The organism is Cupriavidus sp. KK10 (genome assembly GCF_018223725.1).
GTDB lineage: Bacteria > Pseudomonadota > Gammaproteobacteria > Burkholderiales > Burkholderiaceae > Cupriavidus > Cupriavidus necator.
On the sequence record NZ_CP073678.1, the window covers coordinates 980,418 to 1,035,937 of the forward strand.

56 protein-coding genes and 9 pseudogenes (2 of these 65 cut by a window edge) are annotated in these 55,520 nt (G+C 62.4%); 36 read left to right on the forward strand and 29 right to left on the reverse strand.

Annotation, left to right across the window (positions count from 1 at the left end):
* The 11 genes and pseudogenes from KB879_RS35810 to KB879_RS35860 form a co-directional block, all read left to right on the forward strand.
* A protein-coding gene (locus tag KB879_RS35810) for a methyltransferase domain-containing protein (protein ID WP_211982552.1) crosses the window boundary here: on the forward strand, window positions 1-289 show its end. 851 nt of this gene lie to the left of the window's left edge; the window shows 289 of its 1,140 coding nt (coding positions 852-1,140); its start codon lies beyond the left edge, outside the window; the stop codon is at window positions 287-289.
* Window positions 290-307: 18 nt separating this feature from the next.
* The gene (locus KB879_RS35815; protein WP_211982554.1) at window positions 308-904 is read left to right on the forward strand and encodes a carboxymuconolactone decarboxylase family protein; all 597 of its coding nucleotides are present in this window, start codon (window positions 308-310) and stop codon (window positions 902-904) included.
* 19 nt (window positions 905-923) lie between these two features.
* Entirely contained in the window at window positions 924-1,889 is a 966-nt protein-coding gene (gene arsS / locus KB879_RS35820) for an arsenosugar biosynthesis radical SAM (seleno)protein ArsS (RefSeq protein WP_211982556.1), read from the forward strand.
* Between the two features lie 48 nt (window positions 1,890-1,937).
* Window positions 1,938-3,419, forward strand: a pseudogene (locus tag KB879_RS35825) (NAD(P)/FAD-dependent oxidoreductase); the annotation flags it as partial.
* Window positions 3,420-3,442: 23 nt separating this feature from the next.
* Entirely contained in the window at window positions 3,443-4,144 is a 702-nt protein-coding gene (locus KB879_RS35830) for a TVP38/TMEM64 family protein (protein ID WP_211982560.1), read from the forward strand.
* Window positions 4,144-4,854 (forward strand): TIGR04283 family arsenosugar biosynthesis glycosyltransferase, encoded by a 711-nt coding sequence (locus KB879_RS35835; RefSeq protein ID WP_211982562.1) that lies wholly within the window; start codon window positions 4,144-4,146, stop codon window positions 4,852-4,854. Before KB879_RS35830 ends, KB879_RS35835 begins: the two co-directional genes overlap by 1 nt.
* Window positions 4,830-5,480 carry a TIGR04282 family arsenosugar biosynthesis glycosyltransferase gene (locus tag KB879_RS35840; RefSeq protein ID WP_211982564.1) on the forward strand — a complete coding sequence of 217 codons (651 nt, stop codon included), beginning with the start codon at window positions 4,830-4,832 and terminating at the stop codon, window positions 5,478-5,480. The genes KB879_RS35835 and KB879_RS35840 overlap by 25 nt, the downstream gene beginning before the upstream one ends.
* Window positions 5,481-5,484: 4 nt before the next feature.
* Complete coding sequence (mtnP, locus tag KB879_RS35845; RefSeq protein ID WP_211982566.1) at window positions 5,485-6,336, forward strand: S-methyl-5'-thioadenosine phosphorylase; 852 nt, start codon at window positions 5,485-5,487, stop codon at window positions 6,334-6,336.
* An 89-nt stretch (window positions 6,337-6,425) separates the two neighbouring features.
* Window positions 6,426-7,808, forward strand: a complete 1,383-nt coding sequence (locus KB879_RS35850) for a radical SAM protein (RefSeq protein ID WP_211982568.1) — start codon at window positions 6,426-6,428, stop codon at window positions 7,806-7,808.
* Between the two features lie 61 nt (window positions 7,809-7,869).
* A complete protein-coding gene (locus KB879_RS35855) occupies window positions 7,870-8,631 on the forward strand; it encodes a DUF547 domain-containing protein (RefSeq protein WP_249221370.1) in 762 nt (253 codons plus the stop codon).
* A gap of 1,042 nt (window positions 8,632-9,673) precedes the next feature.
* Window positions 9,674-10,125, forward strand: a pseudogene (locus tag KB879_RS35860) (Hsp20/alpha crystallin family protein); the annotation flags it as partial.
* Between the two features lie 1,235 nt (window positions 10,126-11,360).
* Here KB879_RS35860 and KB879_RS39830 read toward each other — a convergent pair.
* Entirely contained in the window at window positions 11,361-11,714 is a 354-nt protein-coding gene (locus KB879_RS39830) for a hypothetical protein (RefSeq protein ID WP_249221371.1), read from the reverse strand.
* A 463-nt stretch (window positions 11,715-12,177) separates the two neighbouring features.
* On the opposite strand from KB879_RS39830, the gene KB879_RS35870 reads away from it, so the two are divergent.
* Window positions 12,178-12,591, forward strand: coding sequence for a biopolymer transporter ExbD (locus KB879_RS35870; RefSeq protein WP_211982574.1), 414 nt, complete (start codon window positions 12,178-12,180; stop codon window positions 12,589-12,591).
* Between the two features lie 314 nt (window positions 12,592-12,905).
* Here KB879_RS35870 and KB879_RS35875 read toward each other — a convergent pair whose 3' ends face one another.
* The 6 genes from KB879_RS35875 to KB879_RS39835 form a co-directional block, all read right to left on the reverse strand.
* Complete coding sequence (locus KB879_RS35875) at window positions 12,906-13,610, reverse strand: MIP/aquaporin family protein (protein ID WP_211982576.1); 705 nt, start codon at window positions 13,608-13,610, stop codon at window positions 12,906-12,908.
* Between the two features lie 5 nt (window positions 13,611-13,615).
* Window positions 13,616-14,110, reverse strand: a complete 495-nt coding sequence (locus KB879_RS35880; protein ID WP_211982578.1) for an arsenate reductase ArsC — start codon at window positions 14,108-14,110, stop codon at window positions 13,616-13,618.
* 13 nt (window positions 14,111-14,123) lie between these two features.
* A complete protein-coding gene (locus tag KB879_RS35885; protein WP_211982581.1) occupies window positions 14,124-14,618 on the reverse strand; it encodes an arsenate reductase ArsC in 495 nt (164 codons plus the stop codon).
* A gap of 10 nt (window positions 14,619-14,628) precedes the next feature.
* Window positions 14,629-15,111, reverse strand: coding sequence for an ArsI/CadI family heavy metal resistance metalloenzyme (locus KB879_RS35890; RefSeq protein ID WP_211984483.1), 483 nt, complete (start codon window positions 15,109-15,111; stop codon window positions 14,629-14,631).
* An 11-nt stretch (window positions 15,112-15,122) separates the two neighbouring features.
* Window positions 15,123-15,446 carry a helix-turn-helix transcriptional regulator gene (locus tag KB879_RS35895; RefSeq protein ID WP_211984482.1) on the reverse strand — a complete coding sequence of 108 codons (324 nt, stop codon included), beginning with the start codon at window positions 15,444-15,446 and terminating at the stop codon, window positions 15,123-15,125.
* A gap of 397 nt (window positions 15,447-15,843) precedes the next feature.
* Complete coding sequence (locus KB879_RS39835) at window positions 15,844-16,296, reverse strand: hypothetical protein (protein ID WP_249221372.1); 453 nt, start codon at window positions 16,294-16,296, stop codon at window positions 15,844-15,846.
* A gap of 483 nt (window positions 16,297-16,779) precedes the next feature.
* On the opposite strand from KB879_RS39835, the gene KB879_RS35910 reads away from it, so the two are divergent.
* Entirely contained in the window at window positions 16,780-16,995 is a 216-nt protein-coding gene (locus tag KB879_RS35910; protein ID WP_211982583.1) for a hypothetical protein, read from the forward strand.
* The gene (locus KB879_RS39840; RefSeq protein ID WP_249221373.1) at window positions 16,996-17,199 is read left to right on the forward strand and encodes a CYTH domain-containing protein; all 204 of its coding nucleotides are present in this window, start codon (window positions 16,996-16,998) and stop codon (window positions 17,197-17,199) included. It begins immediately after the preceding gene.
* A 50-nt stretch (window positions 17,200-17,249) separates the two neighbouring features.
* Here KB879_RS39840 and KB879_RS39845 read toward each other — a convergent pair whose 3' ends face one another.
* A complete protein-coding gene (locus KB879_RS39845) occupies window positions 17,250-17,543 on the reverse strand; it encodes a hypothetical protein (RefSeq protein ID WP_249221374.1) in 294 nt (97 codons plus the stop codon).
* Between the two features lie 234 nt (window positions 17,544-17,777).
* Between KB879_RS39845 and KB879_RS35920 the strand changes: the two genes are divergently transcribed.
* Complete coding sequence (locus KB879_RS35920) at window positions 17,778-18,788, forward strand: methyl-accepting chemotaxis protein (RefSeq protein WP_249221375.1); 1,011 nt, start codon at window positions 17,778-17,780, stop codon at window positions 18,786-18,788.
* 65 nt (window positions 18,789-18,853) lie between these two features.
* On the opposite strand, the gene KB879_RS35925 is transcribed toward KB879_RS35920, so the two are convergent.
* The 4 genes from KB879_RS35925 to KB879_RS35940 all read right to left on the reverse strand — a co-directional run bounded on the left by KB879_RS35925 (window position 18,854) and on the right by KB879_RS35940 (window position 23,350).
* Window positions 18,854-19,822 carry an N-carbamoyl-D-amino-acid hydrolase gene (locus KB879_RS35925; RefSeq protein WP_211982586.1) on the reverse strand — a complete coding sequence of 323 codons (969 nt, stop codon included), beginning with the start codon at window positions 19,820-19,822 and terminating at the stop codon, window positions 18,854-18,856.
* 70 nt (window positions 19,823-19,892) lie between these two features.
* Complete coding sequence (locus KB879_RS35930; protein ID WP_211984491.1) at window positions 19,893-21,173, reverse strand: Zn-dependent hydrolase; 1,281 nt, start codon at window positions 21,171-21,173, stop codon at window positions 19,893-19,895.
* Complete coding sequence (locus tag KB879_RS35935; RefSeq protein WP_211982588.1) at window positions 21,173-22,399, reverse strand: diaminopropionate ammonia-lyase; 1,227 nt, start codon at window positions 22,397-22,399, stop codon at window positions 21,173-21,175. Before KB879_RS35935 ends, KB879_RS35930 begins: the two co-directional genes overlap by 1 nt.
* A gap of 66 nt (window positions 22,400-22,465) precedes the next feature.
* Window positions 22,466-23,350, reverse strand: coding sequence for a MurR/RpiR family transcriptional regulator (locus KB879_RS35940; protein ID WP_211982590.1), 885 nt, complete (start codon window positions 23,348-23,350; stop codon window positions 22,466-22,468).
* Between the two features lie 302 nt (window positions 23,351-23,652).
* Here KB879_RS35940 and KB879_RS35945 point away from each other — a divergent pair, with 302 nt between their 5' ends.
* The 4 genes from KB879_RS35945 to KB879_RS35960 all read left to right on the forward strand — a co-directional run bounded on the left by KB879_RS35945 (window position 23,653) and on the right by KB879_RS35960 (window position 26,659).
* Window positions 23,653-24,447: a transporter substrate-binding domain-containing protein gene (locus tag KB879_RS35945; protein WP_211982592.1), complete on the forward strand. Its 795-nt coding sequence runs from the start codon at window positions 23,653-23,655 to the stop codon at window positions 24,445-24,447.
* 75 nt (window positions 24,448-24,522) lie between these two features.
* Window positions 24,523-25,182 (forward strand): amino acid ABC transporter permease, encoded by a 660-nt coding sequence (locus KB879_RS35950; RefSeq protein ID WP_211982594.1) that lies wholly within the window; start codon window positions 24,523-24,525, stop codon window positions 25,180-25,182.
* Between the two features lie 12 nt (window positions 25,183-25,194).
* Window positions 25,195-25,845, forward strand: coding sequence for an amino acid ABC transporter permease (locus tag KB879_RS35955; RefSeq protein ID WP_211982596.1), 651 nt, complete (start codon window positions 25,195-25,197; stop codon window positions 25,843-25,845).
* Window positions 25,846-25,894: 49 nt separating this feature from the next.
* Window positions 25,895-26,659: an amino acid ABC transporter ATP-binding protein gene (locus tag KB879_RS35960; RefSeq protein WP_211982598.1), complete on the forward strand. Its 765-nt coding sequence runs from the start codon at window positions 25,895-25,897 to the stop codon at window positions 26,657-26,659.
* A gap of 87 nt (window positions 26,660-26,746) precedes the next feature.
* Here the strand turns inward: KB879_RS35960 and KB879_RS39850 are convergent, their stop codons facing one another.
* The 3 genes from KB879_RS39850 to KB879_RS35975 all read right to left on the reverse strand — a co-directional run bounded on the left by KB879_RS39850 (window position 26,747) and on the right by KB879_RS35975 (window position 29,157).
* Window positions 26,747-27,208 (reverse strand): hypothetical protein, encoded by a 462-nt coding sequence (locus KB879_RS39850; protein ID WP_249221376.1) that lies wholly within the window; start codon window positions 27,206-27,208, stop codon window positions 26,747-26,749.
* Window positions 27,186-28,361: a glycosyltransferase gene (locus KB879_RS35970; RefSeq protein WP_249221377.1), complete on the reverse strand. Its 1,176-nt coding sequence runs from the start codon at window positions 28,359-28,361 to the stop codon at window positions 27,186-27,188. The genes KB879_RS39850 and KB879_RS35970 overlap by 23 nt, the downstream gene beginning before the upstream one ends.
* Window positions 28,362-28,809: 448 nt before the next feature.
* On the reverse strand, window positions 28,810-29,157 hold the full coding sequence (locus KB879_RS35975) for a hypothetical protein (protein ID WP_211982600.1): 348 nt from the start codon (window positions 29,155-29,157) through the stop codon (window positions 28,810-28,812).
* A gap of 177 nt (window positions 29,158-29,334) precedes the next feature.
* Between KB879_RS35975 and KB879_RS35980 the strand changes: the two are divergent.
* A pseudogene (locus tag KB879_RS35980) lies at window positions 29,335-29,730 on the forward strand (integrase); the annotation flags it as partial.
* On the opposite strand, the gene KB879_RS40620 reads toward KB879_RS35980, so the two are convergent.
* From KB879_RS40620 to KB879_RS36000, 4 genes and pseudogenes are all read right to left on the reverse strand, one after another.
* Window positions 29,707-30,111 carry a DUF2062 domain-containing protein gene (locus KB879_RS40620; RefSeq protein WP_371827476.1) on the reverse strand — a complete coding sequence of 135 codons (405 nt, stop codon included), beginning with the start codon at window positions 30,109-30,111 and terminating at the stop codon, window positions 29,707-29,709. The pseudogene KB879_RS35980 and the gene KB879_RS40620 overlap by 24 nt on opposite strands.
* Before the next feature lie 84 nt (window positions 30,112-30,195).
* Complete coding sequence (locus KB879_RS35990; RefSeq protein ID WP_211982603.1) at window positions 30,196-30,351, reverse strand: hypothetical protein; 156 nt, start codon at window positions 30,349-30,351, stop codon at window positions 30,196-30,198.
* Window positions 30,352-30,506: 155 nt separating this feature from the next.
* Complete coding sequence (gene nhaA / locus KB879_RS35995; protein ID WP_211982605.1) at window positions 30,507-31,901, reverse strand: Na+/H+ antiporter NhaA; 1,395 nt, start codon at window positions 31,899-31,901, stop codon at window positions 30,507-30,509.
* Window positions 31,902-32,399: 498 nt separating this feature from the next.
* Window positions 32,400-32,543: pseudogene (locus KB879_RS36000) on the reverse strand (slipin family protein); the annotation flags it as partial.
* A gap of 108 nt (window positions 32,544-32,651) precedes the next feature.
* On the opposite strand from KB879_RS36000, the pseudogene KB879_RS36005 reads away from it, so the two are divergent.
* The 6 genes and pseudogenes from KB879_RS36005 to KB879_RS36030 form a co-directional block, all read left to right on the forward strand.
* A pseudogene (locus KB879_RS36005) lies at window positions 32,652-33,200 on the forward strand (IS630 family transposase); the annotation flags it as partial.
* A gap of 565 nt (window positions 33,201-33,765) precedes the next feature.
* Window positions 33,766-34,092: a transposase gene (locus KB879_RS36010; protein ID WP_371827477.1), complete on the forward strand. Its 327-nt coding sequence runs from the start codon at window positions 33,766-33,768 to the stop codon at window positions 34,090-34,092.
* Window positions 34,041-34,301, forward strand: a pseudogene (locus KB879_RS39860) (glycoside hydrolase family 15 protein); the annotation flags it as partial. The gene KB879_RS36010 and the pseudogene KB879_RS39860, both read left to right, overlap by 52 nt.
* Window positions 34,302-34,565: 264 nt before the next feature.
* A complete protein-coding gene (locus tag KB879_RS36020) occupies window positions 34,566-34,820 on the forward strand; it encodes a hypothetical protein (protein ID WP_211982610.1) in 255 nt (84 codons plus the stop codon).
* Between the two features lie 382 nt (window positions 34,821-35,202).
* Window positions 35,203-35,652 (forward strand): universal stress protein, encoded by a 450-nt coding sequence (locus KB879_RS36025; protein ID WP_211982612.1) that lies wholly within the window; start codon window positions 35,203-35,205, stop codon window positions 35,650-35,652.
* A gap of 145 nt (window positions 35,653-35,797) precedes the next feature.
* Window positions 35,798-37,258: a trypsin-like peptidase domain-containing protein gene (locus tag KB879_RS36030; protein WP_211982614.1), complete on the forward strand. Its 1,461-nt coding sequence runs from the start codon at window positions 35,798-35,800 to the stop codon at window positions 37,256-37,258.
* 419 nt (window positions 37,259-37,677) lie between these two features.
* Here KB879_RS36030 and KB879_RS36035 read toward each other — a convergent pair whose 3' ends face one another.
* Together KB879_RS36035 and KB879_RS36040 are read right to left on the reverse strand one after the other, a co-directional pair.
* Window positions 37,678-38,265 (reverse strand): PDZ domain-containing protein, encoded by a 588-nt coding sequence (locus tag KB879_RS36035; protein ID WP_211982616.1) that lies wholly within the window; start codon window positions 38,263-38,265, stop codon window positions 37,678-37,680.
* 93 nt (window positions 38,266-38,358) lie between these two features.
* Window positions 38,359-38,526 carry a hypothetical protein gene (locus KB879_RS36040; protein ID WP_211982618.1) on the reverse strand — a complete coding sequence of 56 codons (168 nt, stop codon included), beginning with the start codon at window positions 38,524-38,526 and terminating at the stop codon, window positions 38,359-38,361.
* 101 nt (window positions 38,527-38,627) lie between these two features.
* Here KB879_RS36040 and KB879_RS36045 point away from each other — a divergent pair.
* Window positions 38,628-39,749 (forward strand): annotated as a pseudogene (locus KB879_RS36045) (IS3 family transposase); the annotation flags it as partial.
* On the opposite strand, the gene KB879_RS40625 reads toward KB879_RS36045, so the two are convergent.
* The 3 genes from KB879_RS40625 to KB879_RS36060 form a co-directional block, all read right to left on the reverse strand.
* Window positions 39,739-40,755, reverse strand: coding sequence for a trypsin-like peptidase domain-containing protein (locus tag KB879_RS40625; protein WP_371827432.1), 1,017 nt, complete (start codon window positions 40,753-40,755; stop codon window positions 39,739-39,741). The pseudogene KB879_RS36045 and the gene KB879_RS40625 sit on opposite strands and share 11 nt — an antisense overlap.
* Before the next feature lie 235 nt (window positions 40,756-40,990).
* On the reverse strand, window positions 40,991-42,454 hold the full coding sequence (locus KB879_RS36055) for a chloride channel protein (protein WP_211982621.1): 1,464 nt from the start codon (window positions 42,452-42,454) through the stop codon (window positions 40,991-40,993).
* A gap of 379 nt (window positions 42,455-42,833) precedes the next feature.
* Complete coding sequence (locus KB879_RS36060; protein WP_249221380.1) at window positions 42,834-43,244, reverse strand: hypothetical protein; 411 nt, start codon at window positions 43,242-43,244, stop codon at window positions 42,834-42,836.
* A gap of 268 nt (window positions 43,245-43,512) precedes the next feature.
* Here KB879_RS36060 and KB879_RS36065 point away from each other — a divergent pair, with 268 nt between their 5' ends.
* On the forward strand, window positions 43,513-44,487 hold the full coding sequence (locus KB879_RS36065; RefSeq protein WP_116386451.1) for an IS5 family transposase: 975 nt from the start codon (window positions 43,513-43,515) through the stop codon (window positions 44,485-44,487).
* An 83-nt stretch (window positions 44,488-44,570) separates the two neighbouring features.
* On the opposite strand, the gene KB879_RS36070 is transcribed toward KB879_RS36065, so the two are convergent.
* The 3 genes and pseudogenes from KB879_RS36070 to KB879_RS36080 all read right to left on the reverse strand — a co-directional run bounded on the left by KB879_RS36070 (window position 44,571) and on the right by KB879_RS36080 (window position 46,842).
* Window positions 44,571-45,542, reverse strand: a complete 972-nt coding sequence (locus KB879_RS36070; protein ID WP_249221381.1) for a transposase family protein — start codon at window positions 45,540-45,542, stop codon at window positions 44,571-44,573.
* A gap of 74 nt (window positions 45,543-45,616) precedes the next feature.
* Window positions 45,617-46,288: pseudogene (gene istB / locus KB879_RS36075) on the reverse strand (IS21-like element helper ATPase IstB); the annotation flags it as partial.
* A gap of 152 nt (window positions 46,289-46,440) precedes the next feature.
* The gene (locus KB879_RS36080) at window positions 46,441-46,842 is read right to left on the reverse strand and encodes a nuclear transport factor 2 family protein (RefSeq protein WP_211984497.1); all 402 of its coding nucleotides are present in this window, start codon (window positions 46,840-46,842) and stop codon (window positions 46,441-46,443) included.
* A gap of 77 nt (window positions 46,843-46,919) precedes the next feature.
* On the opposite strand from KB879_RS36080, the gene KB879_RS36085 reads away from it, so the two are divergent.
* Window positions 46,920-47,861, forward strand: coding sequence for a LysR substrate-binding domain-containing protein (locus KB879_RS36085; RefSeq protein WP_211982623.1), 942 nt, complete (start codon window positions 46,920-46,922; stop codon window positions 47,859-47,861).
* 329 nt (window positions 47,862-48,190) lie between these two features.
* On the opposite strand, the gene KB879_RS36090 is transcribed toward KB879_RS36085, so the two are convergent.
* On the reverse strand, window positions 48,191-48,565 hold the full coding sequence (locus tag KB879_RS36090; RefSeq protein ID WP_249221382.1) for a hypothetical protein: 375 nt from the start codon (window positions 48,563-48,565) through the stop codon (window positions 48,191-48,193).
* Between the two features lie 596 nt (window positions 48,566-49,161).
* Window positions 49,162-50,103: an AraC family transcriptional regulator gene (locus tag KB879_RS36095; protein ID WP_211982627.1), complete on the reverse strand. Its 942-nt coding sequence runs from the start codon at window positions 50,101-50,103 to the stop codon at window positions 49,162-49,164.
* Between the two features lie 130 nt (window positions 50,104-50,233).
* Between KB879_RS36095 and KB879_RS36100 the strand changes: the two genes are divergently transcribed.
* The 7 genes and pseudogenes from KB879_RS36100 to KB879_RS36130 form a co-directional block, all read left to right on the forward strand.
* Window positions 50,234-50,383, forward strand: coding sequence for a hypothetical protein (locus tag KB879_RS36100; RefSeq protein WP_211984615.1), 150 nt, complete (start codon window positions 50,234-50,236; stop codon window positions 50,381-50,383).
* A 182-nt stretch (window positions 50,384-50,565) separates the two neighbouring features.
* The gene (locus tag KB879_RS36105; RefSeq protein ID WP_035825742.1) at window positions 50,566-51,390 is read left to right on the forward strand and encodes an alpha/beta fold hydrolase; all 825 of its coding nucleotides are present in this window, start codon (window positions 50,566-50,568) and stop codon (window positions 51,388-51,390) included.
* Window positions 51,391-51,470: 80 nt separating this feature from the next.
* The gene (locus KB879_RS36110; protein ID WP_035825720.1) at window positions 51,471-51,968 is read left to right on the forward strand and encodes a hypothetical protein; all 498 of its coding nucleotides are present in this window, start codon (window positions 51,471-51,473) and stop codon (window positions 51,966-51,968) included.
* Between the two features lie 18 nt (window positions 51,969-51,986).
* Window positions 51,987-52,550, forward strand: a complete 564-nt coding sequence (locus KB879_RS36115) for a hypothetical protein (RefSeq protein WP_211982629.1) — start codon at window positions 51,987-51,989, stop codon at window positions 52,548-52,550.
* A 31-nt stretch (window positions 52,551-52,581) separates the two neighbouring features.
* Window positions 52,582-53,520, forward strand: a complete 939-nt coding sequence (locus KB879_RS36120; protein WP_211982632.1) for an alpha/beta fold hydrolase — start codon at window positions 52,582-52,584, stop codon at window positions 53,518-53,520.
* 347 nt (window positions 53,521-53,867) lie between these two features.
* Window positions 53,868-54,664: pseudogene (locus tag KB879_RS36125) on the forward strand (tyrosine-type recombinase/integrase).
* Between the two features lie 52 nt (window positions 54,665-54,716).
* Window positions 54,717-55,520 carry the 5' portion of a site-specific integrase gene (locus KB879_RS36130; protein WP_211982635.1) on the forward strand. Its footprint extends 435 nt past the window's final position, so 804 of the gene's 1,239 nt are visible here — the first part of the coding sequence; its start codon is at window positions 54,717-54,719; its stop codon lies off the right edge, out of view.

The following is a 55,520-nucleotide window of genomic DNA, read 5'->3' on the forward strand; positions in this document are numbered from 1 at the left end:
GGGGCACGCGGTGATCTATCGCGGCCCCTTCGCTTCGGTGACCGACGACGAAGGCCACCTATTTCCTCGCGGCGAGCGCATGGCGGTGTGTGAGCGCACCTATCAGCTGCTCATGCAGGGCGACTACCGGATGCACTTCATCGGCGTCGAACCGCTGGGCGAGCGGGCCGGCAATCCGTACTGCGCGCCTCCCGGCACCCACCGGCCCGCATCGGAAAGCAAGCGGGCGGCGCATCTTGCTGCTGGCCAGAGCGCCACTTGCTGCGATCCCGGTAAGGGATGCTACTGACTCAATGAGGCTTGTGCCATGCCCATGATCTCGACATCAGCGGATTTCCGCTATCCGTGGTACGTGCGCCTGGTCTTCTGGCTGCAGCGCCGGAAATATGGCGCCGAACTCGCGCCGGCCAGGTTGTGGGGCCGCACCCCACGTGTCTTTCTCGCGTTCGCAGGGCTCTATCGCGCGATCGACCGGGCCACTTCCCCCATCGATCCCGCGCTGCGATCGTTGGTCACGGTGCGGGTCTCGCAAATCAACTGGTGCGAATTTTGCGTCGATATCAATTCCGCGACGGCGCTGGAACGCAGCGTGGATGCGGCCAAGCTATCGGAACTGGCCGACTTCGAACACTCCGCGCGCTACAGTGCCCGTGAAAAAGCGGCCCTGCGCTATGCCGAGGCCGTCACCATCACCGGCCGCCGCGTGGACACCGCGCAGATGAATGAACTCAAGGCGCATTTCAGCGACGACGCTATCATCGAACTCACCGCGCTGATCGCCTTCCAGAATTTGTCGAGCAAATTCAATGCGGCGCTGCACGTTCCGGCCCAAGGATTCTGCCGCATGCCGCCAGGCCCGCCGGCGGGCATGGCCAGGCGGGCGTCGCAAGAGATTGCCAAGTAAGAAACCGCGGAGAAGCGCCATGCATTCCACCTTCCCCTTACTGCGCAAGACCGATTTCCCGGCGATACGACGCAAGTCATTGGAGACGCTGCAAGTCAACCTGGGCTATCGCTGCAACCAGACTTGTGTGCATTGTCACGTCAACGCCGGACCCAACCGCATCGAAATGATGGACGCTGCCACCGTGGATCTGGTGCTGGAGGTGCTGCGCGCCCGCCGGCTCGCGACCGTCGATCTCACTGGCGGTGCTCCGGAACTCCACCCGCATTTTCGCCGCCTCGTGGCCGAGGCACGTGCGTCGGGCGTGCGCGTCATCGACCGCTGCAACCTCACCATCCTGTTCGAGCCGGGGCAGGAAGATCTCGCTGAATTCCTCGCCGCTCAGCGTGTGGAAGTCATTGCCTCACTCCCATGCTATTCGGCGGAGAATGTCGACCGCCAGCGCGGCGCCGGCGTATTTGGGAAGAGCATATCGGCGCTACGCCACCTCAACAGCCTCGGCTACGGCCTGCCCGACACCGGGCTTGTGCTGCATCTCGTGTACAACCCGCCGGGCCCGTTTCTGCCGCCCAATCAGGAGAGACTCGAGACGGACTACAAGCGGGAGCTGTACGCGCATTTCGGCATCGTCTTCAATCAGCTCTTCACCCTCGCGAACATGCCGATCCAGAGGTTTGGCAGCACACTGATCTCGAAGGGGCAGTTCGCAGACTACATGCGCTTGCTGAAGGACAATTTCAGCGCAGCCAATCTTGAAGGGTTGATGTGCCGCAGCCTTGTCAGTGTTGACTGGCAAGGCCATCTCCACGACTGCGATTTCAACCAGATGCTGGGTCTGCCGCTGAAGCTTGGCGTTTCGTCTCGGGCTCACCTGCGCGATCTGTTGCACGCCGAATTGGTCGGTCAGCCTATCGTCGTGGCCGACCATTGCTACGGCTGCACTGCAGGTCAGGGCAGCAGTTGCGGCGGCGCGCTGGCCGCCTAAGTCGGTCCCGTGAAACAAGCAATGCGACGCCATCAACCCTTGATAACCCGCTGGCCCAAGCCGAGGGCGTTCGACAGCAATCTGGTCGTCATCGGCGCCGGGGCGGCCTGGCTCGTCACCGCTTACCTCGGGACGGCGCTTAGAGCGAAAGTGACACTGATCGAGGGCGACAGGATGGGGGGCGACTGCCTGAATTCCGGGTGCGTACCTTCCAAGGCCCTGCTGCGCTCGGCGAGGTTTCTCAAGCAGGCGGAGCACGCGGCTGCCTTGGGCATTGCCAAGGCCGAGATCAGCTTTGATTTCGCCGAAGTCATGGCACGGGTGCATCGGGTGATTGCAACGGTCGCGCCGCACGATTCGGCCGAGCGGTATCGCTCGCTCGGCGCGGAAGTGATCCAGGGCCGAGCCACCATTACCTCGCCCTGGACCGTCGACGTCAACGGTCGTACGCTCGCCACCCGTGCCATCGTAATCGCGACGGGGGCGGAGCCCGTGGTGCCGCCAATCCCAGGCCTGGAAACGGTCGGCTATTACACCACCGAGACGATCTGGTCCCTCCGTGCGCTACCTCGAGGGCTAATCGTGCTCGGCGGTGGCCCGGCCGGCTGCGAGCTGGCGCAAGCTTTCGGGCGTTTTGGGGCGGAAGTTGCGCTGGTGGAGATGCTGCCGCGGCTCATGGTGCGCGAGGATCCGGAGGTCTCCACACTGGTTGCGGCGGCACTGGCGGCGGACGGCGTGCAGGTGCTGGCCGGGCACCGTGCGGTGCGCTGCGAGCAAGTCGGCGACCAGAAGCGGTTGATCGCCAGCCGCGGCGAGCATGAACTGGTCCTGGAGTTTGATGCCTTGTTATGCGTAGTCGGACGTACCCCACGCGCAGCGGGCTATGGCCTGGAGGCACTCGGTGTCCCACTGACACCGGCCCGCACTATCGAGACCAACGCCTATCTACAGACGCTTTATCCTAGCATCTACGCCTGCGGCGATGTCGCGGGGCCGTTTCAGCTGACCCACGCCGCGGCGCATCAGGCGTGGTATGCAACGGTCAACGCTCTGTTCGGCGGGGTGAGGCGCTTCAAGGCCGACTACGCCGTGATGCCATGGTGCACCTTTACGGATCCGGAGGTGGCCCGTGTGGGTCGTAGCGAGCAGGACTGCGCGGAGGACGGGATTCCCTATGCGGTTACCCGCTATGACCTGGGCGAACTGGATCGCGCGATCACCGATGAGTGCGCCCGCGGCTTCGTCAAGGTGCTGACCAAACCAGGCCGGGACAAGATCCTCGGGGTCACCATCGTCGGCGATCATGCCGGAGATCTGCTTGCGGAATACGTGTTCGCGATGAAGCACGGCTTGGGACTCAATAAGATTCTTGCTACCGTCCACACTTATCCGACGCTCGCCGAGGCCAACAGGAACGCGGCCGGCGCGTGGAAGCAGGCGCACGCCCCGCAGCAGGTGCTGCGATGGCTCGGGCGTTTTCATGCATGGCGACGCGGTGGCGTAGCGGCCATGCGTGGGGAGCCTGAATGATGAGACCGTCGGGAACCGACCCCATGAAAGTCAACCGCAACCGCGTCCTGATCATAGTGGCGATCATGGCGCTATTCGGGGCGTACTTTGGCCTCGATCTCGGCCGCTACCTGAACCTGGGTCACTTGAAAGCGGGCCAGGCGGCATTGCAGGGCTACTATGCAGCGCATCCGGCTGAGGCAATCGCGGGCTATTTCCTGCTGTATGTCTCTGTTACGGCGCTTTCCCTGCCCGGCGCCGCGATCATGACGTTGGCCGGTGGCGCGATCTTCGGGCTGTGGGTCGGCACCTTGCTAGTGTCATTCGCTTCAACCTTTGGCGCCACCCTGGCGTTTCTTGTCTCGCGCTACCTATTTCGCGAGGCAGTGCAACGCCGCTTCGGTGATCGGCTTGCATCAATCCATGCCGGTCTCGCGAAGGAGGGCGCATTCTATCTATTCGCACTTCGACTGGTCCCATTGGTGCCATTCTTCACGATCAACTTGGTCATGGGGCTGACACCCATGAAGACCAGCACCTTTTATTGGGTCAGCCAAGTCGGCATGCTCGCCGGTACGGTGGTCTATGTGAACGCCGGCACTCAATTGGCACGCATTAGCAGTGCTGCCGAGATCTTGTCTCCAGCTCTGCTCGGCTCGTTCGCGTTAATAGGGTTGCTGCCACTTGCCGCGAGAACTGTCGTGCGACGCATTCAGACAAGTAACCGCTTTCGGGGAGAACGCTAGTGCGCTTGTCAATCGTGATCCCGACCTGGAACGAAGCAGGGCATATTGAAGACGCGCTTGCCGCATTGCAGCCGCTGCGCCGCAACGGGGTGGAAATCATTGTGGTGGACGCGGGCAGCGCGGATGGCACGGCGAATCTGGCGCGGCCCCAGTCCGATCAGGTCATCATCGCGTCCCGCGGCCGCGCGCGCCAGATGAATGCCGGCGCAGCCGCCGCTAGGGGCGACCTGCTGATTTTCCTCCATGCGGACACGCGTCTGCCGGCCACGGCCGAAGTGGCCGTCCGCACCACCGTGCAAGCGGGACAGCGGGCATGGGGCCGGTTCGATATCCGCATTGCCGGAAGCCTGCGGCTCCTGTCTGTGGTTGCGGCATTGGCGAACCTTCGCTCGCGCCTCACTGGCATTGCCACCGGGGACCAGGCGATATTCGTGCGCCGTGAGGCGTTCTTCGCCGTCGGTGGTTATCCGGATCTGCCGCTGATGGAGGACATCGTGTTGTCGGCCCGCTTGAAGGAGCTTGGGCCGCCGGCATGTTTGCGTGCGCGCGTGGTCACGTCCGGGAGGCGATGGGAACAGCGCGGACTCTGGCGGACGATATGGCTGATGTGGTGGCTGCGCCTGCAGTTCTATTTTGGACGCAGCGCCGCAGTGCTGGCACAACAGTATGAAGCCAAGGAGCACGCATGCGCCCCTCACCGTGCGAACTGATCGTCTTTGCCAAAGCCCCCGTGCCCGGGTATGCCAAGACACGGCTGATTCCCGCGCTGGGTGCAAAGGGGGCCGCGGCGCTGGCCGAGCGGCTGCTGCGGCATACGCTGGCCTCGGCCTGTGCGGCCGGAATTGGTCCGGTGGAAGTTTGCTGTACGCCGGATACAGGACATCCAGCATTCCTGGCCTGCGCACGAGAATTCAGGGCGACGCTGTCGCAACAGTGCGAGGGGGATCTCGGCCAGAGAATGGCCTCGGCGGCCCGCCGCGCATTGGCGCGTGCCGGCGGCGTCCTCATCATCGGCACCGATTGTCCGGGGCTGGACCCTCCGCGGCTCCAGGCCGCGGCGCGATCCCTGCATGTGGGCCATGATGCAGTGCTGATCCCGGCTAGCGATGGCGGCTACGTACTGCTCGGCCTGCGGCGCGTTGATCCGCATCTGTTCTCGGCAATACGCTGGAGCACCGCGACGGTCATGACGGAAACGCGCAAGCGCTTGAGCGAGCTTGGCTGGCAGTGGGCAGAGCAGCCCGCGTTGCCGGATGTGGACGACCCCGCCGATCTGCGACATGTCCCCAACGCGCTGCTTTCGGCGGCACCCAGCTTCAGAACTGACGAGGAGTAGACACATGTTAGGGATTATCGGCGGAACCGGGATTTATGCCATCGATGGGCTCGAAGTGATCAGGGAGCACCGGGTCGACACGCCATTCGGCGTGCCCTCGGCGCCAGTCCTGCACGGTCGCCTTGGACTCACGGAAGTCATCTTTCTGCCCCGGCACGGCCGGCAGCACGAACTGCTGCCACATGAGGTCAACTACCGGGCCAACATTTACGCCCTGAAAACGCTCGGTGTACGCCAGATCATTGCGCTGTCCGCTGTCGGTAGTCTCAGGCAGGCAATCGCGCCAGGCGACTTCGCCATCCCATCCCAATATGTGGACTGGGTGCGAGGCAACCGGGAAAAGACATTCTTTGGGGGAGGGTTGGTTGCACATGTTTCTTCGGCCGAACCCACTTGTGCCCGGCTCGCCTCGACACTCGAAGCAACCGCGACCGAGCTGCGGCTACCCATCCATTCCGGAGCGGTCTACGGCTGTGTGGATGGCCCGCGCCTGGGCACCCGCGCCGAGAGCCATTTCCTGCGCGACGCCATGGCGTGCGATGTCGTGGGCATGACAAACGTGCCGGAAGTATTCCTCGCCCGAGAGGCCCAGATCTGCTACTGCACGTTGGGCATTGTCACCGATTATGACTGCTGGCTCGAGGATCCCGCGCAACATGCCACCGTCGCTGCGGTGATCGCCCGCTACGCAGAGAGTCTCGGCAGGGCCAGGCAGATCCTGGCCCGGATTCTGTCGACAGGTTTGCCTGACTACGACGCCTGTCCCTGTCGCCACGCACTGAGCGATGCGGTACTGACCCCGGAGGGGGCAGTTCCCGCGAACAAGCGGGAACTGCTGCAGATCCTGAGGGCGTAATGAGACCGGAGACCCCAATGCACCGGGGCGGGCGCGGTGGCTCCGGGGGAAGGGAAAGGCAAACCGAATGCTCCCAAGGGAGACGAATCATGCCATACATGTCAAGAGAGGAAATCGACGCGCGAGGCCCTGAGCCCTGGCCGCAATCTCCCGCTGACGCCTTGGCACGCGCGCGTGCCGTCATGGCCCAGAAAGGGCTCGCCCAAGCCAACCAGCAGATGGGGCAGCGATGGCCGGTCGGCTGCGTGGCGCTTGAGATCACCCAGCGCTGCAATCTGGACTGTACGCTCTGCTATCTGTCCGAGAACTCGGAGGCGGTCAAGGATCTCCCTCTCGCGGAGATTATGACGAGAGTGGAGAAGATCTTCGTCGCCTTTGGGAGGAACACCGACGTTCAGGTGACGGGAGGCGAGCCGACCTTGCGCAAGCGTGACGAGCTGCTCGCCATCGTGCACCGGATCCATGCCTTGGGCATGCGCGCTACGCTGATGACCAATGGTATTCGGGCGACGCGGGATCTGCTGCGCGATCTGGCGACTGCGGGATTGGCGGACGTCGCCTTCCATGTCGATACCACCCAGCAGCGAAGGGGCTACCAGACCGAAGTCGAGTTGAATGCCCTGCGCGAGCGTTACCTCGAGCGTACCGCTGGACTGCCGCTATCGGTGATGTTCAATACCACCGTTCATGATGGCAACTTTGAAGAGATTCCAGCGGTCGTCGCATTCTTCCGGGCCCATGCTGGCCGGATCCGCACGGCGTCCTTCCAGTTGCAGGCTGACATCGGCAGAGGCATACAAGGTGCGCGTGGCCAGGCAATTACCTCCGCAACCGCCGTAGCCCAGATTGAGCGCGGGGCGGGGACGCCGCTCCAGTTTTCGGCCTCCCTTGTTGGACATCCAGCGTGTAGCCGCTATGCAATGTGCCTGGCGGCGAACGGAAGCCTCTACAACGCCTTTGACGATTTGCGCCTTGTGGCAGCCCTGCAGTGCGCCACGGTTGGTGTGCAGTTTGACCGGGCTCACCCCACCGTGACGGCCCGCCGGCTGGCGTACTGGCTTTGCGGACACCCTGCCTTCTTGCCGTCGGTCTTAGGATGGCTGGCGCGAAAAGCCTGGGCAATGCGGGAGGATCTCGTCAGAAGCAGGGGGCGTGTACGGACGCTGTCGTTCGTTATTCACAATTTCATGGATGCGACCAAGCTGGAAGCGGACCGGATTGAGGCTTGTGCATTCAAGGTCATCACCGCCGGCGGCCCCATATCCATGTGTTTGCACAACGCGAAACGCGACACCTTCATTCTGCGGCCGATCCGGTTCCACCGGACCACGTCGACGCTGTTTTGGAATCCGCTTACGGGCACCGAGACAACAGAGCCGGAGCTAGCGATTGTGGGAAATGGGGAGGCACGGCAGCATCGGCACGCAAAAGGTCGCGCACGCGACTGGTCGCCGCGACGCTCCAGCCTGTGATGGAAACCATGGACGCATTTGGGTGAGACTTACGATGTTACTCCGGAGCCTTTGGTACTCGTTGCTTGCCATTCTGATAGTGCTGACGGCAAGCTGTTTGTCCCCGTCCGCTGCGCAAAGCACGGTCGCTGACGCGAACGTACACTGGGCGCGCGTGCTTCACAAATATGTGAATGAGCACGGGCAGGTGGACTTCTGCGGACTTGCCAATGACCAGGCCGACTTGCGTGCTTACCTCGACTATGTCGAGCGCGTGAGTCCGCAAAGCGAGCCGGCTGCGTTCCCGACGCGAAAGGACGCGATAGCCTACTACATCAATTCCTACAACGCACTTGCCATGTACAACATCATTGCTTCCGGCAGGCCGAAGGCGCTGGGATGGCTGACGCGGTTGCGGTTCTTTGGGGGCAGGCGCTTCACGATCGGCGGGACGGCAATGACGCTGTACACCTATGAAAACAGCGTGATCCGCCCCTTGGGGGACGAGCGCGTACATTTTGCGCTGAACTGCATGGTGGTGGGCTGTCCTCAACTGCCAAACCAGCCATTCTCTGGTGAACACCTCGACGCGCAGCTTGATGCGTCCGCACGACATTTCTTCAGCGAGCCGCGAAACCTTCAAGTTGATCTAGCAGGGGGCACCGTGCGAGTTTCTTCGATCCTCAAGTTCTACCAGGACGATTTTCTGAAGCGAAGTCCAACGTTGATCGCATTCATCAATCGTTATATGGCAAGGGAAATTCCACCAGACATGAAAATTGAGTTCATCCCCTACGACTGGACCGTCAACACGCAAGAGCGCGTCTGCCAGGCCGTTACATGACACTCGCGGCATCGGGCGCGAGCCGCATTCCTGGAGGTTGTCACAGATGCATTGCCCAATCGTCGGGTACATCGCCAAGTTGTCCCGCATCTATGGCTGGCTGCTGACGTTGGCGTGTGTCGCCGCCGCTGGAGCAGCCCGGCCCGGCGCGGCGATCGCTATGCCAATGGCTTCGACCTGCAAGGCGCTCTGGTACTTCGAGACGAAATCGTCCGCGGCGGACCGCCGCGCGACGGGATCCCGGCGTTGACCTCGCCGGGTTTCGTCCGGCCTCCGAGGCGACGTTTCTGAGGCGCGATGACCGGGTCCTCGGTGTGCATGATCTGGCACGAAATCGTCAACGGCGAGTTCAACGGCGAACCGCCTAGCACCGCACTAAGCCGTTCTGTCAGCGGCCCCTGCTGATCGCCTCCAGTAGTTGCCGGCCTTTCCTGGTAACTTGAATCTGACTCGGGCGTGGTGTCATGGCTTCGAAGTGGACCAACTGGCGCTCGACAAGAGCGACAACGTCAAAGGGGTTCAGTTCACAGGAAGCTTCCGCGTCACTGAGTACCATCAGGGCTGCAATCTCGTGGGGACTCAACATCTTTTGTCTCCGGCAAAATTTGACGGACCATTGCCTGGTACGTACGCAGCACCAGCTCTCGTGACATCTGTCTGACACTATAGAAGACGATGCTGCGAAAGGAGCCGCCAGATTCCGGGATATTTGCGCTCCATCAAGATGGAGACGTCGCTTTATGCTTCGCGTGTAACCCTGATGTGGAGGGTGCAGGCCGGCCACAGCCAAAGGGACAGGGCCCGTTCACGCACTAAAGTCAGGTACTGGCAGCCCGGGAGACCATCAGAAAGACCGCGAAAAGGCGCATCAGTAAGCAGTTCGCGACGTTCCCCGATGTTGTATAACGCCAATCTACACGTCCTGGCTCAGTCAGATCGACAACTGGCTCGCGCGCTCAAGGTTGCCTTAAAGCAGTCAGGTGAAACTACGATGATCAGGGCCTGTGTGCTCGTGGATGCCACAAGCCTGGGATCCGTTGCGAGTCTGCGTCGCGAGGTCGATCGACTGTTCGAGGATTTCGGCCGCGGATTCGGCGTCTCATTGCTCCAGCGGCCCATGCACGACATCGTCCCGCTCTGGCGCCGGGAATGGGCCTGGCCTGCGGGGCCTGCCGTGGATTTCGTGGAGACCGAGACTTCCTACGAAGTCACGGCCGAGCTGCCCGGCAGGATGAGAAGGACATCGAGGTCAAGCTCGCCAATGGTGGGCTGATGATCAGAGGCGAAAAGCACATAGAAAAAGAAGAGAAAGACAAGGGCTACCATCTCCATGAACGCCACTTTGGTTCCTTCGAGCGCGCGTTCCGCTTACCTGAAGGTGTCGACGCCAACAAGATCGAGGCGACATTCACGAAGGGGGTGCTGACGGTGACACTTCCCAAGACGCCGGAAGCCAGAAAGGCCGAAAGGAAGATCCCGATCAAGGGCACCTGATGCTGCTGCCGGTGGCGAGGTGCGTGACGCGTGCGCCCGCGCCAGACGCTCGCGCTTCGGCCAGCGCGGGCGCGCCGAGCCGCCTGCGCAGGTATTTCTCGCCGTTCGGTCGGGACGCGACCACTTCGGAGGAAGTCGTTGTCTGAGGCTAGGTGCAGGTTACTTACTGCGCGAGGCCACCCATGACGGCAGAGCGATCGTGGACACTCTTGACCGCCTCCCGGGCGTAACGATCGCCGGCCCATGACGGCGTAACGACATATGTGAGGGAATCCCTGGGGGAGTTCCTGTCCGGAATGCCAGGTCTAAAGACATCCGCCTCAAACGGGCCATCACCCTTCGCGGACGACTTTCATCATTGATATCTCCAAGTGAAGCCCTGTCCGCCATAACCACCCAAAGGGATCCGACGGACGGCCAGCCCTATCTCGGCTAGCCGGGGGAAGCAATGATTTCTGCGAGACATCACCCGGAAAACCCGCATGGATCGTACGAATCGCGCAGCCAGATGTCGCTGGGTCTCGCGTAACTACTTAGTCGCACCGCAGCGAATGCCCTCCCAACGTTGGAAGCCACCGATGCCCTCGGTAGCCTGCTGCCCCGGGGCAGCAGGCTCAAACCTTATCAGTTACCTTCAACGACGCCGTCTGAAGAACAGCCTTCATGTCCGCGACAGAAACCGCTGCAAGCTTTCGCCCGAACATGTTCAAAGGGGACCGCCATGGCGAACGTTCGATTGCCTCAACTACCGGCTTTGACTCGCCAAGGAACCGCTAGCCCCTCACGTTGATGCGTTCAAGCAGTATTTGACCGACCGTATGCTACGGACCACGGCCAACTGCATGGGCAGCACTGTGGGCCAGCAAGGCAGTTCGCCAACGCAGACCTCTGACCTGCGATGTTTGGATTCCTGACTCCCTGGTGGAGCGACTGGATTGGCTCTCCCGGCCGTCTTGCGAACGAGGATGGCTCCTTGCCCTGCTGCCGGCACGCGCCACCGGGGTCGTTTGCCTTTGCCGCATTTCCTGCTTGATGATGTCGACGGTGCGTGGCGGAGATGTCATGCGCTGAGGGTTGGTTTGTATAACAAGCATGGCATCGCCGCTGGCGGGCGAGGAGCCATCGGCTGCGCCCGCAGGAGAAAGTGCCAGTGCTGTTACCGCTGGAACGAACAGTAAGTAAGCGATGCGTGTTGTCATTTCTGACCTTGCTCGGCCTATTTCAATGCAATGATGTCAGGCGAGCAACAAGGGGCCATGGTCATCGCAATGATCCCCATGGGGATGATGCAGATGATTGCCAACCAAATAATCGACATGGTCGCCGTGCGGTACTGCCTCATGGCCGCAGCCAGGGCCGTGCTTATGGTTAGGGTCATGGCCGCCGCACTGATGATTGGGGGTACACCGATCGGGATTGGTGTCGCTTATTGCAAGCACGTGCTCATCGATGTGATCGCCGTGCAGGTTGTGGAGGTGCCCGTCATGCAGATAATCAACATGTCCCTCATGACGTACGGCGAGATGTCCACAATTGGGCCCGTGCTGGTGAGGGTGATTGGTGGGGTGTTGCAAAGGGCAGTCAGCCATGGCGCTAACTCCTTGAATGGATGTCCGAATTCGGAACCCGGTGGATGCGGTTGCGCAGAGGACAGGGAAGGACCGGCAACCCACTTATTGGATCCTAGAAGCTAGGTATTACCGTATGCAAGCAGGAGCCCGTGGGCCTTGCCCCTTCATTGCGCTTGCAGATGGGCTGAATCCCAAATCCATGAGCGGGTGGCCGGCATACGCCATCGCTGGCCCCGACGACGAGCGCACGGTGGGTATCGCCAGATGCACACAAATGACTGACGCGGATCAACGCCCGGGCATAGGCAACTAGCAGCCCAGACCACGACCGCAGCAGCGGAGTAACCAGGCATTGTGGACCCACTAAGCGTGTTGTTAGCTGGCAAAATTGCAACACGGATTACCCCCTCTGACCAGCTGCTCGCCGTGCAGCTGGTCGTCAAGAACTGTGCGTCGCTAGCTGACCAGGAAGGAAAGCATCATGGCATTCGGTAAGCTCGACGGAGACGATGACGACGTGATGAGCCAGATCAACATGACGCCACTGATCGACGTCATGCTGGTGCTGTTGATCATTTTCATCATCACGATTCCCGTCATCCACCAAGCGGTAGAGATCGACCTGCCGCGTGCGACGAATCAACCCAACGACTCCAAGCCGCAGAACATCAACGTATCGATCGATGCACAGGGCAAGATGTACTGGAACCAGCAGGAGGTCGACGAGGCCACGCTGGACCAGCGCATCGCGGAAGCTGCGCAACAGCAGCCGCAGCCTGAGTTGCATCTGCGCGCAGATCGCGATGTGCGCTACGAGCGCGTGGCCAAAGTGATGGCCGCCGCGCAGCACGGCGGACTTGGCAAGATCGGTTTCATTACCGAACCGAGGCACTGAACGGGAAACTCAGTGCGCACGATGAGCGTGGCTCCCCACGCCAGTCGCGGGGGGAAAAATCGCCGAATGGGCTACCAAAAGCCCCCTTGGTCCGGGGGGGCGGGCCGAAGACGCGGGCTGGCGCCGGCACCCGCGGATCACTGCGATCTATGTCGGCACAGGCTGACCCCCACGGCGACACCTGGCCGTAGAATTGAGAGAGCGGGGGTGCAATCCTGGAAGCTACGTTGGCATACGCCCGGTTGTTGGGATAGGCGGGGCCGTGTCGCCGTTGGAGTCACGGATTTGGCGTCTTCCTCGTTAGGTGCTTCACCTCAATCCGCTTGATGCTCGCCAGAAGACTCGATGACATTGGGATGGCCACGGCGCACGTGGCGTGGTTCGAGCATGCGGTGCAGTATCAGTCCAATGGCTGCGCCTGCGCATTGAGCCAGCACGAAGCCCGGCACGCTGCCCGGTGCAATGCCAGCGAAGCTGTCGCTGAACATGCGCCCAAATGCCGCCGCCGGATTGGCGAACGACGTGGAGGCGGTGAACCAGTATGCCGCACCAATATAGGCTGCAACCATGGCCGAGGCCCGGCCGTTCGGAGCGCGCAGGATCACCAGGAGCAGACCGGCGGTTGCCACCGTCTCCGCAATCCACTGCCCCGGCCCGCTGCGCACCTTGGCGGAAAACTGCAGGAGCGTCATGTCGAACATGGCATGCGCGAGCCAAGCCCCCAATACCGCGCCCACAAGCTGGGCAGCGATGTATGGGACCAGCGCCGCGCCAGGCAACTCGCCCTGTGCCACCATGACCGCACTGACCACGGGATTGAAATGGGCGCCGCTGATCGGGCCGAAGACCTCGATCAGGATGTAGAGACCCCCGACCGTGGCCGCCGTATTGGCGAGGAGTGCAACCGCGACGTTACCGCCGGCAAGCCGCTCCGCCATGATGCCCGACCCGATGACGATGGCCAGCAGCAGTGCTGTTCCCAGCCCCTCGGCAGCCAGCCTGTTCCGTATATCGACCATGACGTTCAGCCCTTTGAGATACGGTCCAGATGTTCCTGCAACTCGGCGTGGCTGAGGGTATCCAGCGGCAGCATCAGCAGTTGCAGCATCCGATAGCCAATGGCCTGCCGGGTCAGTTCAAAGGCCTGACGCTTGCATTCGTCGCCGCCCGGCGCATTGGACGGGTCAGCATATCCCCAATGCACCTTGACCGGGCTGCCTGGCCAGTACGGGCATTGCTCGGCAGCAGCGCTGTCACAAACGGTGATGACGATGTGTATTTGCGGCGCACCGTCCGCGACGAATTCATCCCAGCTCTTGCTGCGGAACCCGGCGGTGTCGACACCTGCATTGGCAAGTGCTTCCAGAGCAAACGGATTGATGCGACCGCTCGGCGCACTGCCGGCACTGTAGGCGCGCACATCCTTGCCCAGCTTGTGAGCCCAGTAGTTCAACATGCCTTCGCTCAGGACGCTGCGCGCAGAGTTGTGGGTGCAGAGGATCAGTACGTTGGTGGTCATGGGAGGGACGAGATTATTGCTGGCCAATGTCGCGCACTGCCTTGTGCAGCGCCACGTTGTCGAGCTTGGAAGTCGGCAACGAAAGAATGAGTTCGATGCGTCGTTTGAGGGTGATTGCCGTATCGCGAATGGCTTGCAGCTTGCGTTCGTCCGTGCCTTCCATCGCGGCAGGGTCCGGTACGCCCCAGTGCGCCGTCATCGGTTGGCCTGGCCAGACCGGGCACGCTTCGCCGGCGGCCTTATCGCAGACAGTAAAAACGAAATCCAGTGCGGGGGCGCCGTCCCGGGAGAATTCGTCCCAGCTCTTGCTCCGGAATCCGTCTGTCGGGATCCCGTACCGTGCCAGCTCGCGCAACGCATAGGCGTTCACACGGCCAGTGGGATGGCTGCCTGCCGAATAGGCTCTGAAGCGGCCGTTCCCGAGCTGATTAAGCAAACCTTCAGCCACGATGGAACGCGCTGAGTTGCCAGTGCAGATGAATAGTACATTGTAGATTTTGTCCACCACGGCAGCACTTCTAGCAGCAAGAGGAACCAGACTTCACGGCAATGCCAATTGGCTTGCCACGCGGCGCGCGCGGTGCACAGCAGGCCGAGGACTCGGCCGCGGCTTCGTCTTGCTTGCCTTCGCTGAACACCGGGATGTTGCTGAGCGAGTGAAAATGCTCCCACGCGATCCCTTGCGGGTCGGTGACCCAGTGTTTCTCGCTGCGTGCGTAGCAGCAGGTGGTTTCGCCTTCGTCGAGCAGCGCCAGATCGGCGGCTTCGGCGCGCGCCTTCAGTTCCGCCAGCTCGGTGGCATCGTCGACTTGGAAGCCAAGATGATCGACGCCTGCCTGGTTGCCTCGTGTCGAGATCGCGAAGTTGATGCGTGGATCGTCCAGCATCCATTTTGCATAGTCGCCCTCGACCCGCGTGGGCTCAGCGGCAAACAGCTTGGAATAAAAGGCGATGCTTTTTCCTAGGTCGTCGACGTGGAGGTGAACGTGAAATCGCTTCATAGAACTCTCCATCAGCATTGGCAGGAGGTTGCGCTCGCTTCCAGGCAGGATTGCCCTTGGCAGCAGTTGGCGGTCAGGAAGCCCAGCAGCGCATCCATGTGATCGAACGCGGCGCGGTAGATCAGGTTGCGGCCCTCGCGCTGCTGGGTCACCAGTTGGGCATGCATCAATTCCTTGAGGTGAAACGACAAGGTCGCGCCGGGCACATCAAGTTGCTCGGCGATGGCGCCTGGCGTCAGACCTTCGGGACCGGCGACCACCAGCATCCGAAAGACTTGAAGGCGCAGGCCATGCGCCAGCGCGGCAAGGGAGCGGACGACGTCATTTTCTTCCATATTTCCAATATACTCGAATAATAGAACAAATGAAACCCCTGTTGGGCCTTGCCAGGTACAGCGCGAACGGAAGCTAAGGGTGGCCTTGCAACCGAAGTGCCTAAAGGCGCTCACGGCACGATGGGACTCGAGGCCGAATAGTCTCGCTATTTCGGTAACTGCAGTCTCCACAAAAAGCGTCCCAGGGCCGAGGTAGCGGGCAGCGTTGATCAGGATGCCGAAGCGAAATCCCGCATCGACCAGTCGCGCCAGCACCAACGCCACCTGCTCAGCACCGGAGACATCGACGACCTCACGAGTCCATCTGGAACGGCAAGATATCCCCAAGCGTGAACGCTTGCGCCGCTGTCGATCAGTTGTGCAACGATCGCCCGGCCGAGCCCCTTTGCACCGCCGGTCACCAGCGCTGCTTTCCCCGATAGATCATAACTATTTGACACGGTATCCCCTGCGCGCCCATGTCTGCGTAGAAGCGGTAGCGTGCACGGCAGACGCCGCCCGGCTTTATGACGCAGGGGCGCGCGATGAATACCGTGCGCCGCACCACCATGCCGCGAGCGTCGCACTTGCACAGCGTCTGCGAGGAGACGGCAGCGTCCACTTCCACAGGCGGCCGATCCCCGAAGTCATCCGGATTCGACAAGCGTTCCGATAAGCCGTAACAGCTCGGCATGTTCTGGTCCGTGCGCATCGCGCACGAGGAAATCGCCAACGCTATTTCGGATGTCTGGCCGCCCGATGGCATGTTGGACTCATGCCGGATGAAAACTCGCCCTGAGTCCAGGTCGTGAACCAGCGACCATCGGTCGCCATTGGAACTCTGATAGAGATCACGTGCTCGCTGCGTCATGAAGCACCCCCTCAATTTTGGCTGGCGACATCGCCAAGCATAAATCTTTCCGATGCCGTAAGTGACCGTCTGCGACTACGCAGCCTTCTACGGAAAAGGCTCCGAAGTCGCGCATGCTCAAAGCTACCGCGATCATGTTATGTTCAGAAAAGGTGGCAAGATGGCCATGAAGCCGAAGGCTTTGGTACTCGTCCGACACCATACGGTGACCGGGCCAGTCCAAACAATATTTCGGGCCGGACGGGCGGTTCCGTTGGAGGAAGATGCCTTCGCAAGCGCCGAATTGAAGGCCGCTGCCCTCAGTCGCAGGAGAAGCCGCATCCCGGCCGCGCCGCAAGTTGTGCGGGGCAGCATGAAGGACAATCAACCTGCAGTAGCCAGCACAATGGCCCGCTATGCGGCGTTCCGAGCAACGATAGCAGCCACGCTGGGCACGATCGGCACGCGTGTCATTGTTGACAACAACAGAGAGCCACGAACCCTGTGTCCAAGACCGTCAAGAAGCGGTACCTGGAAGCGCTCAACCGGAACCTGAAGAAAGAGTCGGCAGGCAGGTTCGACACGCTTTTTGTCTTCTATCCGCTTGGCGCGAAGCCGAAAGACGCCACCCTCCCGGCAGATGCCCAGGTCCTGGCCCTCATGGAATCAGTCCAGGCGCGCGTGTTCGCTGAGTTCGAGAACTCAGCAAAGTTCGGATAGATGGAACGCGAACTCAAGCTGGAACTGCTGCAGGACGAGGTCGACCGGCTGATCGACCTGCCGCTGTTTGCCTCCTACTGCGTGGAGCAGCCACACGAAGACAAGCTGGTGAGCACATATTTCGATACGGCCGACCTGTCATTCCACCGGCATCGCCTGTCCCTGCGCGTGCGGCAGGCAGGGGAGCATATCTGCAGACCCTGAAGACCTCCGGCAAGCGACGTGGAGGCCTGTACGAACGTGAAGAGTTCGAATCAGCCAATCCCGGGCCCGTGCCCGGCCTGGGCGCACTGCAGGGACGGATCCCGCAGGACACGGCGCTGGGCGAACTGCTTCGCAACAAGGATCTGGCGGAACGCCTGAATCCCCTCTTTACCACCGAGGTCCACCGCACGGTGGCGTTGTTGCGCCTGCCACAAGGTGCGGAGGTGGAACTCCTCGCATTGAACCACTGGCTGATCAGCGCGCAGTTGCTTCTTGGACTTGACGATGCGCAGCGCGCTGGACTCGCCGATCCGCGATGGCCTGGACGCGGTACGCCACGACATCACACGCGTGCGCAACATAAGCGCCGGCCCTGCGGGCGCAGATCGATGCGGCGTTGGCGAGGCTGACGGCGATGGACAACTTCTACCGCACGCTCAAGGTGCGGACGCTGGGAGCGAGCGGTATAGATATCGAGGCCAAGGCGTACTTCGACGAAGCGAGCGCAGCGATCAATGGCGTACTCGTCACCAACAAGGCGCTCTCGGCCATCGTCAGCACCATGCTGGCTGAGCGAATTGCCGCGCAGCAACGGCTGCTTTGCAATGGTGGCAGGCGTGGCGCTAGGCGCGCTGGCGATCGCGTTCTACCTGTTCGCAGGCTTCAGCCGCGGTATGCGCGACGACGTGCACGAGGTGGCCAGTATGGTCGAGCGCATCAACGCAGGCGACCTCAGCGTGCACGTATCGGTGCACGGGCGCGACGAATTCAGCGAGGTCAAGCGGCACCTGCTGTCGCTGGTGGAACGCTGGCGCGCGCTGATCGGCGATACCAAGGCGGGTGCGCACAATGTGCTGGCGGCGGCCGGGGATATTGCACAGGGCAATATCGACCTGTCGCAGCGTACAGAGGAGCAGGCCTCGTCGCTGGAGCAGACTGCCGCCAGCATGGAACAACTGACTGCCACCGTGCAGCAGAACGCCGGCGGCGCGGAGCAGGCCAGTGAACTGGCGCGCGAGGCATCGGGCGTTGCACTGGCGGGCGGTGAAGCGGTGAGCCGTATGCGGCAGACCATGGAGGAGATCGAGGCCGATTCCCGTCGCATAGTCGACATCATTGCGGTGATCGACGGCATCGCGTTCCAGACGAATACCCTGGCGCTCAACGCGGCAGTGGAAGCAGCGCGTGCGGGCAAGGCCGGGCGCGGCTTTGCCGTGGTGGCGACCGAGGTACGCGGGCTTGCCCAGCGCGCGGCCAGTTCGGCCAAGGAAATCCGGCTGCTGATCTCCCAGTCGGCGCAGCGCGTGGCTGCCGGCAACACGCTGGCGCTGGACGCGGCCGCCACCATGGAAAGCACCGTCTCAGCGATCCGCAGCGTGACCGTGATGATGGATGAGATCAGCCACGCCTCGCGCGAGCAGAGCGCCGGCGTCGGCCAGGTCAACCAGGCGATCGCGCAGATGGACCAGGTCACGCAGCAGAACGCCGCGCTGGTGGAGGAGGCGGCCGCCGCGGCGCAGTCGCTGCAGGAACAGGCGCAGCATATGCAGCGGGCGATGGCGGTGTTCAGGACGGAGGCTGTGGCCTGATGGGGGCAGATGCAGTTCCCAGAGGAGGCTGGCCCTACCAGCGCCTCCGGGCCGACAGCTGCCGTTCAGCTTGCCTGCTTCAGGGCAACGAGCGGTGACCCATCCGCGCGCAGCGCCTCGCCCTTGCGCTCGACGATCATGCCGTAGGCGTGAGGCTGCCGGTGCAGGTCGAAATTGAAGGTGGTCTGCTTGTATAGCGCGCAGAAGTCGAGGTCGCAGCGGGCGATGGCCACCTCATCGCCCTTGGTGAAGCAACTGGCGACCACTTCACCGGATGGCGCGATGATGCAACTGCCGCCGATGCTGTCCACACCTTCCTCCACGCCGGCCTTGGCTACGCCGACCACCCAGGTGCCGTTCTGATAAGCACCGGCCTGCATCGAGAGCTGGTTGTGGAACAGTGACAGGTCATCATGCGCCGGCGCGGGTGCGTTGTGGACCGGTGTGTTGTAGCCGATGAGCACCATCTCAACGCCTTGCAGGCCCATGACGCGGTACGTTTCCGCCCAGCGCCGGTCGTTGCAGATCGCCATGCCGATCTTGCCGCCGAAAACCTCGGTAACGCCGAACCGGTCGCCGGGCGTGAAATAGCGTTTCTCCAGATGCTGGAAGCGGCGCCACGGTTCGTGTTCGCGGTGCCCCGGCAGATGGACTTTGCGGTACTTGCCGACGATGGTGCCGGTGCGGTCGACCAGGATCGACGTGTTGTAGCGAACGTCGCGGCCGTTCTCGCTGGCCAGCTCCGCATAGCCGAGGTAGAAGCCGACGCCGAGCCGGCGTGACAGCTCGAACAGCGGCATCGTATCGGCGCCGGGCATCTCGCGTTCGAAGAAGCTGTTGATCTCGTCCTCGCTTTCCATGTACCAGCGGGGGAAGAACGTGGTCAGTGCCAGTTCGGGATAGACGATCAGGTGCGCGCCGCAGGCATGGGCTTCGCGCATCATCTCGCATAGCCGGGCAACCACCTGCACGCGCGTATCGGCACGGGTGATCGGGCCAAGCTGGCCAAGGGCGACATGTACGAATCGGGACACGATTGACTCCTGGAATTTCGGGGACGAAGGGGGTAGGGGGGAATCTCTTGCCAGAGGGCCGCCGCCATGTTCAGGGGCGGTTGGCGAGGCTGACGACGACGCGCATCAGCAGTTGCGCGCCCCGCATCAGGTCATCCGGCTCGGTAAACTCGCGCACGTTGTGGCTCAGTCCGCCCACGCTGGGAACGAAGATCATGCCGGCCGGGCAGACGCGCGCCAGCATCTGGGCATCGTGGCCCGCGCCGCTGGGCATGCGCAGGCTTGACAGGCCGAGTGCGTCGCTGTGCTGCTGCACGAGGCCGATCACCCGGGGATCGAATGCTACCGGCTCGAAGCGCGCCAGCGAGCGATGGCGCAGCGAGACACCCTGCGCAGTGCATGTCAGCCGTGCGAAGTCGAGCACCTCGGCCTCCGCCCGTGCGAGTGCGGCACTGTCGGTGTTGCGCAGGTCGACGGTAAACGTGGCGCGGCTCGGAATCACGTTGACGAGGTTCGGCTCGAAGCGGATGGCGCCGACCGTGCCGAGCTGACGACCGCCGTATCGCAGCGCCAGATCGTGCACGAAGGTGGCGATGCGCGCAGCGCAGTAGCCGGCGTCGTGCCGCAGCGCCATGGGCGTGGTGCCGGCATGGTTGGAGACGCCTTCCAGCACGAACTCGGTCCAGCTAATGCCCTGCACGCCTTCCACCACGCCGATCTGCATGCCCGCGCGGTCCAGCGCCGGACCCTGTTCGATATGAAGTTCGATGAAGCTGTCGACCTCGGGCAGGCCGACCGGCGCCTGGCCGCGATAGCCGATGCGCTCCAGCTCCACGCCGACGGTGCTGCCGTCGATCCCGCCAGCGGCGAGCGCCTCGTCGACCGGCATGCCGCCCACATAGACCAGCGAGCCCATCATGTCCGGCTGGAACCGTGCGCCTTCCTCGTTGGTGAAAAAGGCGACTGCCACTGGCCGGCGCAGCCGCACGCCGGCATCGCGCAGCGTGGCGACCACCTCCAGTCCGGCCATGACACCATAGTTGCCGTCGTAGCGGCCGCCGGTGCGGACCGTGTCAATGTGCGAGCCCACCATGACCGGCGGCAGGTCTTCCCGGCCGGCATAGAGTCCGATGCCGTTGCCGATCGCATCGATGGTGACAGCCATGCCGAGCGCGCGCATCTGGGCGACGGTCCAGTCGCGGCCGGCCCGGTCGGCGTCGGTGAGCGCGAGCCGGCAGACGCCGCCGCCGTCGATGCCGCCGTGCGCGTTCAGCGCGTCGAGCCGGTGCAGCAGCCGCGCGCCGTCGATTTTCGGAAACTCGTCGTTGCCCGGCACCGGGCCCGGGCGGGTGTCGGCGCGGGTGCTGGCCATCATGCCGGTACTCCGTTGCGCACGGCGTCCGCGGTGCGTCCTACCAGTCTCGCGTAGAGTGCCGCATCGGTGTCCGCCTCGCTGCCGATGAACAGCAGGCGGCTGTCGGCGCCCAGGCCGAGCGCCGTACGCGCCTGCGGATCCTGCATCGCCGCGATCGCGGCGGCCAGGCCCGCGACGGCAGACTCGCCGGCGACGATGGCGGGATCGCCGCCGCCCGGCGTGGCGAGCAGGCGCATCGTTGCGACAGCGGCCGTGTCGTCGATGGTGCAGAACGCGTCGGCGCCTTCGGCCAGCACCTCCCACGCCAGGAGCGAAACCTCCCCGCAGGCAAGGCCCGCCATCAGCGTATCGAGTTCGCCGGTCACCGCCGTCACTCGGCCGGCGCGCGCGCTGCGGTACAGGCAATCGGCCGCCTGCGGCTCGACGACCACGAACACCGGGCGATGGGCCATGTCGCGTTCCCAGAAATAGGCGCAGACTGCGGCGGCGAAGCCGCCCACGCCGGCCTGGACAAAGACGTGCGTCGGCCACTCGGGCAGTGCGCCCACCGCCTCGTCGACCATGACCTGATAGCCCTGCATGACATCGCGCGGGACGTCCATGTAGCCCGGATACGACGTGTCGGAGATCACATGCCAGCCGTTCTCGCTGGCATCGCGGTCCGCTTGCCGGACTGCCTGGTCGTAGTTGCCGGTCGTGCGCACCACGGTGGCGCCGAACTGCTCGATCGCCGCCTCGCGTCCCTCGCTGACGGTAGCGTGAATGTAGATCACGCAGCGCGCGCCAAACTGGCGGGCGCCCCATGCGACCGAGCGCCCGTGATTGCCGTCCGTGGCACAGGTGACCGTATAGCCGGCGCACAGCCCGCGCAGTTCGGGCGCCCCAAGGTCGGCCGGGCTCAGGTCGCGGCCGACCCGCCGGCTGATCTCGCGAGCGAGCAGCCGGCCCACGGCATAGGCGCCGCCCAGCGCCTTGAAGCTGCCCAGCCCGAAGCGCGTGCCCTCATCCTTGTAGTGAATCGCGCCGACGCCCAGCGTTGCGGCCAGCGCCGGCAGCGCGTGCAGTGGCGTGGGCCGGTAGCCGTCCCAGGCGCTGATGGCACGTTGCGCGGCGGCCAGCGCGGTTGCCCCGAGAATGGCATCGCGTGCGCTTCCATAGGGTTCGCTGCGCGAGCGCGCGGGATTGACGAAGAGATCGAGCTTGAGTTGCGGTAGCGTAGACATGGAACTTCCGATGCTTGCGGGAATGGGTCGTGGAACAGGGTACGACGGTGCGGGCATGTGCGAGGCCTATGACTCCAGGTCGAGATCGTCGAGCCGCTCATGCGCCCGCTCGATCCGCGCCATCCGTGCCCGTGATGGGGTGCGTGCGCGTTCGGCCATCGTGGTCGCGAGATAGTTGACGAGGCTGACCGCGACGACATACGAGTCGAACACCTGGTCGCCGTGGTGCGAGCAGCGCAATACGGCGGTGGCGCGGGTCGACAGCGCGGATACCGGCGTGTCGCTGAGCAGGATCACCTTGGCGCCCGCTTCCGCGGCCAGCGCGACGATGGGCACCAGCCGACGGGCACGGCGCCGGAAGTCGACCGCGAGCAGTACGTCCTTTCGGTCGATTTCCGCGATCAGCTCGGCATCCTTGCCGGCCTGGTCGTTGAGCAAATAGACCTCGGGGCGTACCTGGGACAGCAAGGCATTGGCATAGAAGGCCAGCATGAAGCCGTTGCGGTAGCCGACGACCCAGACACGGCGTGCCTCGGCCAATTCATGCAGCGTGGTGTCGAGCGCGCGTTCGCTGACTTGTCCGAGCAGGCCGGTGAGCCGGCTGGCGTCGTGCTGCACATGCGCCTGCAGCCCGGCCAGTGCCGGCACAGCCGCTCCCGCGCGCGCGCCGCGCAAGGGCTCGGCGCGGTCCATCTTGGCCAGCGGCGACTGGCTTGCGCGCTGATCTCGCAGTTCCTGCCGGAAGGCACCGAAGTCGGCATAGCCGAGCCGCCGGAAAAATCGCGCCGCACTCGCCTTGGATACGCTGGCAAGCGCCGCGAGTTCGGTCGCCGAGTATCCGAGCAGTTCGGATTTGCGCGTGAGCAGCACGTCGGCCAGCTTCTTGTCTGCGCCGGAGAACTCGTTGTAGCGCTGGGTGATCTGCGCTTCAAGCGTGTCGTATGCGGTCATGTCTGAATGATGGATGGCAATGGCCAGGGTTTCATGGCGCTGCACCAGTTTGGCGCCGTCTCGCACAATTATGAAACCATGGTTTCTCATTGTTGCACTTGTGGAACCAAAATTTCATGATGGCTGCTCGCCTAAGCAAGCACGATGCCAGCCCATCCCGTAAGCGAGTTCAGGTCGCGTAATGGGTTGATTTGAAAGGAATTCCTGTTCTTAAGGCAGGCGTTCGTGGCATCCCGGGAGGGCGTGGCATGCATCTTGCAGTTTGCCCGGCTTCCCGACCTGACTGAAGATAAAGGTGTTTTATGAGACGCAGACAGTTCACCGCCGTTGCCACCATCCTCGCGACGGCCGCCATGTTCGCCATGGCGCCGGCCAGGGCTGACGATTCCCTTAATGCGGTGATGGCGAAGAAATCGATCGCGATCGGCATCCCGGTCGACTTTGCACCGTACGGATTCATGGGCCCGGACCTGAAGCCGCAGGGCCTCGATGTGGCGGTCGCGCAGATGATTGCCGACAAGATGGGCGTCAAGGCGGAGCTGGTGCCGGTTAGCACGCCCAACCGCATTCCGTACCTGCAGACCCGGAAGATCGACCTGATCGTGTCCGCGCTGGGCAAGAACGCCGAGCGCGCCAAGGTGATCGACTTCACGATCGCCTATGCACCGTTCTACCAGGCCGTGTTCGGTCCGAAGAGCCTGAGCATCAAGAGCTTTGCCGACCTCGGCGGCAAGACCATTGCCGTGACGCGCGGCACCATCCAGGACGACGTGCTGCAGCAGGTCGCGCCGCCTACGCTAAAGATCCAGCGGTTCGAGGATGACAACTCCACGGTGGCCGCGTTCGTGTCGCAGCAGACCCAACTGGTCGCCACCGGGGCCGCGGTGGCCGCCGCAGCGATCCAGAAGTACCCGAAGGTGGATGCCGAGTACAAGCTGCTGCTGAAGGACTCACCGAACTTCATCGGCGTGCGCAAGGGCGATACCGCGCTGCTGGGCAAGGTCAACCACATCCTGCGCCAGGCCAAGGCCGACGGCACGCTGGGCGCCTACGCGCAGCGCTGGCTCGGCCGCGGCACGGGCGAGCTGCCGGAGTAACCCCCGGTCAGGCACCAGTCCGCGGCGGCATGCGCTGCCGCGGGTCCTTCCATCGGTTTCGTCAGGCTGTTTCGCATGATTTCCTTCGATTTCTGGCCCGTCCTTTCCCAGTGGCCGTTCCTGCTGCAAGGCATCTGGTTGACTGTTCTGCTGACGGCGTTCTCGGCGGCCGCCGGTACCTTGCTTGGTATCGGTTGCGCCTGGGCACGCTTGCACGCGCCAGGGTGGATCCGCGCCATCGTCGGCGGCTACGTCGAGGTGATTCGCAACACGCCTTACATCATCCAGCTGTTCTTCGTTTTCTTCGGCCTGCCGTCGATCGGCGTGCGGCTGGCGCCGGAGGTGGCATGCGTGCTGTCGATGACACTGAACCTGGGCGCCTATGCCTGCGAGATCGTGCGCGCCGGCCTGGTGTCGACACCGCGTGGCCAGATCGAGGCGGCACAGAGCCTGGCGCTCGACCGCTGGCAGATCTTCACGCGCGTGGTGCTGCCACCTGCGCTCAAGCGCGTCTGGCCCGCGCTCGTCGGGCAGGTCATCATCGTGATGCTGGGCTCGTCGGTCTGCAGCCAGATCTCGGCGGAGGAGGTGTCCTATGCCGCGAACCTCATCGCGAGCCGCACCTTCCGGAACTTCGAGTCGTATATCGGCGTTACCGCGGCGTACCTTGCGCTGGCGGTGCTGGTGCGCCAGGCCCTGAACTGGATCGGGCCGCGGTTCGTATTCGGCCGCTGAGAGGAGGCGGCCATGATCGAGTTTTCCCTGTGGGACATCTTCCGTAACCTGCTGCTGGCGCTGCGCTGGACGATCGGCCTGTCGCTGATCGCTTTCGCCGGCGGCGGCATTGTCGGCCTTCTGCTGCTGGTCGCGCGCATCGCCGACGTGCCGGGAGTCCGGCGCGGCATTGCCCTGTACGTTCAGCTGTTCCAGGGCACGCCGCTGCTGATGCAGCTGTTCCTGACCTATTTCGGACTGGCGCTGATCGGTGTCGAGACCTCGGCGCTGTTTGCCGCGGCATTGTGCCTGACGCTCTATGCCAGCGCTTACCTGACGGAAATCTGGCGCGGGTGCGTCGACGCGATTCCGCGCGGGCAGTGGGAAGCATCGGCCAGCCTTGCACTGAACCTGAGCGAGCAATTGCGCTACGTGATCCTGCCGCAGGCGGCGCGGATTGCGGTGGCACCGACGGTGGGGTTCATGGTACAGGTCATCAAGGGAACGGCGCTGGCTTCCGTCATCGGATTCGTCGAGGTGACCAAGGCCGGGCAGATGATCTCGAACGCGACCTTCCAGCCTTTCCTGGTCTACAGCTGCGTCGCGCTGCTGTACTTCGCCCTGTGCTTTCCGCTGTCGGTCTGGAGCCGCAGGCTAGAACGCCGGCTGCAGCCGCACGGCTGAGCTGGCGCGCATCCCACCGACCCATCACCAGCCAACCAACCTTCCATCCATGTCCACGTTACACGCGACCACCGAGCATTTTGCCCTTGTCGACATCGAGGGGCTGCGCAAGCGGTACGGCGACAATGAAGTCCTCAAGGGCATCGACCTCAGGATCGGCCGGCGCGAAGTCGTCTGCATCATCGGCCGCAGCGGGTCCGGCAAGAGCACGCTGCTGCGCTGCCTGAACGGGCTCGAGCATTTTCAGCAAGGCAAGTTGTCCATCGATGGCCAGGCGCTGCGCCACGGCGACGCGAAGGCAATGCGCGAGCTGCGCCAGAGCGTCGGCATGATCTTCCAGAATTTCAACCTGTTTCCGCATCTGACTGCTTGCCAGAACGTGATGCTCGCGCCGACGCTCGTCAAGGGTGTGCCAAAGGCGGAAGCGCACCGGCGCGCGCAGGCCTTGCTGCAGCGCGTCGGCCTTGGCGACAAGTGCGACAGCTACCCCGACCAACTCAGCGGCGGGCAGCAGCAGCGTGTCGCGATTGCGCGCGCACTGGCAATGGACCCATCCGTGCTGCTGTGCGACGAGATCACATCGGCACTGGACCCGGAACTCGTGGGCGAGGTGCTGAGCGTGGTCGAGTCGCTCGCTGCCGGCGGCATGACGCTGATCATGGTCACCCACGAGATGAACTTTGCGCGCAAGGTCAGCGACCGCATCGTTTTCATGCATCAGGGCAAGGTGCATGAGACCGGCGCACCGGAGCAGATCTTCAGCCAGCCGCGTACCCCCGAGCTGCAGCAGTTCCTGTCCGCCATGCATGGCTGACAGGCCAGCGCCGGCGCTGGCCGACGCACGGGGTGTGTTCCGCGGCCCGGCAGGCTTCGGACCGGCTGGCGCTGGCGCCAGCGGTTCTCAGTCCAGCACCTGCCCACCATTATCCGGCGTAGCCGGGGTCATCGTACTTTTGGTGCGAAATCTGGCGGTTCCGTCCTTCAAACCGTTTGCAATCAGGGACTTGGAAGGTCGGCTGGTATGCAGGGAGGAGTAACCGGGAAAGCCTTGCCGCAGGCGGCATTCCGGCTTGCTAGCGCCAGATTTCGCACCAAAAGTACGATGACCCCAATCGGCACGCGCTGGGAACGCCTGCTGTCCGGCATATCCGGAGACACAACCACAAACGGAATCGGCATGGCATGACGGGCACCACCGCCGCACGGCTGAGGGCTTGTGTGTCAGTTCGTTCGCCACCGTGGCGGCCATGCGCTCGGCCCCGCCGAATACGTTCAGCGTGCCGGTCAGGAAGCAGATCGCCGGCGCCGCCGTCGCGTCGGCGTCCTGGTGCCGGCCCGGGCTACTGGTAGCGCGCGGCCGCATCGGTGGCCTCCACGTGTGGCGCCGCGCCGGCGCTGGCGAGCCTTGCATACAGGCGCAGCCACTCGCGGGCAATGACCTCGATGTTGAATGCCGCCGCGATATGCTGGTGCCGCGCCGCTTCGTCGACAGGCTCACCGCGCCCGTGCGCGACCGCGTCGCGAATGGCGCGCGCCAATGCCGCGGTATCGCCACGAGGGACCAGGGTGCCGATGGTGCCGAGCATGGCCGGGACGCCCGAGGCATCCGTGGCGACCACCGGGCATCCGCACGCCAACGCTTCGCCCACGACCAGCGGCATCCCTTCGATCAGGGACGACAGCACGAACAGATCCGCCGCATTCAGCAGCGCCGGCACGTCCGCCCGCTGGCCCAGCAGACGTACGCGCCCGCTCAGCCCGTGCTGTGCGATGCGCTGCGCCAGGGCATCGCGCAGCGGCCCGTCGCCAGCGATCATCAGCACCGTGTTTGCCCCGGGGCACGCCTGCGCGAAGGCATCGATGAGGTCGGTCTGCGCCTTGTCCGGAACCAGCCGGCCCACGTTGAGGACGAACCGGTCGCCCGGGCCCAGGCCGAGCTCGGCACGGGTGGCGGCGCGCTGTTCAGCACTGGGCCGGTAGCGGGTCGTATCGAAGCCGTTGGGCACGTAGATGATGCGCGCCTCGGGGGCCGCTCGCACTGCGATCATGCGCTGCCGGCCTTCGTCGCTGACCTGGGTGGTGAGATCGGCCCAGCGGTCGGTGAGGCGGTACGCCAGCATGCGCAAGGTGCCGCCCTCCCAATAGTTGTGCGCCGTGCAGATCGTGGCGGGGACCGGGCACACGCGTGTCAGCAGTCGCGCGACCAGGTTGGCGTGAACCATGTGGGCATGGATGACGTCGGGGCGCCACCGCAGCACGAACCGCCGGATTTGCATGAGGGTGGCCAGCAATGCCAGCGGGGTCTTGCGTATCGCCAGCATCAGGGTCTCGACGCCTTCTGGAAGCTTCACCTCGCAGCCCGGCATCAGGCTGATCACTGAGACCGCGTGTCCCAGCGACAGGTACTGGCGCGCGAGCGCGGCCACCTGCTGTTCCGCGCCCCCCATCTGCAGGCAGGTGATGAGCAGGGTGATCCGCATTGGCCCGGCTGGCTTTCCGGATTGGCTCTGGTCCATCCTGTCTCCTCGGCATGGTCGATGCGGTCCCAGGAACGCACCGCTGCCCGGGCGCGGCATCTGTTCGGCGTCGAACGCAGGCCCCGGGGCCCTGCACCATGATGGCCGGCGAGGCTCTGTGGTGTACAACACGTTCCGGCGCCCTCAGGTGGGTCACAGGGGCATGACGGGATAAAGCCTGAACATATACCTGGAAGGAAGTAATTGAAGTAATAAAAATCGTAGCTTTTATGCGCGTGCAGCTGCTCGAGCGCGTGCTTGGCGCAGCTAGCCAGACTGTCCTGCTTCGTCAGCGTCTGTACTACAGCACGAGCGGAATTGTCACTCGCAGACATTCAAATTCGCGCGACTCCGTGCAGCTGCGGCCAAGCGCCCCGCGGATTCACTATGCTTGCGCGCATCTCTCGCTCTAACAGGGCGATTCTCAACAATTGAGACAAATTGGCTATCAATAGAACAGTCGATGCAGAAGGTCCGCGCCTAGTTGCCGTACAGTGTCCATCGTGCTCAGGTTCATCGCGCCAGCTTCGATGTAGATCACACCGCACAGCAGGGCCAGCACACACAAGCCAAACTTGATATTGTTACCCACGGTACTCTCTCCCGCATTTACCGAAATCGGGCCGTCGCTGACATGGATACGGCACCACGTCAGCGACTTTGATCCGTCCGCGCCCCATTTCTTTATCGCTAGCGTGGCAGACGTTCGTTGCTCCGTTCTGTGCGACAGGCCACAGAGGTGGGATGAGGCGTGGGCGATGGAAAACCAAAATGGTGCGCCAAAGTCGGAAGTCATGCTTGGCGCACTCGGGACATCTGAGAGAAAATCATCTAGTTCGGCGTGCGCTTTCCGCAGCTCTGTCCTGGGTACCAACAGCTGGTGAGCACTCAGATTGTCCCGCACGCCACGTTTGGATGCGAGTGGCTTCCCCGAGTGCGATGTCTGCAGCTGCCATGGTGTCCTGCCAGCCGGCACCCGCAACTCACCAAACGCGCCCGAGCGCTGATCGCCGTGGCGGATCGCGGGGTGATCGTGCCATGGGAGCACCTGTGCCTGCCTCACGAGGTCGACGGCTCGTCCGGGACCTTCCGCGCTCCGCGTCAGACCTGCACCTTCGGCGCGTCGAACGACTACGAGGCCGTACAGACCTGGCTGGCTTTGCACGAGTCGCCGGCGACTCAACGGGCCTATCGCAAGGAAGCCGAGCGGCTGATCTTGTGGGCGATCGTCGAGCGCGAGCTTCCTCTGTCGTCGCTGACCACCGAGGACGCGCTTGCCTATCGCACGTTCATGTGTCGGCCGACGCCGCACAAGCGTTGGGTGGGGCCACCGCGACCACGCACCTCAAGCGAATGGCCCCCGTTCGCGCAGGTAAATCGGACCGAGGGTCATCGGATTGGTCACCAGGGGGCTGGCGACTGCGGCGGGTACGTTGGCGCGCAGCGCCACCGCAGCGGCTGCGCTCAGTGGAATCTGCGCCAGCGGGATCAGCAGGCCGAAAAAGAATTCGAGCGCCAGTCCTCGCCGGCTCATGTGCCACAGTCTTGGGTGATGCAGCGCTGGACCAAGCCAACGCAGCCATCGGTTACTCCCTCCGTATGGCCTCGGCGCTGGGTAGCCATTGGCGCAGTCTTCGCATGGGGTGTCTCCGCCTCCTGTCACGTGCGACCGCCAGAACCGGATTATGGAGCACCCTCCCAACGGATAAGTAGGGACACCGAGAACCAGATCGAAGGAAAAGCCCAACATCGCGCTTTTGCTCGCAGGATACGTGGCGGCCCGAAATCCACCACTCTGCGCCAAGACCGAAAAACAGCCACCAAGCTTAAGTGATCACGGATAGAAAAGACGATGCAGGAACTCGGTGCCATGCTGCACCAAGGACATCAAGACATCCGCGGCGCCCATACCCATCACTCGCGCTGTCGTGTAGATGACACCCGCGACCAGTGCCAAAACCGTCAAGCCGATCTTCAAGCTGCCATCCATAACGTCTCCTCCATTCCGCTGAACTCGGATCGGCAATCGACTGGGCGCCTCTACCGCGGCATGTAAATGTCTGATCCCCGCGTCGTTTCGCGCGCCTACTGCACCTCTACGAAGCAGGGCGGCATTTATGCCAACACGCCAGCGTTGTGCAAAAATCAATCTGCGGTCGTCGCACCAGATTCGCCGGCACGTTCTTCGGTCTCCGGCTTCAGGCGCCTTGCATAGATGAAGCCCCAGGTAAGCCCACTGACGGCGGCCAGGGCGGATGCCAAGAGCACACCTAGCTTAGCGGCGCCAAGGAGGTTGGCATCCGCAAACGCAAGTGTGGCAATGAAAATGGACATCGTGAAACCGATCCCCGCCAACAGTCCAATCAAGCAGACGCCGCCCCATGTCACGCCCGGCGGCAGCTTGCACCAGCCCAGGCGCACTGCACACCAACTGACCGACACAATGCCCAGAGGCTTGCCGACAATCAGTGCGACCGCTACACCGAGCAGCACACCTTGCGCGCTTCCCATCCCGAGATCAACGCCATTGAGGCTGACTCCCGCGTTTGCCAACGCAAAGAGCGGCATGATGAGATACGCAACCCAAGGGTGGAGCGCCATTTGCACGCGCGTCACAGGCGGCAGCACCTCGCGCTGCGCTTGACGAAGTTGCTTAAGTGGTGCTGCGAGATGCTCGGCCTGCGGCGCCGGACCGCGCGCGCGTGCACGAAGATCATTAAGCGCTTGGGTGAGGGCGTCCAGGGGCCTCTCCCGCGTACGAAGCACCGGGGTCATCATACCGAGCACAACCCCAGCGAGGGTGGGGTGCGCACCAGTTTTCAACATGCCCCACCACAGAATGGCTCCAGGGATGACGTAAGCGTAGGCGGTCCCCACACCGATCCATTGCAGCCCGAGAACCATCAGAATACCTGCGCCGGCAACCAGTAACCCCCAATAGTCCAGCCCGGCGGAAAAGGCAACCGCTATGATCATCACGGCGACGATGTCGTCGATAATTGCCAACGCAAGCAGGAACACACGAACATTGCCGGGTATCGCTTTGCCAAGCAGTGCCAGCACGCCGACGGCAAATGCAATATCGGTCGCGGTCGGTATCGCCCATCCCCGCCGCTCGGGCATCTCTGGGATCATCGCAAGATACAGCAATGCCGGGGCGATCACGCCGCCGAGCGCTGCCGCCATAGGTAAGGCTGCTAGTCGCAAGTTCGCCAGCGCGCCTTCATGAATCTCGCGCCGAATCTCCATCCCCACCACGAGAAAAAAGATGGTCATGAGCGCGTCGTTGACCCAGAAATGCAGCGACTGCGACACCAAATAGGGACCAATTCCCACCGACAGCGGGGCATGCCAGAGCGCGTGGTAACTGTCGGCTATTGGCGAATTCGCCCAGAGCAGCGCGATCCCGGCGGCGGCCAGCAGCACAATGCCGCTTACAGCTTCGATATGAATGAAGTGCTCAAGCGCCGAGAAGGCCTTTTCAGCCAAGGCCTGCGCGCGCGGCAACTCCTGTTGGGATGGGGGACGGTCCACGGTCATAGAGGATTCGCGTTGGCGGCCCGACCAACGCGTCAACCTGTCTCACTGCAATGTGCAGTGCTGACACCCTGTGGCGATTTTACATGAAAGACTGCCCGGGCTCGCACTAGACACGAACCTTATTGCGTCCGGTCTATTCTGGAATCGACACGATTTCACGGTCCGCCGGCGCAGGCTGACTTAGCCGCCGGTGCACAGATCGACAGCGGTTTCGGTATGCGGCAGCGGATAAGGTGTGGTCGCGCCGGCGGGCCGCTTCGCCAAGCAAGTATTGCCATCTAGTACACACATTGTGCGGGACCGGTATCCACCACACAGCAAACTTGCCCGTTTGCGACGCAAGCATTCTCCTGGCGTTTGGTCGGACAACCCGCCAGCATCAGCGCGAGGGCCGTTGCCGCTAAGCATGTCAAATAGTGCTGATTCATATTTTGGACCCAGTTCAGCAAAGCCACTCCATTCAGGTGCTTTGTCCATGCACCAAATAGCAACTGAATTTCATCGCATATCGACCGGCAGCGGAAAGACGATGGTCGAGCTTTTCTCCCCAGTGATCTGCGTGAGCGTCTGCAGATAGCGCAGCTGCATCGCTTCAGGGGCTTTGGCAAGCATCTGCGCAGCCTCGAGCAACCGTTGTCGCGCGAAATGACGTCTTGCGGCGGTACCTCCAGTGTCCTGAGTCTGAAATTCATTGCATTATTTGGCTCGCGTTGTACTCTGCATTGAAGGCACGCACGGGGCGAGGTAGCGATGAGGGGAAGACCAAAGGCGGAACTAATCTTGAGTGAGGCTGAACGCGAGCAGCTCAAGGCGCTGACGATGCGGCGCAAGACGGCACAGGCGTTGGCTTTGCGCGCGCGCATCGTGCTGGCCAGTGCTGAAGGCCTGGACAACAAGACCGTTGCCGCAAAGCAGCGTGTCGACGTGCATACGGTTTCCAAGTGGCGCTCGCGATTCGTCGCGGATCGCCTGGATGGGCTGCTGGATGCTCCGCGCCCAGGGGCGCCGAGGACCATCGCTGACACACAGGTCGATGCGATTATTGCCAAGACGCTCGAATCCGTGCCAGCCGGGGCTACTCACTGGAGCACGCGCAGCATGGCTCGCGCGGCAGATCTGTCGCAGTCGACCGTGACGCGTATCTGGCGCGCCTTTGGGCTGCAGCCGCATAGACAGGAGACCTTCAAGCTGTCCAGCGACCCATTGTTCGTGGAGAAGGTGCGAGATATCGTGGGGTTGTACCTCGACCCACCGCTCAAGGCCACGGTGTTGTGCGTTGACGAGAAGAGCCAGATTCAGGGTGCGTCCAGCGAAGGCTGGCGTGTTCAGCAGGAGACAGACCTGCCGGGGCAAGAGTCAGAACCCCGTAGCTCGGATAGCAGAGAGGAGCGAAAGCGATGATCTGAAGCCTATCGACAAGCCTTTGGCAAGGGAAGGTGCGAGTCAGCGGGCCGTAACGCAAGTGAACGCGGATGAGGCCTCGAAATGGGCAGCGTGCCCGGAAAGCGACAGGGTTTTGGCTGGCAGAGGTGGAGTACGCGATGGCTGTATGACACGCTGGGGTTGTTCAACGACTACCGCGTCAGGTACTACACGCCGAAAGCGTCTGCCGGCAGATAGGTCCCATAATCCTTGCCGCGAAGCACGCAGGGGAGCGGAGTGCGGGAAACCCGCATGCTCCGATCGAAGTGGCGGGGGCTGGAAACGTGACGATGGCAGCCGGACTGAGGGCTACGGCGAAAGCCGTGGATCCACCCCCCGGAGCCTAATGTCGGCGCGCCAGTCCTCGACCCAACCGCTGGACCGCACGCAGCCGATTTTGCCGATGGCGCCAGGCATCCCCGAGCGACGCACGCATGACTACATGCGCCATGGCACAACAACGTTGTTCGCCGCGCTGGACATCGCCACAGGAAAAGTTATCGGTGAATTGCATCGCAGACATCGCAGCAGTGAGTTCCTGCAGTTTCTACGCACGATCGAAGCCAACGTGCCACCCAAGCTCGATGTGCATCTCGTCATGGACAACTACGGCACGCACAAGACGGCGTCGATCAAGGCTTGGTTCGCTCGCCATCCACCCGGGGCCTTTGACCTTCCAGAAGCGCCCGAGCATGAAGACCACCCCCGTGAGCACCGGATAGACTGCCAGGCCAGGAAAAAACCTTTCTGGCCTGCAGCTTCTGGCTAGCCGACGCCAATGCGCTGGCGGGCCGCTGGAACGACGCCCGAAACTTGTTCGAGCGCCTCCTTTTGCTGCGCAATGATGTCGGTCTGCTCGCCGAAGAATATGATCCGCTCATGTGCCGCATGGCCGGAAACTTCCCGCAGGCGCTGTCCCATATCGCGCTGGTCAACACGGCCTTGCTCTTGGATCAGCATGCCAGATTGACGAGGTGAACGCCTGCGCTTTCAATGGGAGCGATTCGAGCAGAACTGGCTGGCGAATACGGCAGGACACGTCGAAACCTTATGTTATGGGACCAAGCACATCATGGATCCGCGCACCGCAAATCGATGGCGTTGCATCGGAGCTGGCGTTTTCGGACTAGCCTTGGGGATAGGGGGGGGCCATGCTTGGTATGGCCCTGTACTCACCGATACGACGGATACGCTCAGAGCGTATGGCCAAAAGCTGGACGTCAACGAGGCGCGATTCCGGTCGTGCCGGAGAGCCGCTCGCTCGAAAAGAAGGCGGGCCAGGACTTGAAAGCAACCCTGACCGAACGGGTAGGCCAGGTGGAAGCGGCGCTCGCCACGGCGCAAGACGATCTGGCCCTTGCCAGGAAGCAAGCCGAGTTGGCGCAAAAATGGGCGAACGATCAGTCGCGCCGGCCGTTGGTGGCGGATTCCGCCAGCGCATGCGACAAGCTCGACGATTTGCTAACCGACACGATCAAGCGTCGGAGAGAACAATGAGCCTCCCGAGGCAGACTGACTCCCGTATGCTCTGGATACAGGCGATCTGTTGTGCGCAGTAGATCACAATTCTTCTATCCGGATGTGCAGCAGAGCCCGAGACGGCGGTCCGCACGCCGCAGGCCCGAAGTCAGGTGCCGCAGATCGATCGTCCGGCATGAGCGCTGAACTCGATAGATCCCGAGGCCGACATTTACACCAAAGGCAAGGCTGCACTGGCAGAAATCGAGCAGCGGATTCGGTATGAGGAGAGGCTTGAGGCAGCGATAAGGTCTTATAGATAGCTGTGTCGTGGCAGGGGTAGCGAACTGCTCCTCATATCGCGCGTCCAACCGATATTGGCGCCTTACTCACGGCCACAGCGGCCTGCTATTCCCCAATCATGACAATCGTGGCCCTCCCGAGCGACGGCTCGCCGCACAGCGTCGCGGCGGCGCGGAGGTTGGTGACTCCCGGCCTGTTCGAAAGGCCTTTGCAAATCCATCTGATCCACGCCTTTCCAGAACTTACCGGTAGGCCACAGGCCTATTTCTCCAGACCACAGATGGAACAATGGGCGCGCGAGGCGGCAGAGGAAGCATTCATCCCCATGCGGCCCATCCTCAGGGCGGCGCAATGCACAGTCACCGAACACTGCCGCGTCGGCGAAGCAGCCCCTCAGATCCTCGAGGTTGTCCGCGCCTGCAACGCCGATCTAATCGTAATGGGCACGCACGGACGCGGGGCATTCCTCGCGGCGATCATGGGTTCAGTCGCGGCGCGTGTTCTGTCGACGGCACCCGTGCCCGTGCTGCTGGTGGCCAGCCACCTCTGTCAAGACCTGCACGCGTAGTCGAGGCGGCCGCCTCGCCCGCGCGATGGACGGCGTCGCCTGGAACCGGCGTGATCGAGCGTCGTCAAACTTGTAGGGCAATGGGTGAAGGGTACGACTCCCACGCCTTGATGCTATGTAGCCGTTACGCGAAATCGAAACGAAGATGCTGCGTTCTCTTCTGGCGTGTGCGTTACCCGTCATGGTCGCGGCTTGTGCCCAGGGACTTGACCGGCAAAGCATGGTCTCCCCTCCGGACCTTGCCCGCGTGATCGGGACATCCGGTAGCGCTGTCGTGAGTATCAGCGCAAGCGCGGACGGGCGTTCCTATCTGGGGGAAGCGCCACCCGCTCCGGTCGCCGGTGATATCCGTATTCGGTGGTCTCAATACGCATACTCGGGTGCATACTCGCCATCAGAAAGCAGTCACAAGATTGTGGGCGGCAACGGCTCCGGATTCATTTTCAGCCCGGCAGGGTTGATCCTAACCTGCGCGCACGTGATCGAGAGCGCCAGGTTCGTGCGCGTGAAGCTGCCCGACCGTCGTGAGTTCGATGCCACAGTGGTGGGAGCCGACCTGCGCAGCGACATTGCGGTCTTGCGCATTCAAGGCGAACACCTTCCTGTCGCGACGATAGGCGATTCGTCACGGGTCCGCGCCGGCAACTGGGTCGTGGCAATCGGCGCGCCATACGGCTTTCAGAACAGCGCCTCATTCGGCATTGTCAGCGCTGTCAGACGAACGATCACGGCCGGCTCCGCGCCGATACCACTGATCCAGAGCGATGTGGCGGTGAATCCGGGAAGTTCCGGCGGGCCGCTGCTTAACGCTAACGGCGAAGTCATTGGCGTCAGTACCCATATCTTTACGCTGACCGGTGGATTCCAGGGCCTGTCCTTCGCGATTCCGATCAACCCGGCCATGCGCATCGCGCAACAGCTCGTTGCCTCCAGCCATGTCAAGCGCGGCCACCTTGGCGTCGGCGTGCAGGATGTCGACCAGGACCTGGCCGAGGCCTTCGGCTTACCGGCTGTCGCGGGTGCGTTGATCGACCTGGTGGAACCGGACAGCCCCGCCACGCAAGCGGGTGTGAAGGTTGGCGATGTGATTGTACAGATCGGCGATGCCCGGGTCGCCGATGCGATGGCGCTAGCAATGGCGGTCAGCGACCTGCGACCGGGAAGCAACAGCCGGCTGCAGCTGGTGCGAAACGGGGTGCTACAAACCGTCGCTGTCGTCATCGGCGCGCCTCCACCGCTCGCTGTCCCGGCGAGCCGCGTCCAGTCGGATGCCGTGGGCGGAAATGGCCCGGAACTCAAGGTACGTCGTCTTGCTGCATCGGAGGCTTATGCAAGCGGAATAAACGGGGGGGTGCTGGTTGAGCAAGCCAGGGGCGCACCGCGTCGAGCGGGCATTCTACCGGGCGATGTGATTCTCGCCGTCAACGGCATCGCGGTCACTACTGCGGCCCAGTTGCATTCCGCCATGGCGGCCACGGATACGAAAGCTGCGCTGCTGGTACTCCGGGGAGATGTGCGGACCTATATTCCCGTCGATACCAGTCAACATAGTGATCTCCCGCAGCACGAGTTCCACCAATCTGGATTCTTCGAGTCCGCCATCTGAAAAAGTCAGTCCTCCTATGGACATTAGCGTTGTGAGCATTCTGCCGCGGCTGCGTAACCGTAGACCGACGCAGATCCGTGACACGGCTTGACACACCTCGCCATTTGCGTCTGAACTTGCTATGATCCCTCGTTGTATCCGCCTTCTTCATTGCAGCCCAGCTTCAATGGCTTGATCCCCCGCTTGGACACCGGCATGGATCTTGGCACGGAACACACTTCGGTTTGTGCCGGAAGTACTGGAGCGCGATGCGATGGCCTCGCAGATTCCAGTAAATCCGCTGTCACGCGCTGGGGTTCCGCTCAGTTGGCGATGCGGTCATGCGCCATGTCATTCCGCCGATGACACCTGCAGAGCCAAGAACAACGTATCTGGCCCCCGTCTGACCAGCAGGGCAACCGATTTTCCCTGATGACTTTTCAACAGCGATTCCATTGCGATACGCCTCGCACCGACACGTCGTTGAACCTCAGGATGAGATCTCCTGGTTGGATGCCCGCCCGCAAGGCTGCACCTTCGGCACGATGTACCAGCACGCCACCCTCGATACCCAGGCTGCGGCGTTGCATGGTCGGAATCTCGCTCAAGTAAAGTCCTGCCTTCGCCGCCAACGTTGCATCGCCACCAGCTGCCGGCGCTGGCGCAGCGAGCTCCACCGTCGTGATCTTGATCGGGACATTGCGGCCCTTGCGCCAAATCTCTGCCGTCACGGTCGTGCCCGGCTTGACTCCTGCCACGAGGCGCGCGAGGTCAGCTAAGCTCTGCACCGGCTGCCCATTGAGTGAGAGCGCGATGTCCCCCGGCTGCTGGCCAGCCTTGCCGGCTGGTCCGCCTCGCACTACGTTCGCCACCTGCGCACCGCGCGGCTCCTGCAGACCGAACGAGGCAGCCAACCCGCGCGTGAGTTCCTGCGCCTGAACGCCGCTACGGCTACGCGCGACCTTGCCGGAGGTGCGCAGCTGCTGCGCCACATCCATTGCGATGTCGATCGGGATCGCGAAAGACACGCCCCATGTAGCCCCCAGTGCCTCTGTAGATCTGGGATTGATACCCACGACTTCGCCGCGCATTGAATAGCGGGCCGCCCGAATTTCCGGGATTCACGGGACATCCGTCTGGATGAAGGGCACGTAGCTTTCGTTGGGCAGGATGCGCTCCTTGGCACTGACGACGCCAGCCGTCACACTGTTCTCAAAGCCGAAGGGCGCGCCGATTGCGGCCACCCATTCCCCAGGTTGGAGGTGACTGGCATCGCCGATCCTGACCACCGGCAGGCCGGCAGAGGTGGCGGCGGAAATTCGGACAGTCGGCTAAGTGGAAAAGCTGGGGCCTGAGCCGGCCATAATGGCGGGCATAAAGGACCCAGAAGATGACGAAACGAAGCAGACGGACCCACTCGGCGACCTTCAAGGCCAAGGTGGCGATGGCCGCGCTCAAGGGCGACAAGACGCTGGCGGAGCTGGCCCAGCAGTATGACGTGCACCCGAGCCAGATCACGGAGTGGAAGCAGCAGTTGGCGGAGCATGCCGTGGACGTGTTCGGCAGCAAAACCAAGACTGCGGCCGAGCCGCCGGTGGACGTGAAGGCGCTACATGCAAAGACCGGGCCAGTTGACGCTGGAGAATGATTTTTTTGAAAGCGCGCTCAGCAAGGCGGGATTGCTGAGCGGAAAGCGATGATTGACCGCGAGCACCCGCTGCCGGTGAGCCGCCAGGTCAAGCTGGTAGGCATTGCTCGATCGAGCGCCTACTACCAGCCGCGCCCGGTCAGCGACGCGGATTTGAAGCTGATGCACCGGATCGACGAACTGCATCTGGAGCATCCCTTCGCAGGCGCACGCATGCTGGCCCGCCTGTTGCGGCGAGAGGACATCCAGGTCGGCCGCCGGCACGTGGGCACGCTGATGAAGCGAATGGGCATCGAGGCGCTGTATCGCCGGCCGAACACGAGCCGCAAGCACGCGGCGCACAAGATCTGGCCGTACCTGCTGCGCAAACGGAAGATCGACCGGGCCAAGCAAGTGTGGGCGCTGGACACGACCTACATCCCGATGGCGCGCGGCTTTGTGTACCTGACGGCTGTGGTGGACTGGGCCAGCCGCCGGGTGCTGGCCTACCGGGTGGCGATCACGCTGGAGAGCTGTCATGCCGTCGAGGCAATCGAGGAAGCCTTCGCCAAGTACGGCGCGCCGGAGATCGTCAACACCGCCCAGTTCACCGCCACGGAGTTCACGGACGCCGTGCTCGACCGCGGCATCCAACTGTCGATGGACGGCAAGGGCAGTTGGCGCGACAACGTGTTCGTCGAACGCCTTTGGCGCAGCGTCAAATACGACGAGGTCTACCTGAAAGCCTACGACTCGGTCAGCCATGCGCGCCGCTCTATCGCTAACTACCTGACCTGGTACAACCAAGGACGGCCCCATTCCAGTCTGGCGCACCAGACCCCGGATGAGGCATACTTCGCCGCGCTGCCAGCGATCAAATCGGCAGCCTGTCTGCCCCAGCGCTTCCACTTAAAAATCCGGATTCCCTGTCCGAACAAACGGGGCCACCTCTGGCCGCCTCGACCTTGACCAGCGCCACATCGGTATAGGCATCTGCGCCCAGTACCTTGGCCTTGAACTCTCGCTTGTCGGTCAGCCTGACGGTAACCTCGTCGGCATCGGCGGCCACCACATGGGCGTTGGTCAGGATATAGCCGTCTTTGCTGATAATGAAGCCTGAGCCCAACCCGACCGACAGTGCCTCACCCGGGTCGGGCAGAGGCAGGAAGCGGCGGAAAAACTCGAAGAACGGATCGCCTTCCGGAATCGGAGGCATTGCTGCCTGTCCGCGAACGGAGCGCCGGATACTGATATTTACGACAGCCGGCCCCTGCTGCCTCACCAGGTTGACGAAGCGAAGCTGGGCAACTCGACGACCGATGCCTGCCCGCTGTGCGCGGATGCAAGTTGCGCCACGCATGCCAGTGGAAGCATCAGCGTCAGCAGCATCACGATGCCGCGAAGGGCACTTTGAATAGAATGACATCCAGGATCCATAACCGCTCCGGCAATTGGGAACGACGGGTAAAGCGATAACAGGCAAGAGCGGTGCCGGAGAAGGCGGCCCCATACTACGAGGCAGGATTGCTTTCCCGACCGCGCTTGGCGGCAATGCTGTCAAGTGCAGAACACTTTCGCGACAGCGAATGCAGGAGAAATCTGTCGCGTCGTTGCGCCCGCGGCTCACCGTACGCGATACCATGACGCCCGTCGACAAGTAGCTCCTGAACGACCTGCGTCCGGCGCATGGACCATGCTGTGCGAGGTAAGTCCGGCCAGGTTGCCGGTAGTGGAGAAGCGATCGGATCTGGGGACGGGGGCGGCACAAAAACACCTTGCACTGCACACTGGGGATTCCAATTGCTGCTTCCGAAGCGCAAAAAGCGCTGTACAAGTCGTAGACAAGCAGCTGCCCGGCAACACGGAGCAACTGCCGTCTGGCGATTGGCATGGATGATGCACCCTCAAACTAGCAGGGAAACCGAACTCATTGAAAGGGGTTTGCCATGAACAGCAGATTGATCTCTCTCAGAGCGGTTCTCGCGTCGGCGATATCCGCAACCTCCGCCGCTCCCCGCTGGCGTCCCGAATCGGTTCATCGCCCGTGATATAGGGCTGCCCGAGGTTGTGGCCATTTCGGCCGGCAGCAGGGATCTGCGCCCGCATACCATGGCCTCGCTTCTTCCCTATGTGGCAGAGACCACTTTATGCGTGACGATCTGCGCCTCGCGTCGGAAAGCACGCCCGACTTGGTGGTAGAACGGATTCGGGCAGAACTGCCGCGCGAGGAATGAAGAGAGCAGCGAGGCGGCCAGCAGGAAGATAGTTAGATCCTGCGAACGCGTCATTTCCATCACGATCACGCTGGCGGTGATTGGTGCCTGGGTGGCGGCGGCCAGGAAGGCCGCCATGGATATCAGCGCAAGCATGCGCGGTTCGGTCATGCCGCCGAAGAGGTGGCCGACCAGTTGCGCCACATTGGCGCCAATGCCGGAACCGATGGCCAGCGAAGGGGTAAAAATGCCGCCGGGAATACCCGCGAAATACGACACTACGGTCGCCACGAGCTTGGCGATGCCGAACCATAGGGTGGCATGCGACTCACCGTTTATCAAGCCGGCGGCCTGCTCATAGCCTGTGCCGAAGGTGGCGCCGCCGGAGGCCCAGCCAATCACTGCAGCCACCAGGCCGCACAGGAAGGCAGCCTGCACCGGACGTTGCGTCGGCCAGGCACGCAGCCGTTCGGGCAGTAACGCGGGCATGCCCCCTATGAGCAATTTGGCGAACAGGCCGCCGAGCATACCGTTGATCAGCGCGCACAACAGCACCGGTCCCCATGCGCTGTGCAGTGCCAGAATCGGTGTCTTGACGCTGAAGTACGGATTGTTGCCGAAGATAGCAAGCGACAGGAAGCCGGCGGTCAGCACGCCTGATAGCACCAGTCGGTCCCACCGCACGGCAGTGCCGCGGCCGAGTTCTTCGATGGCGAACACGACACCGGCCAACGGCGTATTGAACGCAGCGGCCAGACCGCCAGCCGCGCCGGCGGCGATCAGAGCGTTGGGATGGAAGCCGATGCGGAACTGTAGGCGCTCATGGCACCAGCGGCCCCAGGCCAGCATGGCTGCTGCGCCTATCTGCACCGAAGGGCCTTCCCGCCCGATCGATGCGCCTGCCAGCAGGCCACCGGTGGTTAGCAGCACTTTCCACATTGACTGGCGGAACGACACCAGCACAGCCTGAGCCGGCCCCGAAGGGGGCAGGTTCACGGCTGCGATCACCTGCGGAATACCACTGCCGCGCGCCTGCGGCGCTAGGCAGATGGTAAGCCAGCGCAGCCCCGCCAGCCCGAACGGCAGCAGCACGAAGGCCAACCAGGGCATGGCCACGGTCAGCTGATGGTTCCAGCGCAGGGCAACTTCGGCAATCCACGCGAATATTAGCGAAAAGAGCGCCACGCAACTGGCGCCGCACAGAAAGACCCCATAGCGCAGTGTGGTTCGGGAGATGCGCCACATATGGCGAGACTTGAGGCCGGTCACAAGGCGGGCGCGGCGGCGCAGTGCGCGCAGGGCATCGGTGTCGACACTGGAATCGCGATGCGGATCGCGACGGGAATCGTGGTGTGGATCAGGCTCGGAGTCGTTCATGGAGCAGCGGGCTTGGGCAAGAAAACACCGTGACCAGTTCCGGGGCAGGTTTCATCACGGCGTGACAGAACTATACGCCATTGTGGCCCAGTATCCCGCCGGGCTAAAGGAGCACCCCCTGAGTTTCCTGCTACCACTGCGGACGTCAGTTCCAAGCGATGCGGATCGAGGTGTACCAGATCAGGCTGCAGTACGAGATCGTGTAGTAGCCCCGTTTCATCGCAGGCTAGATAGCGTCAAGCAGGACGGCCGGTCGTGTTGCCTCACGAAGGAATGTTACCTGACGAATTGTTGTCGTTTCGCTTTCTTTCTTCTCTTCTTTCGTGGTTTGCCGGGCGCGGAGCGCCCGGCCCCCGGCGACTTTTAACTTTTCCGTAACTCACACTTCGGCTGACGCGTCAGCGGACTTTCGCAGGTCACCCAGAATTAGTTCTTTCACGCGCTCTGCTCGCCACGCCTTGACCCGGCGCTGCAGCGTTCGTAGTTGTGCCTTACTCGCGTACGCTTCTGGAAACATCGAGGCCAACCGATCCATCAATACGTTGGCCGGCACTGAGGGCTCTGCAATCAGCCATCCTTCGATTAGCGGCCACGCGTCGGCGAACGGATCCACCCGACTTCGCCACCAGTGCTTTGCCTTCGGATGCTTCCGGTGTGTTGGACGTGCCTCACCTTCCTTCCATGCCGAAGAAAGGCCGGCGAGGAAGACCGCAACGTCTGACTCACCGGCTGGCGCTGCTTCAGCACACACACCGTGAGCTGCGAACTCGCTCAATGTTTGCTGAGCCATTCGCATCTCCTGCAGCAGCCGCACAGGATCGAGGCCTTTGAACTGTGCCTTCAGCTTCTCCTTGATAGCGGGGGCGACGCTGTCGTGTGCCAGAAGCCGATCGCACGGCGTCGCCGGCGCTAAATAGACCTTGTGTACGCGCGCGCCGTCACGCGTCTTGGACTTCAGCTTGAACGAAGGCTGGAAGAAGTTAAGGCAATGCTGATTAAGTCCTCCGCTTCATGAGGAAGAGCGTTATGTGAGGGATCAAGAGCGCAAAGAGAAGAACATGAAGCAGATGACGTTGGCAGCGGGTGCAGATCAAGGGGCTGGATTCGAGCAATACCGTAAGCCGACGCGACGTGAGGCATTTCTGGCGACGATGGAGACGATCGTGCCGTGGGCGGCGTTGTGCGCGGTGATCGAGCCGTACTATCCGAAGGCCGGCAACGGCCGGCCGCCCATTGGCCTGGAGCGGATGCTGCGCATCCACTTTTTGCAGCACTGGTTCAACCTGGCGGATCTGGCCTGCGAAGAGGCGCTGTATGACAGCGCCAGCCTGCGCCGCTTCGTTGGGATTGACCTGGGTCGTGAACCTGTGCCGGATGCCACCACGCTGCTGAAGTTTCGCCGCCTGTTAGAAAAGCACCAGCTTGCGGAGCGGCTATTCGCTGAGGTAGGCCGGATCCTGCAAGCCAGCGGCGTGAAACTGAAAACCGGCACCATTGTGGATGCCACGATCATCGGTGCCCCCAGTTCGACGAAGAACGAAAAGAAGGCGCGCGACCCCGAGATGCATCAGACCCGGAAAGGACAACAGTGGTTCTTTGGGATGAAGCTGCACATCGGCGTGGACAGCCAGAGTGGGTTGGCCCATTCGGCAGTCGTGACGCCGGCCAATGTCCACGACAAGCATGCGCTACCCCAGTTACTGCATGGGCAGGAACAGCGCGTCTATGGTGATAGTGCCTACGCCAGTCAGCAGGAGCTGATCGCATCGAAAGCTCCCCACGCCAAGGACTTCACCAATCAGCGTACCCGCAAGAACGGCCAGATTGACGAGGTGCAACGCGGGAAGAACCGAAACAAATCGAAGATCCGTGCCCGGGTCGAACATGTCTTTGCCGTGGTCAAGCGCCTGTGGGGTTTCACCAAAGTCCGCTACCGCGGCCTGAAAAAGAATGCCGGCCGGGCCTTCACGGCCCTGGCGCTGGCCAATCTTTACCTGAGCCGAGGACATCTGATGGGAGCAGTCCGCCCATAAAGGGCGAGTGCGGGGCGAGCGCCTCGCCAACACACCCCGTTGGGGGGCGCAGCAAGCCAAAATCTCGTCATCAGAGCCATTTTTCAAAGCGAATAGGCTCCGCGTCGAACCGCTCCACAAAAAATCAGCAGCTTATTCAGCGTAGCCTTAATGTATAGCCGCGATGAAGCGTACAGCTGCACCAGCGCGTTCGTGGCATCGACACCGCTCAGCCGGCCATAGCCGGCAAGCCTCCGCACGACGGCGCCGTTCTTCTGCTCCACCCAGGCCTGGTCGTTCTTCTTGTAGGCCCTCGAGCGCGTCTGCACAAGGCCACGGCCCTTGCAGTAGTCGAGGACGCTCTGGTTCATGAACGCACTGTCATTATCCGAGTCAACTCCAAGCATCGCGAATGGCAGATCGGCAGCCGCCTTCTCAAATCCTTCAATCACCAGCATCTGGTTACGTACTCGCATGGCCACACATTCTGTCCAGCCGCTGGCGATATCAGTCAGCGTGAGGGTGTGGACAAATTCACCGTCTATCTTCGATCCGCCGCAGTGTTCGACCATGTCGATCTCGAAGAAGCCAGGTGGTGGATCGCGCCAGTCGGCGAAGGTACGCACTGGAATGCTGCGCCGGATGCCCGAGCCCACTCCCGTACGCCGTTTGCGCTGCCCATCGATGTGCGCACGCGCATTGGCTAGCATGCGATCGATGGTCGCCGCGCTGATCTGCAGGAGTTTGGCCTTGACGACTGGATTCAGGTCGAGATGGCCGTGCCGCTCCATGGCATCAACCAGCTTCGGTATCAGCGCTTGTAGTCGCTTGCCGCAGACCCGGTCGGCAGCTTCCCACAACACTGTCAGTGCCTGGCGTACCGCTTCGTCATATAGCCGGTTGCGCTCGCTCGTCCCCTTTGCCGCGCCGGGCTTTTGTCGTAACAACCGGATGGCGTGTTTGCGGTGATACCCGGTCAAAGCCACGAACTCGTCGAGGATCCTGACCCGGTCACCGAACGTCGCGCTGCCATACCGCAATTGCAATGCTGCGACCAACTCCTTGCGTGTCGTCATGCTGATTTGCCTCGTCACCTCGTGCCGCTCCCGCCGGACAATCCGACGGGTAGCAAACTACGTGAGGCAACAGGTCAGCGCGAGTTGCAATTCTGATGAGTCAATGCGCGAGCAGACTGCTTGTCGCTCGCGGTGCGCCGGCGGTAGCTTTCGACATTCATTTCAAAGATCGTCGAATGGTGGACGAGTCGGTCAATCGCGGCGATGGTCATGCCGGGGTCGGGGAACACGTTATCCCAGCCTGAGAACGGCTGGTTGGCCGTGATCAGCAGACTGCGCCGCTCATAGCGCTCGGCGATCAGCTCGAATAGGACACTGGTTTCGGCCTGGTCCTTGCGGGCGAACGACAGGTCGTCCAGGATGATCAGGTCGAAGCGGTCGAGCTTGGCCAGGGCGGCAGGCAACTGCAGGCTCTGCCTGGCTGCCTGCAGCTTCTGGACGATCTCGCTGGTGCGCGTGAACAGCACCCGGTACCCAGTGTCGATCAGGGCATGCCCGATGGCCGATCCGAGGTGGCTCTTCCCACCGCCCGGCGGGCCGAAGATCAGCCCATTGGCACCTTTCTCGAGCCAGGAATCACCGCTCGCCAGCGCCATCACGTGCGCCTTGGAGACCATGGGCACTGCACTGAAGTCGAAGGCGGCCAGCGTCTTGGTTGGATCCAGGCGAGACTCGGTTCGGTGTCGTTCGATACGCCGCTTGGCCCGTTCGGCCAGTTCGTGTTCGAGCAAGGCGCCATGCAGCCGGCTACCCTTCGGCGCTTCCCGACCCGTTCCTGCCCTTCATTGACGGGTGGTGTCAACGGCAGGTTTCGAGGTCAAACGGTCGTCCCGTCACTCGGGCTCACCCGCAGAGATGCCAGCCGTTGCGGTGTGCCGTTCGACGTGGGTGAGTACGGCTAAGCATATTTGTCGCCGACCGTACTGCGGATCGGATGGGTATCGTAGATGATGATCATCCGTTCGATGCGTCCGTTGTCGTCGAAGTCGAACACGTCCACACAGTCGAAGCGCGCGGCCGAACCATCTCTCAGCCCCCAGTCGTAGACGAAATAACCCGTCGCACGTCGAGCCCCCATCGTGCTGACGCAGATGTCGATGAGTGTGATTCGGCTTTCTCCCGACGCTGCCTGGACCTTCGCAAAGAAGGGTCCCGGCTGCATCCAGCCTAGAAATGGCGAGAAGATCTGCGCGTCCGGCGTGAACAACGCGCAGATTGCATCGACATCGCCGCGCTCCAGTTCCTGCAGATAGGAGCGAATCTGCCGCGTGTATAGTGCTTCCAGCGGAATGCCCACCATTGTCCTCCAATCATTCATTGACTGCCCGGCCTGCTCGAACGAACAGGTACCCGTACAGGCACGATAGCGATCCACCGATGACTGAACAATCGAAAAATTCGCAAGCCGGGTATGCGGTGCATGCATACCCGCTGGGTGATCTCACGCGTCCCCTGCCTGCGCTGGCAGCGTTTCAGTCGTTCGTCGCCGCTGCGCAGCTTGGTAGTGTCAGCAAGGCTGCGGACCACCTGTGCCGCACCCAGGGCGCCGTGAGTCGTCAGATTCAGCAACTGGAAGCGCATTATCGATGCGCGCTCTTTTTGCGCCATGCGTCAGGGCTGACACTGACCGTGGAAGGAAGCGCATTATTTACGGTGGCGGTGAGCGCGCTCACGCTACTGGTCCAGCACGCAGACATCCAGGCTGGAACGACAACGGTCGTTACCTTGCGGTTACCGTCCACGTTCGCGATTCGCTGGTTGCTCCCACGGCTGCCGGACATCAATCGTGCGCTGGGCGGGGTGGAGCTGCGCATCTCGACATCGGCGAACGACACGCCGGAGTTCACCACGCCCGATGTCGATGCGATCGTCGTTCGCGGCACAGGGCAGTGGAGCGGTCTGGAATCCCTGCCGTTGTTTGCGGAGACGCTCACGCCGATGTGCACCGCCGATCTGGCCGCATCGCTGAAGTCGGTCGCCGACCTTTCTCGCGCTACGTTACTCCATCCCGGACACAGCCATGAGGAGTGGCGATGCTGGCTTCAGCAGGTTGGCGCACGGCAGGTTGACGCGAGCCTCGGACTCGTCTTCGATACGCTCGAACTGACGCTCGCGGCTGCTATGGAAGGCCACGGCGTCGCCATCGGCGACCCGCGCATGGCGCGGGACCGGCTGCGGGCGGGGACACTGGTGACGCCGTTTGACGACGTGGCGCAAAACGGCCTGTCCTACTTCCTCGTCTATCCGCCCCAACGCGCAGCGCAGCCCAAGATTCGGGCCCTTGCTGACATCCTATTGCGGCTTGCACGAGAAGACTAATCGCTGGCATGTGAAAAGCAGTCTTGTACTGTGATGTCTCAATGCGAAACATGATTTCAACTGCCGACGATAGACAAGCCGAATTGACAGGCGAGAGGCTGATCGTTGAGTGTAGCCCCGACATTCGACTGTCCGCCCGAGAGTGCAAGCAAACGGCTGAAGATGGCCGGTCTCTGCCCACATGTTGCGCACCCGCGCTTCCTTGAACATCTCTTTCACCACTGCTGCTTCCAGCGGATGGGGCCCCCGCCGGGTGCTCAGGACCTGCAGCGGCTACCGCCGTTCCCACCACCGGGTAGCCAATATCGCAGACGCCCCCGCACGCGGTGTCACACCCCGCTGATGTGCTGGCAATGTTCGCGAAACCAGCGGTCCAGCCCCTGCTGCGCGCCGGACCAGGTCGGCATCTCGCCGACTGCGCCGGGCGCCAAACCAAGGCTCTCCCACGCCGACTGCAAGAGTTGATCTACAGGCTTCCAGAAACGCCCACCCAGAGTCTGCGGCTCTAGAACAACGTCGTAGGCTGCAATCCATGCGCAAAGAGCCCGCCGGTCTTGCTCCGAGGGCAGCTCGGCCGACTGCAGCGCCCGTGGCGGGGGCCTGCCGATCGCGGCCGCCTCCAGCCATGCGGCCAAGGCACCACCCAGCGGCTGTTCGGCCAGTATGGCCGACAGCGCGACGCCTCGGCGCAGGTCCGCGAGCACGTACAGGCATGCGCGCGGCGGAGTCTGCCCGCGAAAGAGCGTGCAGTGGAGGGCCCAGGTACGGGCGGAGGGCGAAGGGGGCGTCTGCAAGGGCATGGGCGATAACTGGAGAGCCGCTTCCTATCGCAAGCAAAGTTCGCGCCGGCCGAGATGTCAAGCGCTGGCCACTCGGAATGCATCGCTGGGTCCTCATGGGCCCGGTTGCCGAGCCCATGCAGGTGCATCCCTCGCGCACCGGGTAGCGAGGGCGGGCCTCGCCCAGCACGCGTGTTGCGAGAGCCAGCGCCGGTCGGCTGTTCCCGACCCTTCTGAGCCGTTCGACTCCTCCACAACTCGGTGGCAGCTATCCGAGTCCAACAGTCTTCCGCTTCCACTGTCGCTTTGGCAGTTGATCGACCGACGCGGGCGATCGCTTGTCGACGGCTGCTCCGCATAGCCAATCCAGAGCATGATAAAGGCATCGCCGTTGTCCAGGCCCACGGTCCGCTCTATGTCAGGTTCGCCACATACCACGGCGTATCGGAGACGTTTGCGCGTGCTATCTCGCATTGCAGTCGCCCGTCCGCTGGTGCCCCAACCTATCCAAATTCTCCCCCTCATCCACGCCGGCGCCGTCGAAGCGTCTGCGATGGGAGAACCCCAAAGTAGGCGCGATAGAGCGCCGCGAACCGGCCAAAGTCCCAGACACCAAATCGTCCGCAGATCGCGGATACCGTATCGCCCGGCATCGCATTGCATAGGGCTGCGCGAATAGCATGCATGCGGTACAGCGCTAGGTAGCGATGCGGTCCCATGCCCAGGTATCGATGGAACACGTTGCGAACCGTGCGTTCGGATGCATCGGCAGCCGCGCAGAGGTCGTCCACAAGGACCGTCGTTTCCCCCACGCGATTGAGGTAGCCCAGCGCCCTGCTCAGGATCTGCCGATGACGAGGGTTGAGCCGGAGATGGGTCGCGCCATCGCCGACCGTCAGCACGGCGCGAAACACGAGGTTGATCAGCTCGGCGCGAGCCGTGAGCGTGGCGGCCGGATGGCGCAATTGGTCTGGGTCGTCGCGCTCGACGCGCAAGATGCGCCGAATCGTTGCCAGCAGTTGCGGCACGCCGTTTCGACCGGTGCAGACCAGATTGTTGGCGAGCAGCGTGGCGTCGAACTCGTCGACGTGCGTGTGGACCCAGTGCAGGACCAATGGCGCCGATATCGCCACCGTCAGCCAGCTTGCCGCCCGCTCCGCAACGATGTGGAACATCTGGTCGGGCGCCATCCAGCCGACCGTGCGCTCGTCGAAGGCACGGCCATCGACAATGGTGCATTGTTGTGCACTCAACGGCACGAAGACATTGAAGTAGTCGGGCATGCCGATACCCGAATAGGCCGTGGAGGCGCCCTCCCGGCCCATCATGATCGCCACGCCATTGAGGTCGATCACCTTGAGCTGCCAGTCTCGCTGCGGCCGGGACCGCAAGACATACCTTCCCTGGACGCCGTAAAGCGCCGCCTCGAATTCGTCGAACTCGGGGCAGACCAGCTTCGTCAATGGATTGCTCCTTGGGCGGCCCTTCACGGCGGGTTGCCATGCAAGTCCAGGCGACATTTGCCGATTTTACGTAGCCGGGGACCAAGGTTTCAAGAAATAATTACCAGCAAATGGATGCGAAGGGGAGACCATGACGGAATCCAGCCAACCAGGGACGTATCCCGCGGCTTCCACAGGATTGCTGCTTGTGGATCCCTACAACGATTTCCTCAGTGAGGGCGGCAAGCTCAACGGCCGGGCAAAGCCGGTAGCCGACCAGGTCTATAGGGGACCGTACTGATCGGACGCAAGGGGAAGCGCAAAATGAACGATGAAAACGGGTCGGTGATGACAGCGACGCGCCGTGGCGTCCTGAAGGCCGTCGCGTCAGTGGCGGCATTGTTCACGATGTCTCGCGCGGCGGACGCCGCCACCAACGCGACCGCCCCGGCGAGCAGGGGCAACCAACAAGGAGACAATGCCATGCATACGGTCAGAACGAAGGACGGCGTCGACATATTTTACAAAGACTGGGGGAGTGGCCAGCCCATTGTTTTCTCCCACGGATGGCCGCTGAGCGCGGACGACTGGGACGCGCAGATGATGTTCTTCCTGAACCACGGATTCCGGGTGATCGCCCATGACCGGCGTGGCCACGGCAGGTCGACCCAGACTGCCAGCGGTCACGACATGAGCCACTATGCCGACGATCTGGCAACGGTGACGTCCCATCTAGACCTGAAGAACGCCATCCATGTCGGCCACTCCACCGGCGGTGGCGAAGTCGTCCGCTATCTGGCTCGACACGGGGAAAGTCGCGTTGCGAAAGCCGTGCTGATCGCCGCGGTGCCACCATTGATGGTCAAGACTGAGGCCAATCCGGGTGGATTGCCGAAGGACGTCTTCGACGGCTTCCAGGCGCAGGTCGCAAACAACCGAGCACAGTTCTACCGTGACATTCCAGCCGGTCCCTTCTACGGTTTCAATCGACCGGGCGTCAAGGCGGACGAAGGCGTCATCGCGAACTGGTGGCGGCAGGGCATGCAGGGCGGCGCCAAGGCGCACTACGACGGCATCGTCGCCTTTTCACAGACCGATTTCACGGAGGACCTGAAAAAGATCACTGTGCCGACGTTGGTAATGCATGGCGACGACGACCAGATTGTGCCCTATGCTGACTCCGCACCCCTTTCGGCAAAGCTGTTGCGCAATGGCATCCTGAAGACATACAAGGGATTCCCACATGGCATGCCTACCACGCATGCCGAGACAATTAACGCGGACCTGTTGGCTTTCGTTCGCTCCTGATTATTCCCCCCCGCTCGCGCAGACGTGCTGCCGATACGGATCCTCCACGGCGTCTAAGCAAGCGAACCCGGAGTGCCATCATGCTCAACCTCAGTCCGCTCGGAATACTCCACACCTCGATTGCCCTGGTGGCAGTGGCGTGTGGTCTGGTGGCGTTGTTTAAGCACGGCGAAATCGAGATGAGGACGCGATCCGGCCGGCTCTATATATGGCTGACGGCAGCTACGGCATTCACCGGGCTCTTTATTTTCCGCCATGGCGGATTCGGGCCGCCCCATGCACTGGCAATCTTGACGTTGGCAGTGCTCGCCATTGCCAGTGCCTGCGAGCGACATAGGGAAGCGGGCGTAGCACGCTACCTTGCCGTACTGGGCTACTCGCTTACGCTGTTCTTCCATCTGATCCCAGGATTGACGGAGACCGGCACGCGCATCCCGATCGGCAATCCGGCCTTCAGCGGTCCGGAAGATCCGACACTGAAGGCTATGGTTGGCATCGGCTTCCTCGTCTACCTGACTGGCGCGACGGTCCAGGCGATGCGTATCCGCCGCTCCCACCGACTGACGGTCAGCCCCTGAATCTCTGTTGCCCTTGCCATGAGCCAGCCAAAACAAGGACAGCCGCGGCTATTTGCCCAACTGCCGCTGCTCGACGGCATTCTTGAACAGCATAGGGCGCAACTCGGCGCCGACTTCATCGCCTATCGCAACCACGCGTATCGGGTCGCCAATTTTTGCAGCCCGCTAGCGCCATCCGCGGTGGCCGGAGAGCCTGTCATCAGCATCGCTGCCGCCTTTCACGACCTGGGGATATGGACCGGCCGGACCTTTGATTACCTGCAGCCGTCCCGGCAGCTCGCAAGGGACTACCTGGACGATGCCGATTACCGGAGCATGGGCGAATTGGTGGACGCCATGATCTGCCAGCATCACAAGATCCGACCCTATCGCGGCACCGAAGGCGAGTTGGTCGAAGTGTTCCGGCAGGCCGACTGGGTAGACGTGACCGGCGGATTCATCACCGCGTCGATTCCGAAAGGATTTCTGGCCGATGTATTCGCGCGGTTTCCCAACGCCGGATTCCACCGCTGCCTTCTTCGGCTGACATGCCGGCACGCTGTCCTGCACCCCCTCAAGCCACTCCCAATGATCCGGTGGTGAGATAGCCACCAACTTTCCAGGAGATACAGTCATGAAGCGTTTTTTCGCCCGATGCATGCCAACCTTCGGCGTTCTGCCCACTGCGGGCCACGCGGCTGCCGTCGATGCCGCGGTCTCCGCGGGTACCGCCCCGACGTGCTACGTGACGGTCGAGGGCGACAGGATTGCCTACCGCAAGATAGGGCAGGGGCCGACGATCATTCTCGCCAACCGCTTACGCGGGACGCTCGATACATGGGATCCGTTGTTTCTTGACGGACTAGCGTCGCGGTACACCGTCGTCACCGTCGACTATCCCGGCATCGGTTACTCGACTGGCAAACTTCCCGACTCCATGGCATCGGCGTCGAAGTTCATCGATGAGTTCGCCAACGCAATCGAGGCCGATCGTTTCGTCATCCTCGGCTGGTCGTGGGGAGGACTTGTGGCTCAGACCTATCTTCTGGACCACGCGCAACGCGTTACTCACGCGATCCTCATCGGAACCAACCCACCCGGACACAACGATATCTCACTGCAGCAGGTGTTTCTCGATCGTGCATTCAAGCCTGTGAACGGTCTGGCGGATGAGGAGGTTTTGTTTTTCGAGCCCGCCTCCCAGGCAAGCCGTGCCGAGGCCAAGGCATCTCACGAACGCATCTACGCTAGGGCTGACGTTACCTCCAAGATACCCTCCAGGCCCGACGAGTTGGCACCGTACTTCACGGCGGCAGAGGGCTTCCATAAGGATGAGGAGCACCGGCGCGATCGCATGGGGCAGGTGAATGTGCCGATCCTGGTAATCGCAGGAGACCACGATACGAGCACCGCTGGGCAGAATTGGTTTCCTTTGATCGGGAATATGCGACAAGCACAGTTCATCTTCTTCTCCGAAGCGGGGCATGCACCACAGCACCAACACCCCGAACTTATTTCCGACTACATTCACGATTTTCTCGTTAGGACAGTGACAAAGCTTTCCTCAAACTAGATTGCCGGGCGCCCTCAAATCTGAAGTGCAACACCTTGCCATCCGGTTAGGTGCATTCGCGAGCATGGGTGCCCCTCCTTCAGCGGGCGTCAACACAGCAAAGCGTACGGCAGGATCGTCCGATACGACCGCCATGATCAGCGCAGGTACTGTCCGTTATCTGGTGCAGAGCTGCCTCTCAGGCGTCCGCACTAATCTGCGTGCCAGTGTCCGTAGATGGCCGAAGGACTAAACCGCTCGCGCGGTAGGGGCTACGGCCATACGGTGGTGGTTAGGGAGAGGCCGGTCACACGGTTCTATGTTGGCGAATGAGGCAATCCGCCTCGTTCTTCAACAGGAGCCAAATCATGACCTCCTTACCGGCAAACGCCAGTCCACTGCGTCAGCGCATGATCGACGACATGCGCATGCGCCAGCTCTCGCCGAAGACACAGGACACCTACCTGCACATCGTGCGCGAGTTTTCCCGGTTTCTCGGGCGTTCACCTGACACCGCCACTGCCGAGGACCTGCGGCGCTACCAACTGCATCTCGTCGATCACGGCACATCGCCTGTGTCACTGAACCACGCGATCACCGGCCTGAAGTTCTTTTTCGAGGTCACGCTTGACCAGCCTGAACTGATGGTCAGGATGCACCCGGTGCGCGTGCCACGCCACGCACATTACCCGTCGTGCTTAGCCCCGATGAAGTGCGGCGCCTAATCGAGGCGGCCGGCAACCTCAAGCACCAAACCGCGCTGTCGGTCGCCTACGGCGCCGGTCTGCGCGCCAGCGAAGTGGTGGCGCTGAAGGTGACTGACATCGACAGCCAGCGCATGACGCTGCGCATCGAGCAGGGCAAGGGCCGCCGCGACCGCTACGCCATGCTTTCCCCAGTGCTGCTCGAGCGCCTGCGCGTCTGGTGGCGCGTGGCCCGGGCCCAAGGCAAGATGCTGGATGGCGGGTGGCTGTTTCCCGGGCTCGATCCCGTCGACGCGCTCAGCACGCGGCAACTGAACCGCGCCATCCACGCCGCCGCCGAAGCTGCGCACATCGACAAGCGCGTGTCCATGCACACGCTGCGGCATTATCTACCCTTCCGGATTATGTCTTGTAGCCGCGTGATGGCCCGTTTTTCCGGGCAAATGGACGATGCCGAATAGAGATAATCTCGAACTCCTTCCACCCGCTCCCCCGTCGGGGAAGGAGTCCATCATGAAGTTCATCATCCATGATCAGGTCGTTCTCTTGCGAGAACCTGAAGGTCCACTCGCAGCCCATTTAACATCCTTTGCCAACGCCATCAGCGTGCAGGGCTACAACGTATGGTCCCTGAAGCGGTCGGTCCGAATCGCCGCATATTTCAGTCGATGGCTTAAACAGAGAGGTGTTGGCGTACAGGACATCTGCTCCGATCACGCAACACGATATTTACGCTATTGCGCCCGGCATTTCCGGCCTCGCAGCGACGATCGAGCAGCGCTCAGAAATCTTATTGACTTTCTTCGTGAGGAAGGCGTGATTCCGCCTGAGCAGATGGCAACAATTCGGATTTCAGAAGCTGAGCGCTGTGTACAGGAGTACGAGGAGTATTTGCGGGATATTCGAGCTCTCGCCAGAGTCACGATCATTCACTACGTGCCGTTTGTCCGCGAGTTTCTCAAACATCGTTTCGGGGACGGGAAGATCACACTATCGAAACTAAATGCGGCCGATGTCGTGCGCTTTGTGCAGGTCCAGGCGCCACGACTGCATTTAAAAGAGGCGAAGCTTATGACCACTGTCCTGCGATCTTTTCTGCGCTATGTGCGCTATCGCGGCGACATTACGCTGGACCTCGCTGCCGCCGTTCCCGTGGTTGCCAACTGGTCGATGCCGTCAATTCCCCGGGGAATCTCAGCAGACCAGACACGGAAGTTGCTGGCTAGCGTCGATCGACGGACTGCAGTCGGTCGTCGCGACTACGCGATCCTGCTGGTGCTCGCGCGACTGGGGTTGCGGTCCAGTGAAGTGGTCTTC

What these genes read in the sequence shown, in the direction of transcription:
- KB879_RS35815 (WP_211982554.1), top strand. Translation starts at nt 308, where the DNA reads ATGCCCATGATCTCGACATCAGCGGATTTCCGCTATCCGTGGTACGTG.
- arsS (WP_211982556.1), top strand. Translation starts at nt 924, where the DNA reads ATGCATTCCACCTTCCCCTTACTGCGCAAGACCGATTTCCCGGCGATA.
- KB879_RS35830 (WP_211982560.1), top strand. Translation starts at nt 3,443, where the DNA reads ATGAAAGTCAACCGCAACCGCGTCCTGATCATAGTGGCGATCATGGCG.
- KB879_RS35840 (WP_211982564.1), top strand. Translation starts at nt 4,830, where the DNA reads ATGCGCCCCTCACCGTGCGAACTGATCGTCTTTGCCAAAGCCCCCGTG.
- mtnP (WP_211982566.1), top strand. Translation starts at nt 5,485, where the DNA reads ATGTTAGGGATTATCGGCGGAACCGGGATTTATGCCATCGATGGGCTC.
- KB879_RS35850 (WP_211982568.1), top strand. Translation starts at nt 6,426, where the DNA reads ATGCCATACATGTCAAGAGAGGAAATCGACGCGCGAGGCCCTGAGCCC.
- KB879_RS39830 (WP_249221371.1), bottom strand. Translation starts at nt 11,714, where the DNA reads ATGGCTGACTGCCCTTTGCAACACCCCACCAATCACCCTCACCAGCAC.
- KB879_RS35870 (WP_211982574.1), top strand. Translation starts at nt 12,178, where the DNA reads ATGGCATTCGGTAAGCTCGACGGAGACGATGACGACGTGATGAGCCAG.
- KB879_RS35875 (WP_211982576.1), bottom strand. Translation starts at nt 13,610, where the DNA reads ATGGTCGATATACGGAACAGGCTGGCTGCCGAGGGGCTGGGAACAGCA.
- KB879_RS35880 (WP_211982578.1), bottom strand. Translation starts at nt 14,110, where the DNA reads ATGACCACCAACGTACTGATCCTCTGCACCCACAACTCTGCGCGCAGC.
- KB879_RS35890 (WP_211984483.1), bottom strand. Translation starts at nt 15,111, where the DNA reads ATGAAGCGATTTCACGTTCACCTCCACGTCGACGACCTAGGAAAAAGC.
- KB879_RS35895 (WP_211984482.1), bottom strand. Translation starts at nt 15,446, where the DNA reads ATGGAAGAAAATGACGTCGTCCGCTCCCTTGCCGCGCTGGCGCATGGC.
- KB879_RS39835 (WP_249221372.1), bottom strand. Translation starts at nt 16,296, where the DNA reads ATGACGCAGCGAGCACGTGATCTCTATCAGAGTTCCAATGGCGACCGA.
- KB879_RS39840 (WP_249221373.1), top strand. Translation starts at nt 16,996, where the DNA reads ATGGAACGCGAACTCAAGCTGGAACTGCTGCAGGACGAGGTCGACCGG.
- KB879_RS39845 (WP_249221374.1), bottom strand. Translation starts at nt 17,543, where the DNA reads ATGTCGTGGCGTACCGCGTCCAGGCCATCGCGGATCGGCGAGTCCAGC.
- KB879_RS35930 (WP_211984491.1), bottom strand. Translation starts at nt 21,173, where the DNA reads ATGGCCAGCACCCGCGCCGACACCCGCCCGGGCCCGGTGCCGGGCAAC.
- KB879_RS35935 (WP_211982588.1), bottom strand. Translation starts at nt 22,399, where the DNA reads ATGTCTACGCTACCGCAACTCAAGCTCGATCTCTTCGTCAATCCCGCG.
- KB879_RS35940 (WP_211982590.1), bottom strand. Translation starts at nt 23,350, where the DNA reads ATGACCGCATACGACACGCTTGAAGCGCAGATCACCCAGCGCTACAAC.
- KB879_RS35945 (WP_211982592.1), top strand. Translation starts at nt 23,653, where the DNA reads ATGAGACGCAGACAGTTCACCGCCGTTGCCACCATCCTCGCGACGGCC.
- KB879_RS35950 (WP_211982594.1), top strand. Translation starts at nt 24,523, where the DNA reads ATGATTTCCTTCGATTTCTGGCCCGTCCTTTCCCAGTGGCCGTTCCTG.
- KB879_RS35955 (WP_211982596.1), top strand. Translation starts at nt 25,195, where the DNA reads ATGATCGAGTTTTCCCTGTGGGACATCTTCCGTAACCTGCTGCTGGCG.
- KB879_RS35960 (WP_211982598.1), top strand. Translation starts at nt 25,895, where the DNA reads ATGTCCACGTTACACGCGACCACCGAGCATTTTGCCCTTGTCGACATC.
- KB879_RS39850 (WP_249221376.1), bottom strand. Translation starts at nt 27,208, where the DNA reads ATGCGGCCGCGCGCTACCAGTAGCCCGGGCCGGCACCAGGACGCCGAC.
- KB879_RS35970 (WP_249221377.1), bottom strand. Translation starts at nt 28,361, where the DNA reads ATGGACCAGAGCCAATCCGGAAAGCCAGCCGGGCCAATGCGGATCACC.
- KB879_RS35975 (WP_211982600.1), bottom strand. Translation starts at nt 29,157, where the DNA reads ATGACTTCCGACTTTGGCGCACCATTTTGGTTTTCCATCGCCCACGCC.
- KB879_RS40620 (WP_371827476.1), bottom strand. Translation starts at nt 30,111, where the DNA reads ATGTTGGGCTTTTCCTTCGATCTGGTTCTCGGTGTCCCTACTTATCCG.
- KB879_RS35990 (WP_211982603.1), bottom strand. Translation starts at nt 30,351, where the DNA reads ATGGATGGCAGCTTGAAGATCGGCTTGACGGTTTTGGCACTGGTCGCG.
- nhaA (WP_211982605.1), bottom strand. Translation starts at nt 31,901, where the DNA reads ATGACCGTGGACCGTCCCCCATCCCAACAGGAGTTGCCGCGCGCGCAG.
- KB879_RS36010 (WP_371827477.1), top strand. Translation starts at nt 33,766, where the DNA reads ATGCGCCATGGCACAACAACGTTGTTCGCCGCGCTGGACATCGCCACA.
- KB879_RS36025 (WP_211982612.1), top strand. Translation starts at nt 35,203, where the DNA reads ATGACAATCGTGGCCCTCCCGAGCGACGGCTCGCCGCACAGCGTCGCG.
- KB879_RS36030 (WP_211982614.1), top strand. Translation starts at nt 35,798, where the DNA reads ATGCTGCGTTCTCTTCTGGCGTGTGCGTTACCCGTCATGGTCGCGGCT.
- KB879_RS40625 (WP_371827432.1), bottom strand. Translation starts at nt 40,755, where the DNA reads ATGCCAATCGCCAGACGGCAGTTGCTCCGTGTTGCCGGGCAGCTGCTT.
- KB879_RS36055 (WP_211982621.1), bottom strand. Translation starts at nt 42,454, where the DNA reads ATGAACGACTCCGAGCCTGATCCACACCACGATTCCCGTCGCGATCCG.
- KB879_RS36060 (WP_249221380.1), bottom strand. Translation starts at nt 43,244, where the DNA reads ATGGCTCAGCAAACATTGAGCGAGTTCGCAGCTCACGGTGTGTGTGCT.
- KB879_RS36065 (WP_116386451.1), top strand. Translation starts at nt 43,513, where the DNA reads ATGAAGCAGATGACGTTGGCAGCGGGTGCAGATCAAGGGGCTGGATTC.
- KB879_RS36070 (WP_249221381.1), bottom strand. Translation starts at nt 45,542, where the DNA reads ATGACGACACGCAAGGAGTTGGTCGCAGCATTGCAATTGCGGTATGGC.
- KB879_RS36080 (WP_211984497.1), bottom strand. Translation starts at nt 46,842, where the DNA reads ATGGTGGGCATTCCGCTGGAAGCACTATACACGCGGCAGATTCGCTCC.
- KB879_RS36085 (WP_211982623.1), top strand. Translation starts at nt 46,920, where the DNA reads ATGACTGAACAATCGAAAAATTCGCAAGCCGGGTATGCGGTGCATGCA.
- KB879_RS36100 (WP_211984615.1), top strand. Translation starts at nt 50,234, where the DNA reads ATGACGGAATCCAGCCAACCAGGGACGTATCCCGCGGCTTCCACAGGA.
- KB879_RS36105 (WP_035825742.1), top strand. Translation starts at nt 50,566, where the DNA reads ATGCATACGGTCAGAACGAAGGACGGCGTCGACATATTTTACAAAGAC.
- KB879_RS36110 (WP_035825720.1), top strand. Translation starts at nt 51,471, where the DNA reads ATGCTCAACCTCAGTCCGCTCGGAATACTCCACACCTCGATTGCCCTG.
- KB879_RS36115 (WP_211982629.1), top strand. Translation starts at nt 51,987, where the DNA reads ATGAGCCAGCCAAAACAAGGACAGCCGCGGCTATTTGCCCAACTGCCG.
- KB879_RS36120 (WP_211982632.1), top strand. Translation starts at nt 52,582, where the DNA reads ATGAAGCGTTTTTTCGCCCGATGCATGCCAACCTTCGGCGTTCTGCCC.